The sequence below is a fragment of the Paenarthrobacter nicotinovorans genome, assembly GCF_007670255.1.
Taxonomy (GTDB): Bacteria; Actinomycetota; Actinomycetes; order Actinomycetales; family Micrococcaceae; genus Arthrobacter; species Arthrobacter nicotinovorans_B.
The window spans coordinates 54,366-110,216 of sequence record NZ_SZVS01000013.1; the positions used below are offsets into that span (position 1 = coordinate 54,366).

Consider the following 55,851-nt stretch of genomic DNA (forward strand, 5'->3'; position numbering starts at 1 on the left):
CGATGGCAGACGCGGTGCCGAGGCCTGCGATCAGGGCTACGGGCAAGGTTCCCGGCCGCAGCCCCCGTTCCTGACCGCCGCCGTACATCAGCGGAGTCAGTGGTGGGCGCTTGTAGCCACGCCGGCGGGTGATGAGCCCGCCGATGCCCTTAGGGGCCCCGATCTTGTGTCCCGAAAAGGACAGCAGGTCGATTCGCGGCTGCCTCAAAGGGCCTATCCGGTCAACCGCTATTTGACCGGAGCTTCGCCAATTGAGGGCGCCAGGTTGTGACTGTTAACTTCGTTTGGCGGTAGCAGCTTGAACGGCGGTTTTGCCGTTCCGTTTGCGGAACCCGGTGCGGGCAGCCGCGGTCATTAGCTGCAGGACGCACCGTACATAGGCACAGAGACGGCGGACGACTTCCCTGTAGCAGGATCCGTGACTCTGATGACTACGCAGGCTGGCCCTTGGACGAGGGTCATTCCCGGAAACTGGGTTGGGCGGTCGGTGCAAGCCGTGACGGTGTAAGAAACCGGCAGTTCGAGCCGGCCCTCACGCAGAGCTTGGCTGGATTCCCAGTCCTTCGCGGAGGCGACGATGATGGCGGCGTCCGCGGGACTGTCGATGCTGATGACTCGCTCGCCCGTTCCGGCGTCAACTGAGATGGGGGTCTTCCAGGCCCCATAGTTCTTACCGTCATTCGCCGTGTAGGCGTACCCATCCGTGGCGCCTGCTATCGGCCACGAGTAGTTCGGAGGACTGCCTAGCCAGGCTAACGACGAGACCCCATAGGCTTTCGGTGCATCAGGAATGCCGGCCATATTTCCGGTCCAGGCATCTTGGCAGCGCAACGTGGATCCGAGGCGCTGTTCAGGTGCCGTGTGTGGCATTGGCTCTGCTGGATTCTGTTCGATTGCCGAACAGCCTGCTGTAGCAAGCAGCAGGCCCAGGGCGAGGGCCGTAATTACTCGGGATGATCGCATGCTGTTAGCCCTCCCCGGCGAGCACAGGTCCATATACCTGCCCCAATGACAACACCCCGGCAATAGCCCGATGTCATCAATACAAATCAAATCAACGTTTGTGGCCCGGGTAATGGCTTTGTTGACGCTGTCATCGATGCGATGCCGACGCACGAGAGCGCCGAGGTCTTCCATGCCACTGTGGGTAGCCTTAAGTGTGGCTGTCGCTACGTCGATGGTATGGCGGTTAGGGGAACCATACTTTCAAGGCTCTCCCATTCGTTTGTTTCGTTATTCAGAACGGTCGCCCCAGGGCCGGAACCTCTTACCTCTCGGAAGCCATATTGAAACCCCTGGATGGAATATTCTTCCGCCGTTCCGTCCTTGTACTGCTGGGGCAACAAAAGCGCGATGTAATCCTTCCCGACCTTGATATCAGCATCCCCCGAATACATCTTCTTAACGTACTGAATTCCGGTTGGCTTCTGACCGCCATTACGGCTCTTGAACTTACCCTGCTGCTGGGGATTGAGGCTCTTCCAGTACTCATCGAAGGAGACGACTCCCCCACCTTTGTTGTAAGTCAGCTGAGCGCCGGGCTTTAGGTCCCCCTTGTATACCGTTTGGACGGTCATTTTTCCGATGGTCTGAGGGAAGGTGTACTGATTGAAGATGGGGCTGAAGGTGCGCCCTCCGTCGATGGAGTCGATGTGAACCCGCGCTACCACAGGGACGGAATTGAACCCATAATAGGGGTCTTTCGCGTTCCAGACGAAGTCCACTTCAGTTGGAATGCTCTGGATTTGATCGACCGGTATCCTCGCATATGCGTCATGCTCCATGGCGGCAACAGTACTCTCCGTCGCTTGTTGGCTTTCGACTTGTCCAACAGAACTTGGCGAATCGGAAGCGCAGGCGGTTACCCCTCCAAGAAGCAGGACAGTGGCGACCGCGAAGGGCACTTTCAGATTGTTCATTCTATCGACCTCTCTAGACAAGATTTTAGTACAGGATGTTGACGGCATCGTTGTCGACCTGCTGAACTCTCTGTACTATTCGTCCGGCGCCTGTCTGGCACATGATGCTGTAGGGATTCGTTTGCCAGTGGTCGAGTCCGAAGGAGTGTCCCATCTCGTGGATCGTGGTCCCTAATGCCTGATCGTTCGAAAAACTCGGTGAGCTATATTGATCGTTGTTGATATGAATCTCAGTGAAGTCCCAATTCGAATACCACGGGCTCACGCTTGTCGGGCCGTTATTGTAAAACTCTGTTTGCGCAATGATGGACGACGATTGAAAGTATGAGCTGTAGTTCAAGTGGAAGTCCATCATCGAGCCGTTATTGCTGCTGACAAAATTGATGTAGATGGGGTTGTCCCACCCTGGATACATCCAGTTGTTGGCAGCGTTAACGATGTACGACTCCCAGTTGCCGACCCCTGACGCGTAGTTCAACCAGACAGTTACATTTCCGACGCCCAGCGAGTACCGGTGGCCATATGTTGGTGTCGCAGCATTTGCGGCAGTAGCGGGAATCATGAACAGAATTACAAAACCGAGAATTGCGAGAACTTTTATTCTTGCCTTGTGGATCATTATGCCTCTCCCCACGGAGGTCTATTCTGATCGTGCGCTATTCCACGATTTCTGCGTTCAGAACAACCTTTAGTGTTAATTTGCCGCGGGGGATGCAAGGAGTTCCGGATGGCAACCATCCCCCATCGCTGCCACGAAGTGAATTCCTCCGTCCGTTGGGCTTATTCTCGGGCCTAACCAAATTGAGTGTCAATGGGCCAGTCTGGCCAATTTAATTGATCTTCCCACTAAACCGTGAAGCGCTCTTTACTTCAGCACTCCGGGGTCGGGTGGTCCCGAACCCTTTGCCAAATCCAGAAGAAGTTTGCGGATGCGTTGTTGGGTTGCTTGATGGCGTTCGACTTCGCGAGGCCATCCCCGGACTTCCGCGTCGGCTATGAGCTCTCCCTCCCGTTCAAGGCGTGCCCTGAGTCGCGGTGCGTATTCGCTGGTGGTGAGAAATTTCGGGCATGTGAGTATCAGTTCGCATTCGCATGGCCCTTCTGCTGGCAGTCGCAGGCAATGCCCCAACTCGAGTTCGGTTTTTAGGAAGTTAGTTTGAAGCCAATGAACTGTCCGGCACAGCCGATATCTGGTTTGAAATGGGTATCAATGAGTCTTGAAGCCCGTACCAAATTTGAGGCGCATCCTAGCCAGTCACCCCAGGTGTCGGAGTCGCGTACTGTCCCCGGAAGTGGGCGGCGCCGCGTCGGCCGGGGCGGTGGAGGTGTGTGGAGCGTCTGTTTTCGTATAGGGGCTGCCAAGGCGTTTGTGCCACCATCGCAGCAGATGGTCGATCAGGATGCCCATGATGATCGCGAAAACCACGGCAATCCCCGCACTCAGCAGGGGATTGCCGTGCAGCCAGGTGAAGGAACTGGCCAACAGGCCGATTCCGAGTGAATACAGCACCCAGGTGAGGCATGCGAGGGCATCCAGCAGGAAGAACCGGCGGCGGGGGAACGCGGTGGTTCCCGCCACGTAGTTTACGGCGACGCGCCCCCACGGAATGTACCGGGCGGTAAAGATCAGCACGGCGCCGCGCTTCTCCAACTCATATCGGGCCCAGCCAAACACCTTCCGAACCTTCGGCCGGCGCATCCAGCACCAACGGTCCAGGCCGATTTTCCGGCCCAGCAGATAGGCCATGTTGTCCCCCGCCATGGCACCGAGCAGCGCGGTGACACCAAGGATCCAGAGGTTGGGTTCGCCGCTTTGGCGGGAGAAGGCGGCCAGCGCCACGATGAGGGTTTCGCTCGGCACAACCATCGCAAAGCCGTCGATAAAGAAGAAGACGAACAGCAGCGGGTAGATCCACCATTGTCCGGCCGCCTGCAGCACGGCTTCCCCGATAAAATCCATACGGGCAACTCCCAAAGAAGGCAAATACAGACGAAAGCGACGAAATACGCTGTCTCCAGTGTCCCACGCCCGACTCGATGGCACGCCCCTGCTCAAGGCCGGCGCGGTCACCAGCATCACCGGCCGTGGCGCCAGCGCCCTGATCGACGGAGAACAGGTTCACGTCGGCAAGCAGCGAAATCGGCGCACCCCGCTGACAGGCAAATCACCGAACCACCGGCCGGCGCGAAGCGGCCGGGCGGACAGCATGGTCGTGCGCCGCGGAACCCGGTACATCGGCGTCCTTGGCCTCATGGAAACGCCCCGCGCCTCCGCCACATGATCATGCTTTCCGTGACAACCAGACAGTCGCGTACGTCGTCGCCAATGGAACACAAGGTTGCCATGGTCGGCGACGGAGTCAAAGCCCCCGCAATGGCCAACGACACCGTCGGGATCGCCATGCACGTCGTCAGCTCGGACGTGGCTCATGGAAGCACCCGCCTCCGTCACGCGCGCACAGTGACATGAGTCACCGCGCGACGCGTCAAGCACTGTTGTGACCCGCCGTTCTCCGCATTTCGGCCAGGACCCAAGCGGTGGAGGCGGGCCTGAGGTGGAATACTGCGAACTTCGGGTTTATGCGTTCGCGTGCACCTGCTGGGAGTATTGCATGGCTTGTCTGGATTTCTCTGCGAGCTGGTGCTGGCCTGAGACCCGGTAGAGGTCGGATGCCCACTGGAATTCCGCAGCTGCGTCACGGTAGCGGGCTTCGTCAAAGAGCCGCCGTCCGATGTGGTGCCGCACGTTGGCTTCCTCCAGACGGGTGGCGGCCAGCTGCAGGGCCTCCTCCTGCAGCTGGGCGGCTTCGTACCAGTGGTACTGGCGTTGGAAGACCTGGGCGAGTACCAGCAGCAGTTCGCCCCGGTCGGGGATGTCAGGCAGCAGCCGGAAGCCTTCTTGAAGAGCATCACTCTCGCGGTTGAGCAGAGCCAGAAACCGGACACGCTCCAGAGGCGGACAACCGTTGGCCAGGGCCGCCTCGATGGCCTCGGCGTCAAGTACGACGTCGCGGAGTGTGGCCGGGTCAGTTCGCCAGAACCCTGAAGTGTCATTCACCGTTACGTGTCCTCCGTTGACCTGTCAAGGAACCAGTTGTTGCCCCGGGGCGGCCGCGGCCGCCCCCAATTTCCTCATGTTCTCATGGCGGCACCAGCCCGCGACGACAAAAGAGGGTGTCCTGCGCCCGGGACCTGGCAACCGCAGCGCCATGCCAGCTCTACGATTACTGTTGCCTTTTTGGCGGAGAAATCATGAACGAACCAGCCAACCGTGCACTCCCGGACGCGGGGGTTGCGGCCATCGTGCCCTGCGTATCACTGGCCCGGTCCTGGCCGGTGTTGTACCCGGTCAGCCACTGGGAGTGGTCCAGCGCGCCGCAGAATTGGCCCAACCTGAACGTCAAATTAATCTGCGCGTACCTGGATGTCGCCACTTATCTCGCCGACGAGCCAGCTGAGGGGGAACCAAGTTGGACCGATTGGGTCTGAGAGCGTTGTTGACGATGCTGAAGGCCCCAGCGCCGGAATCAGGGAACGCCTCCAGAAGATCCTCGACGGTGCTGGTGTCCGCTGGTCTTTCCTGATCCTATCCGGGAACCCTGCACGTGCGCTGAGCCAACTGACCGAATTCGCAAACGCATCCGTTAATCGCGGTTGGCACCCGCGAACCCGATCTGGGAACCGGCTGAAGCACCTGCTCGCAGGCTCGGTGGCCGTCCAGCTTACACGCCGCAACTCTGGCACGTTCTGGTTGTGCCGCTCGCATGGCAGACTCCCGGAAATAGGGCGTCTCGGCCGGTGTCTTGGGCTTCGTCTTTGGAAGGTGTGAGGCCACAGGCTCCGTATGCCGTGAACGCAATTTCCGCTTTCTCTTCAAACGAGGAGTTTTAAGCCTGGGGAATCGAGGACTGATCGGCCCGGCTGCTAAGCGGTTCTTGAGCCGAAAAACGTCGATCATTCTGGCTGTCAGTTCTAAATCGTGAAGGGGTTGGCTACCTGTTGGTAGTTGGCTACCTGTTGGTAATGGTGCCGCTGGGCCTGCTCATGGCCAAGCCGGCCCGTTTCGATATGGCGGCCAACAGAGCCGTTGTGTTCAGCGCCGCACCCCGCAATTCCGTGGTCGTCCTGTTATCGGACACTCGTCGAGTTGATCGGCATGATCCTCTACGTCCGCTTCCTCCCCTGATCATCCGCGGGAACCCAACCGGCACCTAGTCCGAACGGCCCCTGCGCCTCGGGCGGAATTGATCCCTGCCGGGGTGACTTGACCTTCCAGCCGGGGCGAAACCAGCGCTCTGCGGCGGCCATCACTCGAGTAGCCACCGCCCAGTAGGCGATGCCGGCCGCAAGAGAAGCCGCGACGGCCAGCGCCTTGCTGGTTTGATCGAAAAGTGGGTATACGAGCCAGTGCGTCACATAGGCGTAGAGCGAGGCGCTGGCCAGGAGACCTGTGATCCGGTGCAGGGAGCGGGGCACGGACACGGTGGGAAGCCAGAGCAAGATGAGGAAGCCGGCGAGAACAGTGGCGTTGCGGTATTCGTTGTCGAACGTCCCGGGGATCGTCAGCAGGGCAAGGACTGTCACAATAGTCCGCTGCCGCAGGGTCCGGGACTCGGCTGCCGCCCAGCCAAGCGCGAACAGCCACAGCACCGGACCCTGGCCGGGATATGGAAGGTCGACGACGCGGAAACGCAGGAGCAGGTCCGCGCTGAAAAGGATCAGTGGGAAGCCCCATGGCCAGCGGCGTTCGGCGCGCCCGACTGCAGGGATCGCCAGGAGGACGGTCACGCCGAGCAGGATCTGTACCAGCATTTCGACGAACCAGAAGCGGGAGAGGTCTGTCCATCCTTCCGGGCCGAGGAGGGAGTTGAGCAGGAACACGTTCGCCCAGCTGTATTTATCGGTCACGGCGAACGCGAAGCCGATCACCGCAACGCTTGGCACGATGATCCGGGCGACTGTGCGCAGCTGCCGTCGCAGCCGGGCCCGGGGCGGTCCGCTCAGTTGGAACCGGGCAAAGTTGAATCCGGCGGCCGCCATGAGCACGTGTGCCATGCCTTGCCAGGAGAACCACCCCACATGGGTGGAAATGATGAAGATGATGCCCACGGCACGCAGCACAATCCCGGTGTCCATCGGTGCCAACAGCCGCCTCCGCACGTTCCGCAGCCGTGCCAGCACGGAACGTGAGGAATCACGCTCCGATGTGGCATCTTGGGCTTGTGCGAGCTGGCGCAGAGGGATCAGATGCCAGTCCCTGGGAAGGTCCTGGATTGCGCGCTCAAGCCGGACAGATGCCGCAACATAGGACAGCGAGTCTCCGCCAAGTGAAACAAAAGTGTCCGTCTCAGCGATGTCGTCCCGTTCGAGGACGTCCATGAAGATGCTCCGCACATCGTTCGAAGCGCCTGGCGCTTCCGGGTCGTCGTATTGTCCTTTGTCCCGGTGCTCCTCTTCGGTGGTCAGGGCCAGGACGGCGGGATAGTCCGGCTTGCCGCTATCCAGACGTGGAATCGCCCCTACAGAGTGAAGGTGGATGGCAGCGCGGGGCACGCCCAAATCCTGAGCGAGCGTTTTGGCAATCAAGGGGAGGTCATGGCCGGATTCGACGGCCGCCACGATCTGGCCGTCCGCGCCAGCGGCAGCGGCGCTAATGCCCAGGTCCGACAGGACCCGCTCCACCTGACCGAGGTCCACCCGAAGACCAACAATTTTCACGAATCGGCTGCGGCGGCCAACAATTTCATACAGGCCTTCAGCGGTCCGTCTCGCCAAGTCGCCCGTTAGGAGTTCCGTAACCGTGCGGCCCAATCCCAGATCTTCGGGATTTTCGGCGTAACCGAGCATGATATTGGGCCCGGTATAGACAAGTTCGCGCTCATCCAGCCCTGGGACCGTGGCGAGCCGGAACCGGCCGCCCGGAACGGGCACGCCTATGGTCTGTGGGTGTTCTTCCGCGAGGTCAGGTGGCAGGTACGCCATCCGGGCCGTGGCCTCGGTCTGCCCGTACATGACGAACAGATCCCAGCCACGCCGACGGCCCAACTGCGCGTAAGCACGGACCCGATCCGGTTCCAGCCGGCCGCCCGCCTGGGTGATGTACCGGAGGCCGGGCAGATCCTTGTCCGCGAAACCCACCCGCTCCAGCAGATCAAACGTGTAGGGGACAGCGGCGAATGAAGTCACCCGTTCTTCGCGGACCAACTCCCAGAAACAGGGGTCCACCACGGAAAGATCAGTGAGCACCACCGACGCCCCTGCGAACAAGTGGCTGTTCACCACCGACATCCCATAGCAGTAGGACAAGGGAAGGGTGGTGGCGGCCCGGTCGTCGGGACGCAACTGGAGGTACTGGGCGATTGAGGCCGCATTTGCCTGGACGGCCTCAGCGGAAAGACGAACAAGCTTCGGCGAGCCGGTGGACCCGGAGGTACTCAGTAAGAGCGCCAATTCAGGGTGCAGTGCGTGGCGGGTCCCATCCCGTCGCACCTCCAACATGGTCTCACCATCATGAACTCGTGCCAGGACATCCGGATCGTATGCGGAAACCAGCGCTTCAGTAGCCCGCCCTCCACCGGCAGGCAGGACGAGCAACGGATGCCCGGATGACAGCGCCGCCAGGTACACCACCAGGGAGGGCAGGGAGTTCTCTGCTTCGAGGGCAACAAGACGGCGCACGGGCCCCAAAGATCGGGCCGTAGCGCTCACCTGGTCAGCGAGTTCCCGGTAACTCACCGATTCACCCTCAACATGTACAGCGGTCCGGTCACCGAATGCGGCCAACCCGGCGGCAAACGAGACACCCGCCAAAACTGGCTCCATAGTCACCGCTGCACTTTAGAAGGTATACCTTACCTAACTCAAATGGACTATGACGATGGAATGCATTAAGGGGGATCTCGTGGACCTCGCGAGTGGCCAGAACGACCAGGCATTGGCTTAGTCAGCCTTACGGGACTCGATCGACCTGACCACAGCTTCCGGAGGATCTTTCTTTAACGCGATGGCATCCTTGGCCTAGATGGAGCGGGAACTCATGGTCGCCGTTTTGCTGCTCCTGGTACCGGGCCGGAGCCAAGGAGCGATGCGGAATATCCGGTGGTTCCGCTATGCCCCTGAGGCCCTGTTCCGGCGCTTGGCGGCGATGAAGAAGATAGCGGCGGCGACAGCAAGGATGGCGGCAGCAATGCCTCCGGCAATGGGTGCGTTGTCATCGTTGGGTTTGACCTCCGGTGCCGTTTCGGCCGCCGCAGTTGCGCTGGAGGCTGTGCTTGCGGCCGGGATTGGCGTCGCGGGTGGTGTGGCGGTGATGGCTTGGGCGGGATCCTGGACGGTGAAGGAGTAGTTGCCTTCGATGGGGTGGCCATCTGAGGAAACCGTCCGCCAGAGGACCTTGTATGCCCCGTTTGTCCCGCCGGTTATGGTGGTGGAGATGGTCGGGCCGTTAACGATGACTTTGCCGTCGCTGCGTGTCTTGCCTGTCTCGTCGGTGACGGTGATGACGCTGAGATTGAGCTGGGTGGCATCCATGGGAGGCTCCGAGAGCGTCAGGGAAACGGTGCCGGGGGCTGTGGTGATGGTAGTGTCCTTCGCCGGTGAGGTGGATTCCAAGGCGTCGTGGGCCATTGCCGGCGCCGCGGCGAAGGCCGGGATGAGGATGGCTGCGGCGAGGGCTAGCCGGATTTGGGTGTGTCGGTTGTTACGGGGGTTCATGGTGGGATTCTGCGATTCTAGTCGTTTGATAAGGATCAGAGTTGGGTGAGGGCCCAGTGTCGCCGTGAAGCCAGTTTTCAGAGGGTGGCGGCGGGAATAAGGCGGGGATTTGCGGCCAGTACGGGGGCCATCATTTTCCTGCCGGCCAGCATCAGGGGGCGACAACCGCCGTCAGTGCTGTCATGACCGGAAGGGCAGGCAGTTCGCCTCCGGGCGAGCAAGTGCGCGGCTGCGGCCAGGGCAAGGGCCGTCCCGCTACCGCAGCGGCCCTCGGTAGGCGGAACGGTGCACCGCAGAAGTCATCGCACACCGTTTCTTTTTATTCGTAGGGCGCCGTCCGTGAGGCCTGCTATTTGGTGGCGTCCGCGAGCAGTTGCCGGAATTGTTCTTTGCTTTCCAGGGTGAGCATCTTTCCGTTGAGGAAGAACGTCGGTGTGCCCTTGACGCCCAGGGCGGTGCCGTCTGCGATGTCCTTTTTGATCCGTTCCTTGGTCTTGTCATCGGCCACGGCGGCGTCGTAGGCGGTCAGGTCCAGCCCGATGTCCTGGGCGAAGGTGCGGAACAGCGGCGCCTGGGATTCGGTTTTCTCGCCCCATTGGGGCTGGGTTTCGAACATTTTGGCATACATTTGCTCGTATTTGCCCTGCTGGGCTGCGGCTTCGACGGCAAGGGCGGCGGTGGCTGAATTGCGGTGCGCAGGCAGCGGGAAGTAGCGGTTGACGAAGGTGATCCGGTCGCCGAATTCCTTCTTGAGTTCCTCGACCAGGGGTTGGGCGGCAAGGCACGCTTCGCATTCGAAGTCCAGGAACTCAACGAGTTGGGCCTTTTCGGTGGCCGGGTTGGTGGCGCGGTGGCTGTCTTCACGGACCAGTTGGGCTTCCGCGGCCGGCGTCGGTGCTGCGGGGGCGGGCTTGTTCAGCGTGAAGACGGTGTACCAGATCACGCCGACGGCGACGAGGACCGCCAGCAGGACCCAGATGAAGACCCGGGCCTTCTTTGCGGTGTCCATGGGCGGGGGAGGGGTTGTGGTTTTGCTCATCAGTGGGTGATGCTTTCCTGGTCGCGGTGGGCGGCTGGTTCGATCTGGAAGGTGGAGTGTTCGACGCTGATGTCGAAGTGCTGGGCCACACAGCCCTGCAGGTCCGCCAGGATGGTGGCGGCATGCCCGTCGGTCATGCAGTTGTCCTCCACGGTGACGTGGGCGGAGAGGACCGGTGTTCCGGAGGTTACCAGGGTGGCGTGGAGGTCGTGGACGTCGATGACGTGGGGCAGGGCAAGGATGTGCTCGCGGACCTTGGCCAGGTCCAATCCCTTGGGGGTGGATTCCATGAGCACGTTCACGGTGTCGCGGAGCAGTTTAAGTGTGCGCGGGATGATCAGGACGCCGATGAGCACCGACACGAGGGCATCGGCCTGCAGCCAGCCGGTCACAGCGATGATGATGGCTGCCGCGATGACTGCCACGGACCCGAGGGCGTCGTTGAGGACCTCCAGGAAGGCCGCCTTCATGTTGAAGTTGTGGTTCCGTCCGGAAGCGAGAATAAGGAGGCCGATCGCGTTGCCGGCAAGGCCGATGATGCCGAACCAGAGCATCGTGGACTCCCCGATTTCCGGGGGCTCGAGGAACCGGCGGATGCCTTCAACGATGACGAAGCCGCCGACCGCGAGCAGCAGTGCCGCTTGTCCGGCGGCGGCGATGATTTCGGCACGCTTGTAACCCCAGGTGCGGGTCAGGGTGGCCGGCTTCAACGCCAATGATGCGGCCATGAGCGCAATCAGCAGCCCCGCCGAGTCGGTGAACATGTGGCCGGCATCTGCCAGCAGCGCCAGGCTGCCGGTCAGTACGGAGCCGATGATCTCTGCGATCATGACCGTGAAGGTGATGGCAAAGACGGTGATGAGTTTTCCGCGCCGGGCCGTTGCCGCGGCGGCGTGGTCGTGCTCGTGACCACTCATGAGTGGACCTCCAGGGTCTCGGGAGAAGCCAGTGAGCCTGGAGTGGTGTCCTGCGCGCATTCGGGTTCCGCGCAGCCGCAGATCGCATCGACCGTCAGGATGGTGCCAAGCAGGTCCTCCAGGGCGTGCGCCAGTTTGGCGTCCGAGAGTTCATAGCGGACACGCCTTCCGACCGGTTCCGCGGCAACCAGCCCGCAGTCGCGCAGGCAGGCCAGATGGTTGGAGAGGATCTGGCGGGTAACGCCAATACTGTCGGCCAGATCCGACGGAAACGCCGGGCCGTCTTTGAGCTGCATCAGGATCGCGGCCCGGGTGGGGTCCGCGAGGGCTTTACCGAAGCGGGCCAGGACGTCAATCGTGGAAAGTATGCGCATACCCGCAATGATACAGAAATATGTGGATTCAGAATATCCTGAACCCAATGAGGGTACGGAACTATCCGCTCTAGGTCTGACCACCACGGCCCCTCGTGTCGCGCTCCTCAAGGCGGGCGAGCATGGCGTTGTAGGCATCCAGGTCCGCGTCGTTGGTGCGCGCGGCCGCCCTGTCGCTGCGTCGCATTTCGCGGGCGTCGGAGCGTGACCACATGACGGCCACGCCGATGGCGATCAGCAGCGTCGGGACCTCGCCGATACCCCAGGTGATGGCGCCGGCCATTTGCTGGTCCTCCAACGGCGGTGCTCCCCATTCGCGGCCCAGTTCGGTGAACCACTCCGGCTGGATCAGGGTGGTCGAGCCCATCAGGGTGACACCAAAAAAAGCGTGGAAGGCCATCGTTGCCAGTAGCAGCAGCAGCCGTAGCGGATAGGGTGCCCGGCGCGGGATGGGGTCGGTGCCGATCATCGACAGGACGAACAGGTAGCCGGTGATCACGAAATGGACCGTCATGAGTTCGTGCCCGGCGTGCTCCCTGAGGGCAAAGCCGAACGCATCGGAGTAGTAGAACAAGACGATGGAACCGGCGAAATTGGCGGCAACGAAGAGGGGATGCGTCACGATCGCGGCCACCCGCGAATGAACCAGGACCATGATCCACTCGCGTGGTCCGCGGGAACCGTCGGTCCGCGGCTTGAGCGCCCTGAGCGCCAGCGTCACCGGGGCTCCGAGAACGAGAAACACCGGGACGACCATGGTCAGAGCCATGTGATCCAGCATGTGTGCACTGAAAAGTATCCGCCCGTACACCGACGGCCCGCCAGAGGTGAAAAACACCAGCGCCGCCAACCCAACAAGCCATGCCACACTGCGTATCCACGGCCAGCTGTCCCCGCGGCGGCGCAAACGCTGCGCCGCCCGCAGATACAGGTACGCGGCGAAGAGGGCGAAGGCGATCCAGAGCCAGTCCGGGCGCCACATGGTGAACCAGCGTTCGGGGGTCAGTTCAGGTGGCAGGAGGTAGCCGGTGAGGACCTCGGCGGGGGTGAGGGCGGGGCGGATGTCCTCCCCGGTTGGTGTGGGTGTGCGGCTCAGCGCTGCGGCGAGGCCGGTGACGGCGCCCATGATCAGCAGCTCGACCACGATGAACCGCCACAGCAGCCCGGTGGGCCGGCCGTTTCCGGATTTCACGCTTAGGGCCGGAATGAGCCGCTTGCGGTGCATGAATCCGATCGCTCCCAAGGCAATGGCGGCCACGGTTTTTGCCATCAGCAGGACGCCGTAGGGAGAGGCCAGGCCCGTGGGAAAATCGATGCGGATCGTGGCATTGATGATTCCCGAGGCCACCACGAGGACAAAGGCGAAACCGGCCAGGGTGGAAAACCGTCCGAGGACCGCCGCGGTGTCCTTGCCCAGGGCTGTCCCGGCAACGCCCAAGGCAATGAGACCGCCGAACCACAGGCACACCCCGATCAGGTGCAGGCCCAGGGAGTTGATGGCCTGTTCGTGGTCGCTTCCACCGGCCGCGTGGCCGATCAGCATCACCGGCACCAGCCCTGACAAGGCCAGCAACGCGGTGGCGCCAAGGCCTGCGCTGGATCGGACACCGAAGGTCAGGGTGGCAACGACCGAGGAGATGATGACGACCCACAGCCAGGCCGCCCCGTTGGGAAGCTCCGTAATGTAGGAGGTCAGTTGCGCCGCGAATTCGGGGCTGCCCGAGACGGGCACGCCGGCGATGTCGGAGAAGCTGAACACCAGTACTGCCAGGGCCGAAAGGGTCCACGTCAGGCTCGCCACCGAGGCCAGCACCATGATCCGGCTGAACGCCGGATGCTCATCGGCGGCAGCTATTTCCGCCGCCGTCACCCCGTACCCGGCCCGGTCGGCACTCTTGCGGCCCCGCAGTACCGGCGGCACGATGAACGCCGCAAAAACAAGGGCACCGATGGTGGCCGCGGCCGCTATGTTCTGCATGGTCTGGGCAACACCATAGCCCCACCGGACCAAAGCGCCGGGATCTCGGGTCTCGGCAGGCAGGGTTCCCCTGCCATACGCCGTGGCCACCAGCACGACGACCACGGCGATCACACCCGCCACAGCGAGCCAGCGCAGTTTCGGCGATACGGCCGTGCTGCCGCCGGCAGCGGGGGCTTTCAAAGCCACAATGGTTCCTTAGCGCAGGTCCGGACCCGACCCCTCCAAGGCTTCGGGGCCAGGCAGCGCCGGTGCATTCCAGCGCCATTCAAGATTATCTGTAGAGTTGTTCAGACGTTAATCGGTGGATGCCGCCAGGCACTCCGGACAACCCCGGCACGCCACAAGGCAAATGCGACGCATTAGCAAGTAAAGGTACTCTTGATGAATGACCGGAACAGCACAGGCACTGCCGACAGCGGCCAGCCAACCGGGCAGCGAATGCGCCATCCGTCTGGTCGACGCCGACAAGGTAGAAGCCGTCAGGTCCCGGATGCCCGCCGACTCGGACGTGACGGATCTCGCGGTGATCTTCGGGCTGCTCTCGGACCCGGGACGGGTAAGGATCCTCATCGCCCTGCTCGAAGGGGAGATGTGTGTGTGCGATCTGGCTGCCACCACCGGGCTGAGCGAATCCGGAGTCTCCCATGCGCTGCGCCTGCTGCGCGGCCCGCGTGTGGTGCAGGTCCGTCGCGCGGGGCGGATGGCCTATTACTCCCTGGCCGACTCCCACGTGCGCAGGCTGCTGGATCTGGGCCTGACACACGTTGGACACGCCGGGCACGAGCGGCTGAAAATGGTCAGCAACAGCTAGCATCCGCCGCTGGCTCCGTTGCTGCGTCGAAAGGGGCATTGACATGGGTAACCCTGGAATCGAAAGCCCCGTCTGGCTTCCCTCGCTGCCCCGTCGGAGAGTACCTCGCCCCGCACCTGCAACCGGTTCCGCTGATCCCGGACTTGACCCTGCTAGCGGCTGCTAGCCGCGGTCTTCTACCTCACCGGCGCCATCAGCCTCTGGCGGCAGGGCCGGCACTGGTCCCCGGTTCACACCACCTCTTTCCTGCTTGGCCATCGTCGTCTGCGCGACACCACCGCCGCCTTCGAACGAAGGTTCGGCACAACCTACCCAGTCAATGACGCCGGCGCGGCCATCCTGCTCGCCCTGGCCGACTACGTCCCCCCGAGGGCAGTACTCACAATCCTCATACCGGACAAACAAGGCATGGTCAGCGCCCACGTGCTCGGCCTCGCCGAGAAATGAACCTTCAAAGCCCTTACCAGCAGCGCCTTGACGGAACCGTGACACGCGGGCCCTAAGCATCACGACCGAAATACTGGAGAATGATGGACTACGAACTGCGAATCATCCCCGGCTGCCCCAATAGCGCTCCGGCCTTGAAACCGCTCCGGCCCTGAAACTTTTTCGGGGACTATCTCATAATCGGTGTATCCGAGGGCGCCGTCGGTGCCCGGGGGCGCCCATGGCGATGGCGCTCCCGCTGTGAGTAGGACGGCCATCGGCCGCGGTCCAGGGGCCACTGATGCAGCTGGCCGCTGGCTTGATCCGATGATGCGCCCAGCGGCATGTTCGCTCTTGTTGCCCACACCCAGCAGTACCGCTGCGGTCAGCGAGCCTGGACTGTGGCCATCATGCCTTGGTCTTCGTGGTCCAGGATGTGGCAGTGGATCACGGTGCGGCCGGGGAAGTCGTCGAAGGCCACCCGGACTTTCACCTGACTGCGGGCGGGGACGTTGACCACGTCCTGCCAGGTGGGCCAGGTCACGTCACGGTCGCCGTCCTGGATGACCTGCATGGGCCACACATGCAGGTGGATGGGATGGTCCATGGGGCTGGAGTTGGTCAGGGTCCACTCCTCCACGGTCCCGGCTGCTACCGTCGCGTCGAGCCGTTCGGGGTCGAACTTCCGTCCGTTGATGGTGAAGGCCATCATGGTGCCCTGTCCGCCGCCCATTCCCGCGCCCATGTTTCCGTTCATGCCCATGGCGAAGTTGAGGCTGCGGGCGGCGGTGACCGGTTCGTTCCGTAGATCGCGTAGGGGCCGGCCCTCGGGCACGGGCCCGGGGTCAGTGCCCGCGCTTCCCGAGACAGCCATGGTGAGCAGTTCGACCGGGCCGCTGCCGGAGGCGTTGTCACCCGTCATGGCCCCGCCCATCATGGCGTTCATGCTGCCGCGGTCCATGGCGGCGGCCGTGAGGGCGGCGGACCCGTCGCGGGTGTCCACGAGCAGCTCTACGCGGTTGCCGGGGGCCAGAACCACTTTGGTGACGTCTTCGGGGATCGGCAGGCGCCCGAGGTCCCTGCTGAGCAGCCGGACCTGTTGTCCGTCCAGAGCCAGGCGCAGGTACCGGGAAGGGCAGGCGTTGATGATCCGCCACCGCTCCCGTTCTCCGGGCGCGGCGCGCAACTGCGGGCGGAGTTGCCCGTTGACCAGGACGATCTCTCCCTCACGTCCCATCATCTGCTGCATCCGGTTCACCTCGGCGAGATTGCCGGCGGCGTCGAGGGACAGGTCGGAGACCACCAGCACCCGCTCCCGGGTGACGGGAACCGGGTCGGGGTCCTCCACCACGATGGCCCCGTAGAGGCCGGCGGCGACCTGGTCGGCGGCGCGCCCGTGGCGGTGGGGATGGTACCAGTAGGTGCCCGGCGGGTGGTCCGCGGGCAGAGTGAACTCGTAGTCGAAGGACCCGCCCGGGTCAATGCTGACGAAGGGGTTGTCGCTGTTGCCCTGTGGGGAGACGTGCAGTCCGTGCACGTGCAGGTTCGTGGGAGCCTGGAGCCCGTTGCGCAGTGTGACCCGGATCGTGTCGCCCGGGCGGACCCGCAGGGTCGGGCCGGGCACCGAGCCGTTGAATGCCTGGACGGAGGCGTCCCGTCCGCCGATCTGGACCCGTGCCGGCGCGGCGGTCAGGTCCAGCTCCAGCACCCGGTCGCGGCTGGCCAGTACCTGGGGTTCGGTCAGGTCCTCACCCCCGGTGTATCCGGGTCCGTTCCCGGTGGTCAGCCACAGCCCGGCGCCGCCGGCGGCCGCAGCGCCGGCCCCGGCAGCACCCAGTGCCAGCAGCTGGCGGCGTGTCAGCGGCCTCACCGGCCGTCCTCCTCCAGTATCCGCCGCCGTTCCTGGTATTCCTCGGTGCTGATCTCCCCGCGGGCGTACCGCTCCTCAAGGATCTCCCTGGCCCGGGCAGGGCCCGCACCCGTGCGGAGCGGTCCCTGCCCATCGGTGGGGGCGCTGCCGCCGGCGTTGCGGCTAAAGGCCTTGACCAGCACCACGGTGACTACGGCCCCGCCCGCGATCAGCAGAAGCCAGAAAATCCACGCAAGCCCCATCCCGCCCATACCAAAGCCGTCCATCATGACAAGGGTTCCTTATCTCTTCTCGTCCACGGCCAGACCGTTCCTGACTGAGGGCTTTCCGGGGCCGGGGGTTCTAGGCCTTGGCTGACTGGCGGGAGTTGTGCCAGGCGTTCCAGGCGGCGTAGCTGCCGTCGAGTTCGACGACGTCGTACCCGGCGCGGCGCAGGGCGCTGGCCGTGACGGAGTTCCGCACCCCGGACTGGCAGTAGGTCACGATGGTTCCTTCGGCCGGAAGCTGGTCCAGGTGCCACATGGCGCGGCCGCCGCTGAGCTGGTGGGATCCGGGGATGTGCCCGGCGGTGTGCTCGGTGCGGTTGCGGACATCCAGTACCATGGCCGCATCGAAGCTGCCCAGTTCGTTGGGCTGGATGAGTTTCGGCGTGAAGGTGGGGAGCCCGTCGATGCTGGTGACGTAGCCGGCGACGTTGTCGATGCCGACCCGGACCAGGTGGTCCCACATTTCCTGGGCCTGTGCCTGCCCGGCGGCGAGCAGCACCAGCGGGTTCTTGTCGGTTTCCGGGTTCACTACCCAGGAGCCGTAGCTGGCCACGGACTTGCCGGCGGGAATGTTCAGTGAGCGGGTGACGGTGCCTTCGTGGACTTCGGTGTTGGGGCGGGTGTCGATGAAGGTGACGTTGTCCTCGGCGAGGTCCTTCGCGACGTCGGCCGGGTCCAGTTCCTGAAGCGGGGCGCGTTCGCCCATAATGGCCGGGCCTTCTCGGTTTTCGCGCTTCATTCGGCCGAAGTAGGCGTGGGCGTCGGGCTGGCCGTCGAGGAGTTCGGTGATGAAGCCTGCCTCGTCGTTGGCGGCCAGGTACGGGCCCCACCAGGCGTAGAGGCGCTCGTAGCCGACGGTGGAGGAGGGGATGGCGCCGAGGGCCTTGCCGCAGGCGCTGCCGGCGCCGTGGGCGGGGTGGACCTGGACGTAGTCCGGCAGGGTGAGGAACTTGTCACGCAGGCTCGCGAACAGCTGCTTGGCGCCTTCGAAGCGGGTGTCGATGCCGCCGGCTGCCTCGTCGAGCAGGTCCGGGCGTCCCAGGTCGCCGGAGAAGACGAAGTCGCCGGAGAGCAGGTAGCCGGGCTGGTCGCTGAATGCGCCGTCGGTCACCAGGAACGACAGGTGCTCGGGGGTGTGTCCGGGGGTGTGGAGGGCCTTGATGGTGATGTTGCCGATGGTGATCTTGTCGCCGTCGTAGAGGCGTTCGCCGTCGAATTTATACTGCCAGTCCGGTCCGCCCTCGCCGGAGACGTAGATCTTCGCGCCGGTCGCGGCGGCGAGTTCGCGGGTACCGGAGAGGTAGTCGGCGTGGATGTGGGTTTCGGTGACCGCCACGATCTTCATGCCGTTCTTGGCAGCCAGATCCTGGTACACCGCAATGTCGCGGCGGCCGTCCACAACAACCGCTGTGCCGTTGGCCTGGCAGCCGATCAGGTAGCTGGCCTGGGCAAGGTCTTCATCATAAATGCGCTCGATAAGCATTGGTGCTCTCCTTCATGAGGGGAAGTTCCGTCTTGCTCTTGCATCACCGATTCTAATACCCCTAGGGGTATCCAGCAAAATGCTGAGCTGGCTCGGAGTTTTTTCGTGCGGTGTTACTGGTGCTGCGCGCCCGAGACAGCCCGGGAGCTTGTCCATGTCCAGGTTCTTTACGTCCGGGATGAGTTCTTCGAGTCCGGTGGCGTTGAGCGTTCCGGGCTGGGAGAAAACCAGGTGCCGTTCGGCGGCGGCGCCATGGGTGGGGGCGAACATGCGGCAGGGCCGCACCCGGCTGCCCAGAAATCAACGAACACGATGTCGTTGTTCTCCAGGGCCCGCTGTGATGTCGATGGTTGCCGTCGTGTTTCGTGTCCTTTCGGGGTGTTGTCTTGTGTGGTTGTTTTATTGGGTTTGAAGCTCAGGTGGTGGGAAGGCCTGCGCGGGCCCAGGCGGTCATCCCGCCGGTCATGGCGTCGGCCGTGAAGCCGGCACCATTGAGTGCGTCCGCGACGGGGCGGACCGGTTGCCGCTGCGGCAGACAGCGATGACGGGGACTGAGGGATCCAGCTCGGACAGTCGTGCCTGCAACTGCCCCATGGGGATGTGCAGTGCTCCGGGGATGATGCCTTCGGCGACGATTTCAAAGTCCTCGCGGACATCGAGGATCCGGGCGGTGGATCGGCGCTGGTCGGCTTCGTTGATGCTGATTTCAGCCATTGGTTTCTCCTTCGAATGGGTTCCGCGGTTGTTGTTAGCGGACGGGTTCGCCGGCCTGGCGCCAGGCGCCCATGCCGCCACGCAGGGAATACGCCTCATAGCCCTTTTCGGCCAGCAGGCGGGCGGCGGAAGCGGATCGGATCCCGGACTGGCACATGGCGATCACGGGCCGGGTTTTCTGGATTCCGGTGGTGCTGGTCTGGAGTCTGTCCAGCGGGACATGCTTGGCCTGCGGGGCCCGTCCGGAGCGCCATTCCTGCACGGTGCGAACGTCGATCAGAGCCGCGCCCGAGGTCAGGAGTTCCTTGGCCTCAGCGACCGTGATGGTTTTGTAGGGCTTGTTGAAGGCTTTCTTCAGGGAGCTGATGAGGCCCATGGTGTTCTCCTTTGTTTCGGAACGAGGGGGTGGTTTTCAGGCGGTTACGGTGCCCGCAGTGACCCAGGCTGCGACGGCAAAGATGAGCACGGCGAACGAGATGCGGATGTGCTTGTCGTTAAGGTGGCGGGCGAGGCGGGCAGCAACGAGGGATCCGAGGATCGCGGGGACCGCAAAGGCCAGGACGCTGGGCCAGTCCATGGTGAATCCGGCGGCGTGGGCGCCGAAGCCCGCCGCCGAATTGATCACGATGATGGCCAGGGATGAACCCACGGCCTGTTTCAAGCGCAGGCCCAGGAACAGTGTGAGGGCCGGGGTGATCAGGAACCCTCCACCAACGCCCAGCAGCCCCGTGAGGAACCCGACGAGGAGCCCGGCCCCCACGGCCTTGGGGGCGCAGGAGCGGAAGGCGCGGTTGGGACCTGTACTGCAGGCGCCTTCCGTTTCCATGGTCCGCATGAGCATCCGGATCCCCGCGAAGACCATGATGACAGCGAAGGCGAGCATCAGGATGTTTGGATCCAGCAGCCGGCCGACCGCTGTCCCGCCCCAGGCTGCGGGAATGCCCGCCGCACCGACGATCAGGACCACGGGCCAGTTGATGCTTTCGCGCAGCCGGGGGACCAGCGCTGCCAGGGAGGAGATGCCCACCACCAGAAGCGAGGTGGGAATGGCCTCCGCCGGGCTCATGCCCACGCCGTAGACCAGGGCCGGGACGGCAATGATCGAGCCGCCGCCACCGACGACACCGAGAACGATCCCCACGACGAGCCCCAGCGACAGGGCCGCGATCATGCTGCCGGGCTCTGCCTGGCTTCGGCCACCGGAAGGGCCAGGATGGCGCTTTCGCGGGTGGGTTCCTTGGCGGCCCTGTTCCATGGCATCGCCGAGATGGCCTGGCCCATGGCGCAGGTGTTGGTGGCCGCGGAGAAGGTCAGGCCTGCCCCGATGACACCGGCAAGCGCCCGGATCTTAGGGGAAACGAACTTACCCCCTGCCAGACCCAGAATTACAAGGGACCCTGCGGCGAGGCGGACCTGCCGCTCCAGGTCCCAACTGTCCTTGCCCTTGACCACGTCGCCACCGGCCGCTGCGAAGCCGGGGACGCCGCCGGTCAGGACGTAGGCCGTATCGATGCCGGAACCTGCTAGGCGCTGACGAGCCTGCTCGGCGCGGGCCCCGGACTGACAGACGAGCACGACCCGGCTGCCCAGACGGGCGGCCAGTTCGTCAGTGTGTTCGGACAGCAACCGCAGCGGGACGTTATAGGAGCCGCGGATGTGAATCGACCCGAACTCAGCGGCAGAACGCACGTCGATGATCACAAGGTCGTGATGCTCGGCCACCCAGCTGCGCAAGGTCTCCGGTGCCAGGGCGGTAATGGCGGTGGATGGGGAAAGGGAAGTCATAGGGGCCTCTCGAAAGGGGTCGCTGGTCGATGCCCGCCCAGTATTACAGATACCCCAGCGGGTATGCAAAACACCCCAAGGGGTATAGAGTTGACGGCAAGACGCCCACGCCTTTGGAGACTTCATGCAACTCGATTCGACTGAACTGACCCCTGTGGTCAACCGCCTCAAGCGCGCCCAGGGCCAGCTCGCAGCTGTCACCCGCATGCTCGAGGAAGGCAAGGACTGCAAGGACATCGTCACGCAACTGGCCGCCGTCTCGAAAGCTCTGGACAGGGCCGGCTTCGCCATCATCGCCAGCGGTCTTGAGCAGTGCATCGTCCGTGAAGACACCACCATGGACAAAAAAGAGCTGGAAAAGCTCTTCCTCTCCCTCGCCTAAAAAGCAGGGACCCCACAACCCCGTGCCGGCGGAAGTTTCCCCCAAACTTGCCCCGGCGCGGCCCCTACCTGAAACCGGACCGTATCTGTAACGACGTATAAGGAGCAGGCTCCTGACCGCCGTCACCGTCCCGCCGCTGTCCTGGGAAGACTCCGCTGTCGTGGGACGACGCTGTCTTGGGAGGACGCGTCCCAGCGCATCCGCGAGGCGTCCGGGGTACAAGGCTTTGGCATACTGGCGGAGGTTGACGTCCGGTCCCCTTTGAGGCCAAAACTCGGCACCGAGGCCGCAACGCCATCGGCAACTTATGTAGTCCTTGGCGCCTGCAACCCCACGTTGGCGAGCCGCGCCCTGGCGGCCGAGCCGGAACTCGGCGCGCCGCTCCCATGCAATGTCGTTGTCCGGCGGGGTAAAGACGCGCGCGAAACCACCATCAAAACCACAGCCCCCACAAACCATGGTCCAGCCCTGTGATAGTCCGGCCGGGAGGTCGCCGACGACGCCGATGTCGACTCCGCAAAGGCCTCGCCGGGATCAGCGATGCAAAAGACATCTCCAGCTGACGAAAGTGGAGGCACTTGCAAAGTGCAGACAAGTGACTGTTAGTTCAGAATGGCGGCCAAAATCCAGCTCACGTGGCGGTCTTACGATGGCTTGTGGCGGGTGATTGCGAGCCATTGACTTCGCCCTTTGTGTGGCGATGCCGGCGCAGATCACATGGGCCGGCCGGAGAGCAGCTATCTGGCCGCGTCCTCAGCTTCTGGGCGGGCGGTCGATTTGTAGGCGGCCGATGCCGGGTAGGAAGCGGCCGACGCGCGAGGCGTAGTCGGCGTACGCGGCGCCGTGTACACCACGCAGGTAGGGTTCTTCGACCAGGCGCACCTGCAGTTCGATCCCGGTGAGCGTGACCGCCAGGCCAGCGATCGCCAGGAGGTTGGGCACCATGAACGCCAAGCCCAGGAACACGGTGGCGGCGGCGGTGAAGACCGGGTTGCGGACCAGCCGGAACGGGCCCGTGGTCACCAGTGAGGTACGTTCAGCCTCATCGACGCCAATCCGCCAGGAGGCCCCCAACGCCAGCTGGGAAGCGAAGGTTGCAAGGATCCCGAGTACCGCCAGTACGAAACCCAGACCGTGCACGACCGTATGGTCGGCGGCGGCAAGCGGCGGCATGCCTGCCAGGGCGGCGACCGGCGCGCCGAGCCCCACCATCAGGTACCCGAGGTCCGCAATGGCAAGCCCCCACCACCCCCACGACCGCTGTGGCCTCAACCTCTGCCGGTTCCCCCGGTCGCCGGTGAGGCGTCGCTGGATCTGCGAGCGGACATTGGTGAGCAGTATGAGAGCAGCGAACAGGGCAAGGGCGGCGAGGGCCATCACCCGTCCCTCCTGGCCGTCACGGGTTTGGCGGCCACACCGAGCAGGTAATCGCCGGAGATCCGGGTGAGCGAGCCGAGCACCACGAGCCCTCGGTGGGCCAGTTCGTCGAGGAACTGCTCGGCGGTTAAGCGGTCCTCGGTGGGGTGGTCGAACTCGAAGACCACGTCATTGCCGCTGTCGCAAGCGTTCAGTGCCGAGCGCAAATCGGTTGCGCTGCCTTGCGTCAGGCGTACCCGATCGCCGTAGCTGGCAAGGCGCCGCCCGGCAAGCTCGATCATGGCCGGGTCCAGATCCACAGCGTCCACCCTTGCCGCGCCGAACCGCTCCAGCACCAATGGGGATCCGGAGCCGGGCCCGCAGCCGATCTCCAGTGCCCGCGCCCCAGGCGGCAACGGGCCGCCGAACCGCAGCAGCACCTGGATCTCGTAAAAACGCTGCAGCCACCGGCGAGGCGTCGAATTCACCAGAAAAGTGTCCACGCGGTTCATCAACATCGCAATTCGTCCCATCGTCCAATGTGACTATTATCGCCTCAGGCCGTTCCAATTGAGTGAGACGGCGACAGGTGATTTCTTGGATGATGGGCACCGGCCAGATCCTGTCCGGCAGTGTCACCACCAGGGGAACTGCGCCCGGATGGCCGCGGGCTTCTTTCGCGGCAGGTGCTGGAGCTCACAGAAGCTTGACGTCATGCAGAAGCTGATTCGGAGCCGATCGTGCGTATCCGAACAGTCCGGATAGCGATCCCCACGCCTGGTTCCTGAAGAAGATTGGAACTTCCGAGCCCAGCAGTTCAGTGGCTTGCCGCCAGGGAAGCCTGAAGGCGTCGGCGGCCTGGAGTCCGCGCTTCTCGGGAGCGGTCCGGAGAGCATCGAGCGTTCACCTGCCGGACACCGGCCGGACATAGGGACGTCCTCACCTGTGCAGGTCACGACTTTAGGGTTTCAACCCGGGGCCCTGGCCCTTCATTACTCGCCCGCACTTTTTTCTTGGGAGATCCCTGATGCGTCGGACCCTATCCATACTTACGTCAACGGCGGCTGTTGCCGCCGTGCTGACGGCAGTTGCTGTCAGTGGCCCTGCCACCGCCGCCCCGGAGGGGAACAACGGCCGGGCCAAGAACGTCATTTACCTGCTCGGTGACGGCATGGGCCGCACCCACGTCACCGCCGGCCGGGAACGCTTCTACGGGGCCGAAGGCAAACTGGCGATGGAAACCCTTCCGGCCCAGGGCTACGTCAGCACCTACGCTGTGGAGAAGAACTCCGGCCAGCCCGGGCAGGGTGACTTCAAGCCAAACCTGGTGACCGATTCCGCTTCCGCTGCCACGGCCTGGGCTTCCGGGGTGAAGACGTACAACGCCGCCCTCGGCGTGGACGCGAAGGGCGCGGTGGCGCCGACCATGATGGAACTGGCCAAGCAGGCAGGTTACCGCACGGGCAACGTCTCGACAGCAGAAATCACGGACGCGACCCCCGCCGGGCAGATGAGCCACGCCCTCGCCCGCGGCTGCCAGGGACCGGTGTACTCCGCCGCCGCCTGCCAGGACACCACCATCACCGGCACCGCCCTACCCACCAGCGATGTCCGCGTCACCCCGATCGCGGACCAGATCGCCCGGAACGGCACCGCCGACGTCATCTTCGGCGGCGGCCTGGGCCGCTTCGATGCCTCCGATGAAACCGCACTCAAGGAGCAGGGCTACACAGTCCTCGGTTCCGCCTCCAGCCAAATCCCAGCTACCCGGACGGATTTGAACGCCGCCACAGGGGAGAAGGTCTTCGGCCTGTTCAACAAGGGCAACCTCACCATCGAAAAAGCCAAACAGGACAACCCCACCGCCCCCCAGGCGCAGGAACCCTCCCTGCCGGAGATGACCAAGAAGGCCATCGAACTGCTCAACAACAAAAAGGACAACCGAGAAGACGATAAGAAGACGGACGCCAAGGGCAAGGGGTTCTACCTGCAGATTGAAGGGGCCCTGATCGACAAGCGCTCCCACGCCAACGACGCCGCCCAGACACTTCAGGAAATCAAGGCCTTCGACGACGCGGTCGCAGCGGCCCTGGACTTCGCCAAGAAGGACGGCAACACCCTGGTGATCGTCACCGCAGACCACGAGTGCGCCGGTTTCAACATCATCGAAAAGGGCTCCTTCACAAACGCCGAAGCAGCCGCGCCCCCGGTAAATGTCGATGCCGGCAACACCGCCAACAACTCCGCCCCGACCCGGCCCGGCGGAAACGTCAAGGACCCGGCCCGCTCCACCGGCATCCTCAACGGCACCGGTGCCGCAGACCCGAAGAACTTCGCCCCGGCTACCTTCCGCACCCCGAATGACCCCTCTCAGGTCAAGGACGGCTCCCCGGAAGCCAGCCTCTGGCTGACCTACCTCTCGGGCAACCACACCGGCGCGGACGTGCCCATCTACGCCTACGGCTCAGGTTCGGAAAAGGTACAGGGAACAGTGGACAACACCGACCTGTTCGACATCGTCGGCAACGCGCTGCGCGTCCTGCGCTGACCCTGACGCAGCACCAAGACTGCAACACCCGGCCCGGGCCCCGGGGGGCCAATTGATCCCCCGGGGCCCAGGCACGCGCGAAGGAACACACCATGAAACATAGAACCCGGATTCTGCTGATCGCAGCCCTCGTCGCTGCATCCCTGGCTGTACTGGCCGTTGTCGTACTGGGAGGGCGGGCTTCGTTCTCAGCATCCGGCGGTACCGCCCCGATGGCCGCCGCCGCCAAAACATCCTTCCCCGGACTGGTCCCGGCGGAGGGCGAACCGGACCTGGCCGGACTCCAAACGACCCGGCCGGCCCCCGGCCAGGTCCTCCAGGTCCAGGGCCCCTTTGCTGACAGGCTGGTCTTTGAAGGCCTGACCTTCGACGGTCAGGCGGCCATAGGAGCGGTCAGGATCACCAGTGATGTCAGCGAACTGCTCGAACTCCAGGTACTCGCAGGGTTCTACGATGACCAGGGCACCCTGCTCGGAACCGCCCGCTTCGTCCACCACCTCGGCAGCCAAGGACACAGCCACTCCGGAGCGCCGGAGGAACGTGAAGAGTTCAGCATTCCGGTACCGGCCGAGATTAAGGCCAAAGCCGTTTCAGCGGCAGTAGGCGTACCCGTCCTCGTCAATGAATAACGGCTGGAACGATACCCGTCGACGGCGAAGAGGTGGCTCCAAACCGCCCTTGATCTTCCGCCAGCCGGCGGCACGGTTGTTCGCGATCATCTTGGTGGGCACGCCGAGCACCGTGGACACAGCGAGGGATCGCCAAGGGTGTCACCCTCCACTGCGTTCCCGGTCGTTGAACGCCATCAGGCATCCGGAACCTCCGATGACGGGACGTGGAAGATCGTTTCCTCAGGCGTGGTCATGAGGGAGTCCTCGAAGACTCGCATTGCCTTCGCCACCTCGGGAAGCGACTCCTGCAGGTCAAGTGCGGCGCGGTCCTCGAACACCTCCGTGGCGACGAATACGTCGGGATCGGTCACATCCCGTCCGATGTCGAAGCTGACCACGCCGTCCAGTGCCCGGCTGGGCGCCACGACATCTCTCAGCGCAGCCATGACGGCCTCGGCCTTGCCCGGGCGGCAACGCACGGCAAAACGAACCACGATCATCGGGGCCTCCACTCAAAGTCGGTGGGAAAATGCTACCCCCGTCAGCCTCCGGCCGCGATCCGGAGGTTGGGCTTGGCGAAACGCTGCGCTCACCTGCGAATTTCGTTGACAGGACTGCATCCCGAGTTCTTCATGCGCAATCTATGATCGCGATCAGGAGCCCCGAAGCGACCGCCGGGCAGCTGTGGTGACTGCTCGTGCCGACCGGCTTGGGAGTTCGGACCTGGTCTGGAGGCCCGCAGCTGCAGGGCGTTTTTGTTCTTGTCCGCAAGCCTTGGCGGGTTTGCGGCGTCCCACTGGGCCATCCGGATCGGTGTTGTCCTCGATGTCGGCCAGTTTCGCAGCCAGGGCAATGTGGCTGTTCCGAATGGCCTCGTAGTACCCACCGCACTCGTTGTCCTTGGCGCGGGTGAGCAGGATGACGGCCTGAGTTATCTCTTCACTGATGCCTGCCGCCGCTGGATCCACGGCCGTGATGTCCAGTCTTCGATGACGTCCGGCGGCCAGGCCGAGGCAGCCAGCTTGGCTCGCTCAACCTCGCGGCCACGCCGCGCGGACGCTCAATGTACGGCGCGCCAATCTTGTCGTTTGGCATCGGAGCGTGACGGTCGCGATCGCCTTCGCTGCAGCGACTTCCGGGACGGACAGGTAATTTTTCAACGCGGATCTCTTCCGGGCCATCGGAACCGGCCGTCGCAGCGTCTGAGGAATGCCCTAAGCGGACGGCACGGTTGAAGTTGAGTGTATGGCGACAGACCAATCCGGTTCTGCTGGTGTGCTCATCCTGACAAGGTGGCCTCGCCTTGGCGGCAACTGGTATTGCTACCGGTTTCGATGGCTCAGATTCAGTTGCCGGGCGTGGAAGTCGAAATGTTTGGTGGGGTATGCGTAGACGTCGTTGAGGGTCATCGAAGGGGTGAAGAACGGATCCCACTGGTCTGGGAACGGCATTGACCTTGCCAGCGACGCGGGGCTCTCGCGTTCCAGTCTGCGGGTGATGGCGGCGATGGTCTTATCCAGTTTCCGGGCCATCCGTCGCTTGTTGTAGAAGAGGGCTGCACCGCGGGAGCCCCAGTAATTGACGATGTTAAATGGGCGCGTGCCCGCGTTCAAGAGGGCGGCGAATGCCTTGCCGACGGGTCTGGGGAGCAGGCTGATGATATGGACCAGGGGTAGCAGGGCTCGGACTACCATATAGCCGAAGACCATATGGAAGAGCAGTTCTTCATTGGTCCACCTGGTGCCCTTGCTCGTGCGGCGAAGGTCCGCCGGGGTAGCATTCTCAAGCCAGGTGCCGAGTTCGGCGCGTGCGCGGCCGTATTCACTCAGAATGTCCGCTTTGGTTGGTCCCATCTCGCGCTCCTTCGCCTGAAGGCCGCCGAGGGCCGAACGCGCGGGTCAGCGCGCCTCTCCATGGCTTCATTATGCTGGTTCTTGCCCAAAAGCATCCCCATGAGCGGGATGCAGCCAGCGACCAGACTGATGATCTTGGCCGGAGCCTTTATTCGCTGCCACTGACGCGGCCAGAATTCATAAGGCCCTGGCCAGGGCAACCCACCGGGGGACCAACAATGGGAAAAGGGCTGACCGTTCCTGCGGCGGCCCGGACTCGTATCCCCGGGTATGAGCCTTTGGGGCAGCCAAAATCAGGACGCTCCCCGAGACGGCTTCGGAAAACTGATAACCGGGAGACGCAGGAAGCATCACCTAGCATGGGTACGGTGAAAACCCGTAATCTCCTCGCGTGGGTGGAAGGCCATCAGATCGGCCTGTACCTTGCGGCCATCGCTGTCGGCGTTGCCGTCGGCTTCCTTGCCCAGGGCTCGGCGGGGGCGCTGGAGCGCTCGATTTACCCGGTCCTCGGACTGCTGCTCTACGCGACTTTTCTCGGGATTCCCTTTGCGTCCATCGGCGCGGCAGTCAGGGATCTGCGGTTCCTGGCGACAGTGCTGGTCCTGAACTTCGTCGTCGTTCCCGCTGTGGTGTTTGGTCTGACTCGGTTTGTGGCCGGGGATCTGGCGCTGGTGGTCGGGGTCATGCTTGTACTCCTGACGCCGTGCATCGATTACGTCATTGTCTTCACCGGTTTGGCCGGAGGGGCCAGTGACCGGCTTCTGGCCGCCGCTCCGGTACTGATGCTTGTGCAGATGCTCCTGCTACCGGTGTTCCTGTGGGTTTTCATCGGCGCCGACGTGGCCGGGGCCATTGACCCGGCGCCGTTTGTTGAGGCTCTGATCGTTCTGATTATCGCGCCCCTGGCCGCTGCGGCGCTGACGCAGGCGCTGGCCCGCCGGGCAAGCCTGGGCCGGGTGGTCATGGCGGCCATGCAGGCGTTGATGGTTCCCCTCATGATGGTCACGCTGGCCGTGGTTGTCGGTTCACAGATCACGGGAGTGAGCAGGGAGCTCGGCCGGCTGCTTGTGGTGGTTCCGGTCTATGTGGCTTTCCTGGTTGTGATGGTTCCGCTGGGACTGTTGGCGGCCAAAGGCGCCCGACTCGATCCTGCGTCCACCCGTGCCGTTGTCTTCAGTGGCGCTACCCGAAATTCGCTGGTTGTGCTGCCCCTGGCGCTGGCGCTTCCCGGGCCGCTGGCGCTGGCAGCTTTGGTCGTTGTCACACAGACGCTCGTCGAACTGATCGGCATGCTCTTGTACGTCCGGTTCCTTCCCCTGATCGTGCCCAAGGAACCCAACCGGCAGCCCGCCTAAGCACAGGCGCGCCGTCCCGGCCTCCGGTTCCATCGGTCAGCGTGAACCAGATCCGCCGCGGGACCAGGCCGGGGGAGTGCGGTCCAGACCGTCCTCATAGTCCGCGCCGTCTTCGACAAGATCGCCTTCCAGGCTGTCGTTGCCCACCCCGCCGGTGAACACGGCGATGATGAAGCCAGCCACGGGGTCGAAGCACGCCGGCGCCGGTCAGCCGTGGGCGTGCAGGGGCTTGCCGGCCAGGGCGAGGGCCGCTTCGCTGATGGCGTCGTTTTGGGTGGGGTGGGCGTGGACGAGGCTGGCGACGTCCTCGGGATAGGCTTCCCAGTTCACCATCAGCTGGCCTTCGCCGATGAGCTCGCTGACCCGTGCGCCGAGCATGTGTACGCCGATGATCGGGCCCTCCTTTTGGCGGATGAGTTTGATGAAGCCCGCGGTTTGCAGCATCTGGCTTTTGGCGTTCCCGCCGAGGTTGTACTCGACCGTCTCGATGCCATCGGCGCCGAACTGTTCCTTCGCCTGGGCCTCGGTGAGGCCGACAGAGCCGGCCTGGGGCTCGGAGTAGGTCACGCGCGGGATGCCGGATTCGATGATGGGGGCCGGGTTGAGACCGGCGATTTCTTCGGCGACGAAGATGCCTTGCTGGAAGCCGCGGTGGGCCAGCTGGAGGCCGGGCACGATGTCCCCGATGGCGTAGATGTTGCCGACACCGGTGTGCAGCCGGTCGTTGGTGGGCACGAAGCCGCGTTCCATGGGGATGCCGGCGTCCTCGTAGCCGAGCTTCGCTGTCACGGGGCCGCGGCCCACGGCCACGAGCAGCACGTCGGCCTCCAGGGTTTTGTCGTCCTGGGTGGTGACGGCGACACCGTCATCGTTCTGGGTGACTCCGGCGAACATGGTGTTGGTGAGGAACTTGATGCCGCGTTTCGTGAAGGCCCGCTGGAGGCCTTTGGAGAGGGACTCGTCCTCGTTGGCGATGAGGCGCGGGAGGGCTTCGATGATGGTCACTTCGGTGCCGAAGGAAGCCCAGACCGAGGCGAATTCCACACCGATCACGCCGCCGCCGAGGATGAGCGCGCTGTTGGGGACGAAATCCATCTCCAGTGCCTGTTCGGAGGTGATCACCCGTCCGCTGATGTCCAGGCCGGGCAGGGACTTCGAATAGGACCCGGTCGCCAGCACAATGTTTTTGCCCTGGTAGCGGGTGCCGTTGACTTCTACCGTGTCCGCGGCGGCAAGGGTTCCCCATCCCTGGATCAGGTCGATGCTGCGGGAAGAAACGAGACCCTGGAGCCCTTTGTACAGGCGCGAAACGACACCTTCCTTGAACTTTGTCACCCCGGCCATGTCGATGCGGCCGAGGGTGCTCTCCACGCCGAATGCTTCGCTCTCCCGGATGGTGTCGGCCACTTCTGCGGAGTGCAGCAGCGCCTTGGTCGGGATGCATCCGCGGTGCAGGCAGGTCCCGCCAAGCTTGTCGCCCTCAACCAGGGCCACCTTCATGCCCAGCTGCGCCCCGCGCAGCGCGGCGGCGTAGCCGGCGCTGCCGCCGCCGAGGATTACGAGGTCATAGGTCATGGTTTTCCTCCCGCTAGAGCGAATTGAGGGGCGAGTCCGGGATGGAGGGAGCGGCGTGGCTCGTACCTAGGGGGAGCGCAGGAGCCCCGAAGGTCGCCGTGGTGGCCAGTGTGCCTTGCCCATGAAGCCCCGCATCTACCCGGCTCCCGGATGTGAGGCCTGTCCCGATATTATGCCTGATACGGATCCTCAGGGGGTCTTTCCCAGACGGGTGGTCGTTCCGTTGGCATGATGTTGCGGAGCGATTGCAGTCTTCCGGGTCTTTAGCGTGCCGGGTCCGGCAGGGTGCCGTTCGTTTCCACCTTTGACCGGCTACGGGATCTGAGCGTTTGGAAGAGGGCCAGCCCGGCGATGAAGACAAGCCCGGCGACCCACGTGTTGACGCGCGCACCCAGAATCATGTTCGCTTCATCGGAGCGCATCAGTTCGAAGGCAAACCGGCCGGCCGTGTAGAAAACAATGTAGAGGGAGAAGACCGCTCCTGCTCCGAGCGTGTATTTGCGATCCAGGAATATCAGCAGTGCCGCCGCGGCCAGGCACCAGAGGGATTCGTAGAGGAAGGTCGGCTGGAAGTAGCCGATGACCTCAGGGGCCCCTTCTGGAGTGGTAACAGCCTGTCCTGTGCTCAAGTCCATGGCGTGGATTTGCAGTTTCCATGGCAGGTCCGTGGGTGCGCCGTAGATTTCGTTGTTGAACCAGTTTCCCCACCTGCCCAGTGCCTGCGCCAGGAGCAGTCCGGGAGCGGCGGCGTCAGCGAACGCGGCGAAGGGGACTCCGGCGCGGCGGGCACCGATAGCCGCACCGACGAGGCCGAGGGCGACCGCGCCCCAGATACCCAGGCCGCCTTCCCAGATCCGCAGGGCACCCCAGGGGTCCTTACCGGGCCCGAAGTAGAGCTGATTATCGGTGATCACGTGGTAGAGGCGGCCGCCGACGATGCCGAAGGGGACGGCCCACATTACGATGTCCAGGGCCTGTGCCGGGGTGCCGCCCCTGGCCTTGAGACGGCGGATCGTCAGCCAGGTGCCGACGGCGATGCCCGCCAGGATGCAGAGCGCGTAGAAGCGTACCGTCAGGGGGCCGAGTGCGAAGGCGCTCACCGTTGGGGAAGGAAGGTAGAAATCCGGGGTGGAGAACGGGTCCATGGGTCAGCTCACTAAAGGTCGGTCTCGGGAAGGGGTACGGCGCCGGTGAACGTTCCTGCCAGGGCAGCAGAGGTGGCATTTTGCGGTGGTCCGGCTCTGCCGGTCACGGAAGGGACCGTCAATCGCATGCCCTGGCCCGGCCGCAGACGGTTGGTGTGTTCGGGCACCGGTGACGCCATCACAGTCCGGAGTAGGAGTGCAGGCCGTTGAAGAACTGGTTCACGATGGTGAAGTTGAACACCACGCACACGTAGCCGATGATTGACAGCCAGGCGGCGCGGGGGCCGGTCCAGCCGCGGGTGGCCCGGGCGTGCAGGTAGCCGGCGTAGACCACCCAGATCACGAAGGTCCAGACTTCCTTGGGGTCCCAGCCCCAGAACCGGCCCCAGGCCTTTTCGGCCCAGATGGCCCCGAACATCAGGGTGAAGGTCCAGCCGATGAATCCGAGCGCGTTGATCCGGTAGGAGAGGTTCTCCAGGCTCAGGGCCGAGGGCACCAGGCGCATGAAACCGAGCTTGTCCACCCCGCCGGCAGCCAGCGTCTTTTGTCGGTGGGACTGGACCAGCTGCAGCGCGGACATCGCAAAGGTGAGGGTGAACAGGGCCGAGGAGAGCACGGCGATGGAGACGTGGATGATCAGCCAGTAGCTCTGCAGGGCCGGGACCAGGTGCCCGACCGGGGTCCAGTAGGTTACCGAGGCAGCCACCAGCATGATGATCACGAGGCCCACGACGAATGTCCCGAGGAAGCGCAGGTCGCGGCGGACCAGCGCGAGCAGGAACACGGCGACGGCCAGAAAGGCGCCGGTGGTGAGGAATTCGTACATGTTGCCCCAGGGCACCCGGCCCGCACCCAGCGCGCGGGTGACCACGCCTGCGCCGTGGATCAGCGCACCGAGGACTGTCAGTGCTACCGCAACCCGTGCCGGGACGCGCGGCCCTGGGGCGTAGCGCATGCCCGCGTCGGCAGTGTCCCCGGCGCCGCCCGCCTCCGGTGCTGTTCCGCTGGTGGCCGAGGACGGGCGCTCGGCCCGGCCGGCCGGGCCGCTGACGCCGGAGGCTGCACGGTTCACAGAGGCAGGGGCGCTGATTCCGGCGGTGACCGGGACCCGGGCCGGTGCGGTGGTGTGAGTGGGGGCCGCGGCTGCGGTTTTGAGGTCCACCGCGCCCATGGCCCTGCTGCTGCGGGCCAGGTCCCACGCGAAGGCGATGAACGCCACGGTGTAGGTGCCTGCGGCCAGGAGCATGAACAGCTCACTGTATTGGCCCATGGTTTGGTTGATGTCCGGCATTAGTGCTCCTTCGGTGATGGGGCGGGGATGGTGGCCGCTGCGGCCTGACGTGACTCGGACAGGTTCCAGCGGTCCACGAGCCGGGCCCGGATGGCGGCTGCTTCGGGTGCGAGCCGGTGGTCTTCTCCGCGGGCCAGCAGCCCGTATTCGATCATGGTGCGCCCGTCCTCATGGGCGCCGGCGCGGAGCCAGACGCGGCGGCGGTTCACGTAGAGGGAGACGATCAGCCCGGCGACGGCGGCCAGGGAGAAGATCAGGACCCCGTCCTGGCCGGGGACTGTGCGGATGTCCACCCCGATGTAGCGTTTGAGCCCGTCGAAGCTGATCGAGCCTTTGCCCTCCGGCAGCGTGTAACTCTGCCCTGGGCCAAGGACAATGCCCTTGGCCGGAAGATCCCGGCCGTTGAGCTGGGTGAGGGTTTTTACGTCCAGGTTGTAGACGTTCTGGGGCTTGCCTGTGTCGAGCCCGAGATCACCGTAGTAGGAGTTCAGGTTCAGCTGCGGGTTCAGCGGGTCCGGGTCGAAGCTGTAGGACACACCATCCTGGTTCTTGATGGCCGAGGGCAGGAAGAACCCGACGAAACCCAACTGGGAAGGCGCGGCGTCCGGGACCTTGAGGACAACGGTGGAGGTGTAGACGCCGTCGTTGGGGACGGAGACGACGGGGCCGCTGAAGGCGGTGTTGCCGTTACCGTCCTTGACGGTAACCATGGGGGCGTAGCCGTTGCCGACGAGGAAGATGCCTGTTCCGCCGAAGTAGACCGGTTCATTGACTTTCAGGACCTGCTGGTGCGGGGCCGCGTCCGGGCTGTCCCGGGTCGTCAGGGCGGCTTTGAAGTCGATGGGCTGGCCGAACTGCTTGGTGGATTCGCGGTCGAAGCGGACTTCGAACTTGTCCAGGGTGATGGCGAAGGGATCCAGCCAGGTGCTCTGGAAGTTGGTCCCGGGTGTGAAGTTGTCGTAGCCGACGAGGGTGTTGACGAAGGTGTCGCCTTCGATGATGATTTTTTGTCCGCGGTAGCCGAACAACCCGCCGACCGCGACGCTGACCAGCACGCCGATCAGGGCGGTGTGGAAGAGGAGGTTGCCGACTTCCCGCAGCAGTCCCCGTTCGGCTCCCAGTGAGGGCATCGCCCCGTCGGCGTCCCGGATGTCGACGCGGTAGCCGCGTTTCTTCAGCACTGCCGCCGCGTCCCGGACGGCGTCGGCCGGGCGGACAGCGGCGTCCGCCGGCAGTACGAGCGTTCCGTATTCGGGCAGGCGCGACAGCCGCCGGGGGGTTCGTGGCGGGGCGGAGCGCAGGGCTTTCCAGTGTGCCCGGGCCCTGGGGATCACGCACCCGATCAGGGAGACGAACAACAGGATATAAATCGCCGAGAACCACGCTGATGCGTAGACGTCGAAGAGTTGAAGGGAGTCAAGGATTTTCCCGTACTCCGGGCGGTCCTTGATGTATTGGGTGACCACGGCTGGGTTGGCCGGCCGCTGCGGGAACAGCGAGCCCGGTACCGCGGCCACGGCCAGAAGCAGCAGCAGAAAAAGTGCCGTCCGCATGCTGGTCAGCTGGGTCCACGCCCAGCGCAGCATCGCGGCGGGGCCCAGCGGCGGGGGCGCTGGCGATGGGCCAGCGTCCGGGGCATCGGGTAGGGACATCGCTGCCTTCCAGTCGGGGTGTCAAGAGCGGGTAGGGTCTGCAGTCCCCCACTTCTACCTTAGGTAGAATTAAAACAGGCGGGTGGCCCCGGGCTTCGCAAGGCCACCTTCCTGATAATATCGCCTAATGACGATTGAAGGATATCTGCTCTACCCGCGCCCGAAGGGATGTGCCGTGAAGCGCCAGCGGAAAGGCCCCATTTCCCGCAGCGGCAGGACAGGCGTACGGCGGTCCCGACCACTCGTCCATGTAATGCGAGGAAGACATTTATGAACACCCCATCCGGCGGCGGCCTGACCCGGCGCAGCATCCTGACAGGTTTGGCGGCTGTGGCCTCCCTTGGGCTGTCGGCGTGCGCCGGGCCGGACCCCCTCGCCCAGCAGGCTGCGGCAGGGGATAACAAGAACTACATTGCCGGTGACGGATCGGTGCAGGAATACGCCGAGGAATCACGTGGTGCTCCGGTGGCCTTGAACGCGAACCTTTATGACGGCACGCCCGTCCGCTCCAGTGACTGGTCCGGGGCGGTCACGGTACTTAATTTCTGGTACGCAGCCTGTGCCCCGTGCCGTGTCGAGGCGCCGCACCTGGAATCGCTGTACCAGGAGTTCGCCCCGCAGGGAGTGAGGTTCTACGGGATTAACGTCCGGGATGAGAAGCCGACGGCGGAAGCTTTTGAGCGGACGTTCGGCGTGACGTATCCCAGCGTGCAGGACAAGGACGGGAAGGTGTTGCTGGCCATGACCCGCTTCGTCCCGCCCCAGGCGGTCCCGACCACCCTCGTGCTGGACAGGGAAGGCCGTGTAGCAGCGCGAATCCTGGGTGGACTGGACAAAAGCACCCTCAAAGCCCTGATCACTTCCACACTCAAGGCCTAGGGAAAAGCCAGGATGCGCTTCAGGGCTGCCCCGGCCTGCCGTCCCGGACGGGACGGTGCGCTGGGGGTTCCCGAACTGTCCGGCCGCCTGCGCACAACCAGAACGCCGGCCACGCCGGCACGGAACGAGAGAAGGCTGGTCCATCATGACAGTGCAGTTGCCCGAGAGTTCCCTTGCTCTTCTGCGTGAGGGGTACACGTTCATTTCGAGCCGGTGCGACCGGTTCGACACCGATCTGTTCCGCACCCGGCTGATGCTGCGCCCGGTCGTCTGCCTCCGCGGGGCAGAGGCAGCCGAATTCTTCTACGGCGGTGGCCGGTTCGGCCGCAAGGGGGCCATGCCCCGCTCGGCCCAGCACCTGCTGCAGGACGCCGGCAGCGTGCAGTCCCTCGAAGGGTCTGCCCACCGACACCGGAAACAGCTGTTTCGTGACCTGATGAACAAGGAATCGGTGGGACGTCTCGGCCACGCCTTCGACACCGAATGGCACTCCGCGCGGGAGCGGTGGCCGGGTGCGGGCGAAGTGGTACTCCACGACGAGCTGCCCCGGATCCTCACGGCAGCCGCCTGCCAGTGGGCCGGAGTGCCGGCCGACCGGGCGACAGTGAGCCGCCGCGCCCGGGAACTGAGCCTGATGATCGAAAAGTCCGGCGCGGTCGGGCCGGCGAACTGGTATGCGCGGTGGCGCCGCCGCGCCACCGAAAAATGGGCCGCCGACTGCATCAGCACCCTCCGCCGGAGCGGACCGGACGCGGCCGGGGACACGCCGGCCGCTGCGATCGCATTTCACACCGACGAACACGGCAACGCTCTGCCGGTTGATGTCGCGGCGGTGGAAGTTCTCAATCTGCTCCGGCCCATCGTGGCTGTCGGCCGCTTCATGGTTTTTGCAGCCGTGGCACTGCAGCAGCACCCGGAATGGAAAGGGATCCTGCACACAGGCCAGGACGCGGACCTGGACTGTTTCGCACAGGAAGTCCGCCGGTACTATCCGTTCTTCCCCTTTGTCGGCGGCACAGCCCGGGAAGCGCTGGAATGGAAGGGCCATACCTTCAAAGCCGGGCAATGGGCCCTGCTTGATCTGTACGGCACGAACCACGACAGCCGGATCTGGAAGGATCCGGAGAGCTTCGACCCTGCCCGGTTCCGTGCCTGGCAGCCGGACCCCCACACCCTTGTTCCCCAGGGCGCCGGCGACCCCGCGACCGGGCACCGCTGCCCCGGCGAGGACATCACCGTGGACCTGATCCGACGGGGCACCAGGGCACTGGCTGCGGAGACCCGGATGACCGTACCCGCCCAGGACCTGAGCATCAACCTCACCCGGATGCCCGCGCTGCCCCGAAGCGGCTTCATCCTCTCCGGACGCCCAGGACTGCACTGACGCTTTCCAGGGCACCGTACAGGCGCCCAGCCTCGGACTCGCGGTACCACGCTGCCCGGCGAGACAGCGGCTGGCACATATCCACATGTTTGGATATCATCGGTGTATGACGATTGATACGAAAAGCGGCACCCGGCTGGAACCCGCCGCCGCGTTATTCCATTCCCTGGCCGACCCCGCCCGGCTTGCCATCGTAAAACGCATCGCCCAGGGCGAGGCCCGGGTTGGAGACCTCACCCAGGTACTGGGTCTGGCGCAGTCCACGGTCTCCGCCCACGTGGCCTGCCTGCGGGACTGCGGCCTGGTGACGGGCCGGGTGGAAGGCCGGAAGGTGTTCTATTCCCTGACCCGCCCTGAACTGATCGATGTCCTGGCGCAGGCCGAGATCCTCCTGGCCGCCACGGGCAACGCCGTGAGCCTGTGCCCGGTCTACGGCGACGCTTCCTGCGACGCCACGACCACGCCGGAGGAGGAACTGTGAGCGACGCCTGCGGATGCGGCGATGACAAGCCGGCAACAGAAGAAGGTCAGGAAGAGGCCGAGGGCTTCTGGCAGGTGACCGAGGTCCGCGCGGCCGCGGTCTCCGGAGTCCTGCTGCTGGTGGCGTGGATTGCGTCGCTGCTCGACGCATCCGAGTGGGTCACCTTGCCGTTGGAGGCCGCGGCGCTGCTGGTCGCAGCGTGGACGTTCGTTCCCTCCACCCTGCGCCGGCTGGCCAAGGGCAAAATCGGTGTCGGCACGCTGATGACGATCGCGGCCGTGGGCGCCGTCATCCTGGGCCAGATCGAGGAAGCGGCGATGCTGGCCTTCCTCTATGCCATCTCCGAGGGCCTGGAAGAATACTCGGTAGCACGCACCCGGCGCGGGCTGCGGGCGCTGCTGGACCTGGTCCCTTCCGAGGCCAGGGTGCTGCGCAACGGAACCGAAGTTACCGTCTCCCCGTCCGAGCTGGTGCTGGGTGAGACCATGGTCGTGCGCCCCGGTGAGCGTCTGGCCACCGACGGGCGCGTCCTGACCGGACGCACCTCCCTGGACACCTCGGCCCTGACCGGCGAATCAGTCCCGGTCGAGGCCGGACCCGGCAGCGACGTCTACGCGGGGTCCATCAACGGCACCGGCCCGCTCGAGGTCCAGGTCACCAGCACCGCGGAAAACAACTCCCTGGCCCGGATCGTGCACATCGTGGAGGCCGAGCAGTCCCGCAAGGGCCCCGGCCAGCGCCTGGCCGACTCCATCGCCAAAAAGCTCGTCCCGGGCATCCTGATCGCCGCCGCGCTCATTGCCGTCTATGGCTTCATCGTGGGCGAACCGCTCCTGTGGATCGAACGTGCCCTGGTGGTTCTGGTGGCAGCTTCACCGTGTGCCCTTGCCATCTCCGTGCCCGTGACCGTGGTCGCCGCCGTCGGCGCCGCGAGCCGGATGGGTGTCCTGATCAAGGGCGGCGGCGCCCTGGAAACCCTCGGCAAAATCCGCACCATCGCCCTGGACAAGACCGGGACCCTGACCCGGAACAAACCCGCAGTCATCGAAGTCGCCGCCACCGCCTCCTCCACCCGGGAACGGGTGCTGGCCGTCGCCGCCGGCCTGGAAGAACGCAGCGAACACCCGCTCGCCCGGGCCATCCTCGCCGCCACCACGGACCGGGTCACCGTCACCGACCTGAACACCGTTCCCGGGGCCGGGCTCGAAGGGACCATCGACGGGCACAGTGCCCGGCTCGGCCGGCCCGGATGGATCGCCCCCGGGGAGCTGAAGGAAACCGTCCGGCGAATGCAGGCCGGCGGCGCGACAGCGGTCCTGGTCGAGGAGCAATCTGTCCTCATCGGTGCCGTGGCCGTCCGGGACGAACTTCGTCCCGAGGCTCAGGCAGTCATTGAACGCCTGAGCCGCGCCGGTTACACCACCGCCATGCTCACCGGGGACAACCGGCTCACCGCCGAGGCCCTGGGCAAGGCAGCGGGCATCACCGAAGTCCATGCCGACCTGCGCCCCGAGGACAAGGCGGGCATCATCCGCACCCTGAAGGACCGGCAGCCGACCGCCATGGTCGGTGACGGGGTGAACGACGCCCCGGCCCTGGCCACCGCCGACACGGGCATCGCGATGGGCGCGATGGGCACCGATGTGGCCATCGAAACCGCCGATGTCGCCCTGATGGGCGAGGACCTGCACCACCTGCCGCAAGTGTTGGAGCACGCCCGCAGGACCCGGCGCATCATGTTCCAGAACGTGGGTCTGTCCCTGGCTCTGATCGCGGTGCTGATCCCGCTGGCCCTGTTCGGCATCCTGGGCCTGGCAGCGGTCGTCCTGATCCACGAACTGGCCGAAATCGTTGTCATCGCCAACGGCGTCCGCGCCGGCCGGGTGAGCAAGTACGGCACCATCCCGGTCACACAGGCCGCCGTCCCCAGCCTGGAACCGGCGCGGTGAGCGCGATAACACCGGTGGTGGACAGTGCCCCGTCCCGGCCGTGGATGCGGCGGGGCGGGCTGCTGGCCGGCGCGCTCCTGCTGGCCGGAGCCGATTTGTTGATCAAGGCCCAGGCGGAGGCAAACCTTTCCCGGGGAGAGGTGGTCGAGACCCCGCTGCTGACGATCAAGCTCCTGTACAACACGGGTGTGGCTTTCAGTCTCGGCGCGGCCCTGCCCACCGCAGTTGTCGTGGCCGGTACCGGGGTCATCATCGCCGCGTTGCTGACCTGGCTGACGGTCAGCGCACCGAAGATGTCCAGGACCTCCTTCGCAGGCGGAATCCTCGTTGCCGGCGGCGCCGTCGGCAACTTCATTGACCGGCTCGACGGACAAGGGGTCGTGGATTACCTGCACAGCGGATGGTTCCCGACGTTCAACCTCGCCGACGTCTTCGTCACGGTCGGGGTCGCCGTCCTGGTCCTGGGCACGCTCCTGCCCGCCAGGAAGGCCCCGGAGAAGGAGGCGTGAGCCTCGGCGGATTCTTCGCCGAGGGCGTGCAGTCCGGAGCCCTGCTCCTGGCGGTGCCCCTGGCGGTCATCGCCGGTCTGGTCTCTTTCATCTCACCCTGCGTCCTGCCCCTGCTCCCGGGCTACCTGGGCTACGTCTCCGGTCTCGCAGGAACCGATGAGAAGGCCGCACGCCGGCGGACCACCGCCGGCGTCGGGCTGTTCATCCTTGGCTTCGCCGCGGTCTTCACCCTTTATGGTGCAGCGTTCGGGACCATCGGACACTGGCTGGTGAGCTGGAGCGATGTGATCACCCGTGTCCTGGGCGTGGTCGTGATCGTGATGGGTGTGGCCCTGTCCGGAAAGATCCCGTTCCTGCAGAGCACGGCCAAGCTGACCTGGAAACCGAACACGGGACTGGCCGGGGCCCCGCTGCTGGGCGTCGGATTCGGGCTCGGCTGGACCCCCTGTATCGGCCCGACCCTCAGCGCTGTCCTGGCGCTGAGCACCACCACGGGGTCGGTCTGGCGCGGGGCGCTGCTCGGCTTCGCGTACTGCATCGGCCTGGGCATCCCGTTCCTCCTCGTCGCCCGGGGCTTCAGCTGGGTCACCGGCACCCTGGGCTTCGTCCGCCGAAACATCAGGGCCTTCAACCTCGCAGGAGCGGCGACCCTTGTCCTCGTCGGGATCCTGATGGTCTCCGGCGTCTGGACCACCTGGATCCTGAGCCTGCAGAACCTGATCGGAACCTTCACCACGCCCATTTGACCCCGCGGGCATGAAACCGGACCCACCGACGTGCACACGAGCAATGCCGGGCACCGTCGCAGCTTCGGCAGGCGCGTGTTCGCCGCCACGATCATTGACGGCATGGTTGCCCGTCCTGTTTCTTGCACCGGCGTCCTGGCCGTCCTTGTCCCGGACGAATGGGTCGGCTGGCTCGGCCTGGTCCGCTGCTTATTGGCGCGGCTTGGCCGATTCGCTCCCTGCGCAAACGCAGGGGAGTGGACGAGGGAGGTGCCATCAGCGCCGTCGGCCTGCCCAGCGGCCACGGCGTCACCCTCGCCGACGGCGCGGATAAGATCGCCACCCGAGCATTCGCGCCATGTGTTCCGGGCCCCGTGGTAACGACGCCTCCTGGTCCCGGACAACTGGCTGGGGCGGCAGACTGTTCACTGTGGCTGAGCCTCGAGGTGAACCAGCAGATGCTGGGCGTCGTCTTAATTGTAGTTGGTCGTCATGTCTGGTCAGCAGATTGCTTTATCCAATCCGGGGAACTCATCCGGCGGCCGTCGTGAAGGCCGCCAGGCTGTTGAAAGCCCAGGGATTGGGATTGAAGGAGGTTGAGGCGATGAACCCGAGCGGGGCAGACAGGTACAGCATGTGGGCTGCCGTCTATGTTCTTGGATCACTGATTCCTGCTGAGCGACGCGAATATGAGCTGCATCTTGCCGAATGCGCTCAGTGCGTAGCCACTGTGCGCGAATTTGCCGGATTGCCTGAGCTGCTGGCCGTCCTGAAGCCGGAGCAGGCGCAGGCTCTGGTAACGCACGGAAAAGCGTCCATGAGGCACCGGAATTGACCGTGCCGTGGAGGCTGCCGGCTGCGGCGGCCCGGATTTCTGACCAACAACAACGGCGTGAAGTGGGGGAGTTTTTTCGTACTGGATCCTCTGGCCAGGGGCTCCCGAATTCAGCCGGAGGGTGTCGGATACAGATGGTGTCCGTGTTTGTGGAGTCTTCTGAGAAGGAGAGCGACGATGTCGGAAGCTTAGAACCATAGCTGCGCCGGCGATGATGGAGTTGTGCAGGCCGAATGCTGCTATGGGTATTCGGATGACGTTGTAGAAGAATGCCCAGCCAGGTCTGGATGGTCTTTAGGGTTTGGTGTGAAAGCTCGATGGGGCAGTGGTGACCTGGACCAGGTCGTTGCTCATGAAGTCAAGCCAGTGGCCTCGTAGGCGACATCGGCGCCCGATCCCATTGCGATGCCCAAATTCGCTTGGGGAGTGCTGGGGTAACGCAGGTGACCGTGGCGCCTTTGGAACACTCCTCCTGTAGGGCGTGCAGAAACCAGACGCCGCACATATGGTTCAAGGACTGTGCGTGGAGCGCAAAGGGCGATATTATCGCCGGATGACGATATCTGCCCGTCGCGTGCCGGCTGTTTCTCGTTCCTTACATCTTCGCCGTTGTCGGAGGAAATGTACCGGGCCTGAAGAGCATCCCATGACAGCGGGACGCACTCTGCCGGAAGCCGGGTCATCCCGGTGCCCGCTTGATGGAGCGTCACTGTGAAGCGTGCAGGGTCACTCGGAGCCATCGCCGGTGGTCTTGCCCTTCCGGTGGCGGTAATGGTCCCCGGGGTCCTCTTGCAGCTGAGCGGACTCCATGTTCCCCCCGTGGCGGCCGCTTCGGCGTTCGCGGCTGCCGTCGTCGGGGCCGCGTTCCTGCTCACCTGGGGCACTGAGCTTGCCGAAATCGACCTCGGGGAGGGGCTGGCGTTGGCGCTGCTGGCACTGATCGCCGTCCTGCCGGAGTACGCGGTGGATGTGGTCTTCGCCGCCAAGGCAGGAAGGGACCCGGCGGCCTATGCCCCCTTGGCCCTGGCGAACATGACAGGAGCCAACCGGCTGCTCATCGGAGTGGGCTGGTCCGTTGTGGCGCTTGTGGCCCTGGTTGCTCTCAGGCGCAAGGGCCAGGGCCTGACGGCGGAATCCCGTCCGGAAGCCGTCGAGTTGGCCCCGGTTCAGGTGATCGAGCTGGCCTTCCTCACGGTCGCGAGCGTCTATGCCCTGACCCTGCCGCTGCGTGACAGCCTGACAATCGTTGATACCGTCGTGCTCTTCGGAATTTTCGCCGTCTATCTGTGGCGCCTGCGCCCCTCCGCCTCACCAATGGAGCCGAAGTTCGGGCACTCCGTTGGTGAGGGAGGCGAGGAAGACGACGAGGAATCCGAACTGTTTGGACCTGCAAAGCGGATTGCGCTGCTCTCCTTCCGCAGGCGGCGGCTCTTGACTGTCGGAATGCTCGCGGCGGCCGCCGCGGTCATCATTGTCGTGGCTGAACCCTTTGCCGACAGCCTCGTCCAGACGGGCCGGCAGCTTAATGTCAGTGAATTCCTGCTCGTGCAATGGGTGGCGCCTCTGGCCTCGGAGACCCCGGAATTCATCGCCGTGGTCCTGCTTGCCTGGAAGCTGCAGTCTGCGGCAGCCCTGGGGGCGCTTATTTCCTCAAAGATCAACCAGTGGACCCTGCTCGTGGGAATCCTTCCCCTGGTGTTCGCCTTTTCTGCCGGATCGCTGAAGGGTCTGCCGGTTGACTCGGTGCAGCGGGAGGAACTGCTGCTCACCGCTGCCCAGTCCATGTTCGCCGTCGGCCTGGTCATTGGCGGTCGGCTGACCCGGGCCGGCGCGTGGTCTCTTCTCGGGCTGTTCTTCGCCCAGTTCGTTGCGGCCTGGACGCTGCCTCCGGACCTGCGGGGCGCCGAGCGTCTGATCGTTGCGGCCGTGTACTTGGTTCTGGCCGCGGGGCTGCTTATCCGGCGACGACGGTCGCTGCTGAATGTGCTCAGGGCGGGCCTTGGCCGCAGCGCCCCTACGAAGGTGGCAGGGGAGCCGCCAACACCCTAGACCGGCGCACCCGGGCGGGGAGGATCCGCAATTTCGACCCAGGAGGATTTCATGCGAGAAACCCAGATTGGGCTCTTGCTCGACGAACGTGCCGCCAGGAAGCGGGGGAGCAAGGCCATCGAGCAGCGGCAACGGGACCGGCTGGGCGACATGATCGCTTACGCCCGGATCCGGTCACCGTATTACCGCAGGCTCTATCAGGGCCTGCCGCACGAGATCACCGACCCGGTCCGTCTCCCTGTGACCAATAAAACTGACCTGATGGCCCGCTTCGATGACTGGACCACCGACCCTGCCGTGACCTTGGAGGAGACCCAGGCCTTCGTCAGCGACCCAGAGCTGATCGGCACGAAATTCCTCAACCGCTACACCGTAGCCACTACCTCCGGAACCACCGGTACCCGGGGCCTGTTCCTGCTGGACAGGAGAACACTCAAGGTAACCAAAGCCATGACGGCACGCATGCTGCGCTCCTGGCTCGCTCCGGCAGACGTTCTGGCGATCGTTCGCGGCCGCGGGCGGATGGCCATGGTCATCGCCACAGGCGGCCATTTCGCTTCCGCCGCCGCCGCAGCAGCGCTCCGCAGGGGACCGGGCCGGTCCATTGTGGACGTTTTTCCAGTACAGACTCCGATGCCCGAACTGGTCGCCCGGCTCAACGACTTCAGCCCAGCAATTCTTGCCCCGTACGCTTCGACCGGGCGGCTGCTGGCGTCGGAGCAGGAAGCCGGCAGGTTGCACATCCGGCCGGCGCTGGTGGTTCTCTCGGCCGAGGGTCTTCCCGTAGGAGAGTATGAGCGGATGGCAACAGCGTTCGCGGCCAAGGTCCGTCAGGGTTACGCCGCAACCGAATGCCCGTTCCTTAGCTACAGCTGCCAGGAAGAATGGTTGCACGTCAACAGTGACTGGGCCATCCTGGAACCGGTCGACGCCAACCATCGCCCCGTCCCTCCCGGACAACAGTCGCATACCGTTCTACTGAGCAACCTGGCCAACCGCGTTCAACCGGTCCTGCGCTACGACCTCGGCGACAGCGTCACAATGCAGCCCACGCCCTGTCCGTGCGGCGACCCGATGCCGGCAATCCGTGTTCAGGGCCGAACCGCTGAACTGCTCACCTTCCCCGGGAGTGGTCCGGGCCAGATCACAATCACCCCGCTGAGCGTCGGCACGCTGTTGGACGAGGTCACGGGCCTGGCTAGGGGCCAGGTCGTGCAGACCGGCCCCGAGAGCCTAAGCCTTCGCCTGCAAGCCTCCCCCGGGGCGGCCCCCGATACCGTATGGGAGGCCGCCCAGTCAAAGATCACCCACATGCTCGTCGACCAAGGCCTCAGCAGGGTCACCGTGACACGCGACCCGCAAGCACCCGCCCTCTCCCCAGGCGGCAAGCTCCGCACAGTTGTCCCGCTCAACCCCACACCCTCGAGCCCTGCCTGAGCGAACCTACAAGGGTCTGTGTGACGAAACCCTGAAGGCTCTGTCCTCGTCGTCGGGGGGTTGAGGAGCCGGACGACCGTAGGGCAGGAGATTCTCAGCAACTGTGCTCTGACCGCGGTGTCATCCTCTTCGCGTTGAGTTACTCGACGGGCTGAAGCTGGGGCAACCGGATGTCTATAGTCCCGGCCAGATCATCCGAGGGCATCCCAGCCGCCGCCGTACAACCTGATCGGGACTTTCAAGATGTCATAGGTCGCCGGTCCCTTAAGCCCGGCTTCCGCATTGCCGATTTCGCCGGTCATTTCCGTTTAGGGACGGCGGACAGGGCCCGCGAGCGTTCGCCTGAGCCCCTTGCCCGGCTCTATCCCTGATCATCACCGCCGCGCCCGCGAGGCCCCGCAATTTCGCGAGCACGACGTAATTTCGCGGGCACTTTTAGGTGAGGCTCGTCGCAGTCTTCCTCCTTTGATGTTACGGATGTAACATCAAAGGACCAGTCGGCCCCAGGCTGGTCCATGTGACCAGAGCGGCGGAAAGGCGCCCGCGAACCGAGGCCCCGTCCTTCGGCTCCTGAACGGCCTCCCGCTCTTTGGTTCGCACGGCGTCCTGGGGTGGTCTGGGACCCTGACGTATTTGGTATTTCGACCGAAGTGGAGGAGTTCGATGCACGTTTCCCCCAAAAGTGGGGCCCAAGTATCGGCTGTCTCCCTCCTCGCTGCAGCCAGCACATCGTATGCCGGCGGGACAGGTCGGGTCCCGTCCGCCTCACGCCATCCAATGCCGCTCTCACACCATCGACGACGTCCTTATCCTGTCTTCCGGGTTCCGGAGCTAGCCCGAAGGGTGAGGTACTTTGCCGACCGGGCAGGGGGATGGAATGCCCCACACCGACAAGAATGCCCTCGCCGGCGACACAGTCTGATGAGCTGTGAGAACAGTACCCACCGTCCCGATTCACCGACTCTGCGGATGAGTACGCCGTGACGGCCGGAAAACGCAAGGCCGCCGACCCAGGGCCGCGAGCCCACGGCCAGGAGGAGGGCCTGCCCGTTGAGACCGGTCCGGAAGGACGGGCGACATGAGGGCGGGGCGCTGGACAGGCCGTGCACGGGCAGCGGCAGGGCAGCTGTTGCGCGATCAGCCTGCTGACCGAGAGGGGCGATCCCCTGTTCGACGGCGCTTCGGTGGGCTCCGCGCTCTGGTCACCGTGGTGCTGGTTCTGGCTCTGCTCCTGGTCATCGCCGCGGTCGTGTTCGGTGTGATGCTCTTAACCAATGCCGAGGCCGTATTGTCCTGGCTGGATGGGATACTCCGGCAGGTTCAGCGAATACCGTTTATCGGAGGTGAAGATTCTTCGGGCGGCGGGTGAACTAATACGCGCGTTGAACAGACCAGGCAGTTGCCCGGACCGCTTCTACCAAGGACCACCACAATGTTGCCGGTCGTGGCCGGACCGGCGCTGGGGTAGAGAGTTTCTCTGGGATGCCGCGGACCCCCGGTTTGACTTAGCTTGGAGGGGTTGCTGGTGCCGGGGTTTCCACGCTTGGGGAGCGCGTCTCCCGCCCTTCAGACTGGCCTCGTAGGCGATAGATATCCCGATACGAAAGCAGCCGCTCCGGGGCGTGGCAGCGGATCCGTGGGGCGTGCCGCGTCGTTGTGTCGCCGCGATTTGCCGGAGCAGCCCCGGAGACGTGATTCTGGACAACACAACCCGGTGGCCACAGCGCGCGGCGTTCCCCATCTGGGCGCCTGCGGCTCGAGTGGCACCTCTGGCACCGTCCACTCATGCGGGTCCAGGCGCTGCCGGCCTTCCACGACCCTCCGATTCAGGCCCTTACGGCAACCACGGAGACCGGCACCCTGCATGTCACCTGGTGTCAGCGACCTGCTCGGATTGCAGGACCTCGCGGACCCGCTTCTCAGCGCGGCCGGTCAGCCCTGCAGGGGCCAAGGGCACAGTTATTCTGTTCGACGCAGGAGACCGAAGCATGACCTCCCAGGTCGGCTCCAAGAATGTGTTTGAGTGCCCGCCCGTCGGGGCTGCACGGACAGGTCGGCTGCACGGACAGGTCACTGAGTAACCGCCAGTGCCTAGATCAGGGGCCGACAGCGCGCAGCACCGGGGCGGGGTCCTTGTTCCTGCCCCCGTGGTCGGCGTTGTGGGCCTGTTCGGCAGGGGCGGGGGCCTCGGCCAGTATTGCCGCTTCGGCGAACCGGGCCATCGCTTCCTCGGCTCGGCGCAGTTCGCTCCTCGCCTGTGTCCCGAGGGGAGCCGGAAAGTAGTCGCGGGCGGCGATTTTGCGCAGCCAGGTGCGGAAACGTGCGAGGTCCGCTTCGGATTCCTCGACTTCCTCGAACGTGGTGCGTCCGCGTGCCGTTTCGGTTTCCAGTTCGGCGAAGAATGCGGGAAAGCGTTTAAGGACTTCGGTGTATTCGCCGCTTCGTGCCTTCTGCAGCTCCCGAATTATTTCCTGTTCCTGCTCCCGTTCAGGGAAGGAAATGGTCAGCACCCGGGCTGTTCCTCCGTCCCTGATCACCCGCGCGGCCAGTTGGGCCACGGCCCGTAGTGTTGAGGCCTTTGCGGGCAGCAGGCATGCTGATTGCTGCAGGTACAGGGCACCGAGTTCTTTGAGCTTGCGCCAGACTGTGACCCGCAGGGCCGCCGGGGCGCCGGCAGTCGAGATGGTCACCATCAGCCACCGCCCCTGATCGTCCTCATCCATGTCCCCATGCTACCTCCCGGTTCCGCATCCCCCTGTTGCCTCCTTGTCATACCTCCGGGAAACCCGCCGGATGACTGTTTCGGTGCCTCTGACTCACTCCGACTTTCGCGCGTGCGGGTGCTTGAGCGGGTGAACGTTGCGGCAAAAGGGGACACCGGAGAGAGGTTCCTTCACGTTTGGACGCTTTCTGTAGCCCGGGTGAAGGCGGCCTTGGAGAAAACGGCGGGCCCGGCCGACCTGCACGTCCATAACCTGCATGTCGCCCCGGCGGCAATGCGCTGGGTCTCGGTGGACCCGGGAACGTTCCTTTGATTACGAGTACAGGTTTCCAGGGGGAGCACGGGTAGGAATGGAGGCTGCTCACCGCTGCCGGTTCCCTGCACGGCGCCGTTCGGTTTCCCCTCACTGCCTGCCCAACGTTAACAACGGTCTCAGTGAATGTTACACTCGTAACATTCACTGAGGTGGGAGGGCCGGCCGAGAGCCGCTGACCGGCGGTGGTGCTGGCCGTCGCTGCGCCGCTTCCGTGGCCTCCTCAGAAGCGCTGAGCGCTGAGGTGCCTTGGCGGGGCGTGCGGACCCATTCACGTCCAGCACGGGAGTAAGATCTGTGTCCTTGTCTCTTTCCATGGCTCTTCCACGTCCGGCAGGCCCGGGGCTCCCGGCGGGATCCTTTCCTGGCTTGCTGCTGCGTCCGGCTGCACTGCTCGAAGGAGCGGGGTGGTGGTCGTCGCTCCGGCCGTTTTCATCGAATCCGGGGTTCTTTTCCCATTCAGCGAGCACGCCAAAAGTTAGCATGGCAAGGTTGCGGGCTGCGGAACTGTTTTCCGTCCGCTGCGGGGGCAGGGCAGCGGTCCTGGTACGGTTCTTGCCGTTCGTGCGCACCTATACCCCGCTTGCAGCCGGCACGGCCCACCTGCCGTACCGGACGTTCCTCATCTGGACTGTCACCGTGGTCGCGGCTTGGGGTGCGGGGCTGGCCCTTCCGGGCGCCTGGCTCGGTAGTGCCGAGTTCACCGTCCGCAACATCGGCCTGGTCCTGATCGTGGCCGCCCCGCTCGGCATGCTCCGCTGCGGTGCCAAGTACCCTGTCCCGGGTATCGCCGCGACCATACCGGGGCAAACCAATCTGCCGCAGGGCAACCCTGAGGTGGACGGCTACACTGACGGCGCCGGCAGGTGAGCGCGGCCGTGACGTCCCCCGCAACGAAGTCAGCTGCCACGGCGAATGCATCTGCCTGGGATCTGGCGGGCCTGCTGAGCCCCGACGCCGTGGAAGTGTTTCTGGGGACGGTCGTCCTGCTGGGCCTGGTGCTCGTCGGGGGCGCCTGGCTGAGCATCCGCCGCCCACGGCGTGCCGGCCGGCCAGGGCGGCTTCCGCCCCGCGTGTTCCGGAACTGGGGGTACCTGAGCTTCAAGAACCCTCGCCGGGAGCCGGACAGCGATCCGGTACGGGTGGTCATTTACCCACCGGGCATCGGGTCCATCCGGACAAAGGCACTGCACCGGCTCAGCGGCCGGCCGGCAGCGGGAGCCGTCCCCGGCCTTGCCGCAGGGGCGTTGGTACTCCTGCTGCCGGATCGTCATCTGGGTCCGCCGGTCCTGTCGGCACTCACCCTCGGAATCCTGGTCTGCTGCGCCTGCCGACTGGTCCTCCTGCGGGTCACCGGACACGGTGTCCGGGCACGCTGCCGTACCATGTTCGTGGCTGACACCGGCCCGCTCCGGTCGGGACTGCTTGCTGGTAACGAGCAGGCGGAACAGGACACGCTCATCGTCCTCGCCGGCCTGAAGCCCGAGCACGCCGCCGGTGATCCATGGGCGTTCCACCGCCGGATCTATGAAGAGGCCCTCCGCGATCGGGATGTGCGGAAGCCCGGAACGGCTGAATCGGGGCCTTAAGGGACGAGCCCTTCAACCAGCGATCGCATTCTGAATGGCGTTCCTCCGGGAACCGACGTGAGGCCCTGTATCAGCCGGCTTGACCGGAGGGAGGGCTTGGCCGGCCCGTGCGATGAGCAGCCCGCCTGGATTTACGAACAGGAGCAACAGAAACCATGAACCACCACCCTGATGGCCCTCCACCCCGCGAAGAAGAAACCTCTGCGGATGACCGGACCGTCGGTAGCCGCGACCTCACCCGGTGGAAAACACCGGCCGGTAGGGCTCTCGCGTCCTGGGTCCAGCGGCTTAGTTTCCGTCTTGGGCGGCACGGGGCGCTGATCCTCATGGTTGTGGCGGGCGCCGTCATCGCAGGGCTGTTGACCGCGGTTGCCGGTGAGGTGTACGAGGCGGTGGCAGAGTCCGACGGGGTGGCTGCCCTGGACCGTCCTGTGCTGGATGCGGTAAAAAGGCTGCGTTCGCCCGCCGTTGACGCCGCAGTGACCGGCTACAGTGCTCTCGCCGGCGAGACTGTTTTGCCCGTCGTTGCCCTGGTCGCCATCATCATTCTCACCCTCCGGCAACGGACCTGGACACCTTTTGTTCTCATCGTCATTGCCGGAGCCGGATCCCTGTTCATGACCGTGGTCGGCAAGCAGCTTATCGGCCGGGCCCGGCCTCCCCTCGTTGATGCTGTCCCGCCTTTTGAGTACTCCCCTTCCTTTCCCAGCGGCCACACTTTGAACTCTTTCGTCATCGCAGGGATCATCGCCTACCTCATCCTGCTGCGCGGCCACAGCCTCCGGGTCAGGGCGTCGGCCTTAGCCTTGGCTGCAGGGTTCGCCGTCACTATCGGCCTCAGCAGGGTGTTTCTCGGCCACCACTGGCTCACCGACGTTCTTGTTGCCTGGACCCTCGGTGCAGCATGGCTCGCCATCGTCATCACAGTCCACCGGCTGCACCTCACGCTCCGCCGAAAGTCTTGAAACGGGAACAGGCAAAGGCAATCGGGTGCCCGGGAAGTATAAGACCTGGCCGCCCTTATGCCCCGCGCCGCTGAACGTGCAGTGGAACGGCCCCCTCCCATTCTTCGGCGTGGGACAGAACAGTGGGCGGTCCTTCCGCCCGCCGGTTACTGGCTCCCGGCGGTTCAGCAATGGACTCTGGTGCCGGGGCGCTCAGTCATCCGGGAAGCTGGGAAGGACCATGATCTTCAGTGCCTCCGCTGCGACCTCGACCAGGAGTGGGGTGGTGCCCGCCAGTTCACCGTCCAGTTCGACTGGAACTGGCCGCTCGGTTTCGATCCTGAGCCGATTGATGAGGAGAAAGCCGGTCGCCGGACGGTGGAAGCCGAGGACAAAGAGACCCAGTTCCACCAGGAAACCTGCCCGGCGTCTGCCGCCGAGCCCGAAGACGGCCAGCAGGCGGTCATCGATGCCTGCCCCGCGGATCGGGCTTCCTCCGTGGAAGCCGCCGTTTGCGATGACCAGCTGGTGAGTGGTCAGTGGGGTGACGGCGGACTCGGAGTCGAGCCAGGCGCTGAAAGGCCTGTGCCTGGCCAGGATCCGCAGTCCGGTGACCATGTAAGCCAGACGACCCAGACATCGTTTCATCCCCGGTCCCGTCCCGCCCGCGACCAGGGCCGAGAGCCCGACGCCGGCGACGTTGGCAAAATACCGGCCGTTGGCCATGCCCAGGTCGACGTCGGCAACCTTTCCCGTCGTGATTACCTCCACTGCCGCCGTAAGGTCCAGGGGGATCCCCATGCTTCGGGCGAAGTTGTTGGTCGTGCCCAGAGGAAGGATTCCCAGAACGGTGTGCCGGTAGGCCAAAGCGGCCGCGCAGCGGCTGAGAGTCCCGTCGCCGCCGCCGACGATGAGCAGCGCTGGTTCCAGGGCCAGGGCCTGGGCGAGTACGGCGCCGAGCTGTCGTCCGTCGGACACTTCAAGGACCCTGTCGAAGGCCATGCCCCGGTCTTCCAGGAGCGACCGGGCGCGGTCTGCGAAGCGGCCGGCGCGCCGGGACGCCGTGTTGACCAGCAAGACCGCGCGCCTGTGCCTGCGGATGTGCTCTTCGAGTTGTTGCTTGGGCTGCATCCTTCGGTTGCCCTTTCTCTGCCCACACAGCCTGTCGGGAGGCACCACGTTCGGGCACCGTGCCAAGGTTGTTCTCCGCACGGGATGCCCCTTTCGTACCGGAGGGGACTGCTACGATAAGACCCTGAACTGCTACGAATGTAACATTCCAAGTGAGGTTGTCCGTGCAACACATCTTCATTGCCGCCGATGCCGGGCGAGGCGGAATCGAACTGTTCTCAATGCTTGGCCTGGGATTACTTTTCATCCTCATCCTCGTGCTGGTCCTGTTTCTTGCCGTCTCGGTTTCTGTCTGGGTGGTCGTGCGCCGGGCAAGGCGGTCCGGTGCGGTGAAACGGGGCCAGGAAGGAATGGAAAAAGCACTTCAGGGAGGCCTGCTCAAGGTACGGGCCCGGGGCGCCCAAGGTGTGGGCCGCGAGCTTGCCCAAAAGCGCCTGCGGCTACGCGCAGCCCTGGATTCCACAACCCGTGCTGTCGAGCTGTTCCGTGACCAGCAACGCCCGGTCGGGGAAATCCCGGCCATCATGGGCACTCTTACCCGGGCCGGGGCCGCGCTGGACAGCCAGCTGCGGCTCGCCGAGCGGGAGCCGGACGAAAGCTCCCGGCGGGCCGCGGCCGCGGCCTTCGAACCGCAACTGGCGCAGATCGAGCGTGCCGCCCGGGACGTCCGCAGCACCTTGACAGATGCAGCCATCGCACTGGGTACGGATGACCTGGACAACGATGTCAGAGCCCGGCTTGCCACCGAGAGTCAGGTCCTGCAAGCCTGGACGCAGAGCTACTCCAGCTCCGGCCATTTCCCCGCCGAACCTCCGGCGGGGGTCACTTCGCAGTCAACGCGCACTGTCGTGTGCGGCCATGACTGGCCGCACACCGTTGCTGTCCGCGGCCACACCGATGGTTCGTAAAAGGCGTGGTGGATCCTGTGTCTACATGACAGCCCGGTCCGCCGCCGTCTTTGCTGCCTGCATCCGCTGCGGGGGAAGCCATGAAGATCCGTAAACGAATGGCCGTGTTCCTGCGGTCCGGTACCGCCGGCACACCGGACCAGGCCGGGAACCTGCGCGAGACCCTTGAAGCCTTGTACGCGCGGCAGCAGGACACGCTCCGGCAGTTACGCCGCGGCCTTGCCGATATCGTCGCCGCGCGCACCAGGGTCAACCTCCGGGCACAGCGGGCGTCCGCCCTCATGCACCACCTGCAAGAGGAAGCCCAACAGGCAATCGCAGCAGGGCAGGACGCACTGGCCCGGGAGGCGCTGTGCCGCCGGGCCGTCCTGCGCCGGAGCTTGACCGATCTGGGGCGCCAGGATGAAGCCTTGCGGGACCAGGAGGACGCACTGGCCCGCTCCCTTCAGACCCTGCAGTCACAAGTGGACGGGATCCGGGTCAGGAAGGAGTACCTCGACGCCACCCGCAGGGCAGCCGATGCCCGGACGGTCGCCGCCCGGTCACTGTCCGGCTTTGACGGAGACCTTGCCGAACTCGACCGGTTGCTCGGTCAGGCCGAGCGCGAGTGCGCCGCGCTGCAGGCTAGGGCCGCAGGGTTTGAAGAGCTTCTCGCCTCTTCTCCTGCAGCGGCCGCAGGAAGAGGTGGGAGCAACGCTGACATGGAGTTCGACCGGCTCCGGATTGATAATGAAATCGAACAGGAATTGGCAGCCCTGCACGCTTCACCCGAGCCCGGTCCACCGCCGCGAGCCTTTCCCTTCGGAGGGCAGCCATGATCTTTGCCGCCATCACGGGGCGGCGGAGCTGCCCTGCGCCGGGACCTGACGGGTTTGGCCACGGACGCGTACCGGCGGGCGTTGACAGCGGCCGTGGTCGCGTTCGGAAACACCATTCTTATTCCACTGCCAAGTCCAGTGCCCGTCAATCGTGGGAGTCATGTTGATCAGCCGCCACGGACCCGATCCGGACCCGCACCGCTCCTATCCGGGCCAAGGCACCCTGGTTGAGAGCAGCCGCCGTGCCCGTCATCGGCTGCGCTGGCTTAAGATCACCGGCAGCGCAGCCGCTGTGCTGCTGCTGGGTGTTCTCGCTTTCGGCGGGTACTGGATGTGGCGGCTGCAGACCAATATCACCACCTCCGCCCTGGGCGCCGGCGGCCTGCGCTCCGATGGCCCCGTCGATGACCGCAAGGACCGCCTCCAGGTCCTGGTCCTGGGCAGTGATACCAGGACCGGGAAGAACGGCCAATACGGCACCGTGGACCAGTCCTCCGGCTACGGGCAATCGGATGTGATGATGCTGTTGGACATCTCGGCCGACAACACCCACGTCAACGTTGTCAGTTTCCCCCGGGACCTCCTGGTCGACGTCCCGGCCTGCACCGACGCCAAGACCGGCCGGCACTACGCGCCCCGCCCTGGGGCAATGATCAACAGCGCCATGGCCGAAGCCGGGATCGGCTGCGCCGTGGATACTGTCAACAAACTCACGGGCCTGGAAGTCGACCACTTCATGATGGCTGACTTCAACGCGGTGAAGGAACTCTCCAATGCCGTAGGGGGCGTTGAGGTGTGCGTCAGCTCCGCCGTCTTCGACCCCGACTCCGGGTTACGTCTGCCCGAAGGTACCTCTCAGGTCCAGGGAGACCAGGCGCTGGCGTTTCTGCGCACCCGCCATGCATTTGCGGACGGCGGAGACCTTGGCCGGATCAAAGCACAACAGGCGTTCCTTGGTTCCCTGACCCGCAAACTCAAGGCCGAAGGGACCCTGGGCGACCCGCAAAAGATGCTGGGCATCGCCGATACCGTGACAAAGAACCTGACCGTCGATGAAGGTCTCGCGTCCGCACCGGCGCTGTTGACCATCGCCGACAGGCTCAAGAACATCGATCCGGCCAAGGTCAACTTCATCACCGTACCCAATACCCCCGCGGCACCGGATCCCAACAGGCTGACTTTGAGCGAACCGGCCGCGGGTAATTTTTTTGCCGCCCTCAAGCAAAACCCCGATCTGAGCCAGGCTGCGGCAGCCTCTGACCCCGCACCTGTCCCGGCCACGGAATCACCGGCAACCGGGTACGACAAGGCCCTCCAGCCGATCACTGTCGCCAATGGAACAGGGGTAACAGGCAGGAGCCAGGACATCGCGGCGCTGCTGTCCGCCAAGGGCTTCACGAACCTGGCCCGCATACCGGCCCAGCCGCGGGCAGAGACCATGGTCTACTTTGGGCCGGGCTTTGCTGATGTTGCTGCTGACCTGGCCACAATGTTCGCCCTCCCGGCCTCAAACATGCAGGAACTTGCTCCCGTCCACGGCGTGCAGATCTACGCGGGCGGAGACTTCGCCGCTGGGAACCGGCCTGTGGTCCCGGCCCCCCGGCCCGGCGATGTCGTTGCCCAGACCGCGAACGATCAGAGCTGCCAGAGCGCGAACCCGCTCGGATAGCTACTCCCATGCACCGCAGCAGCGGCTGTGACCGGGAAGGAAGTCCAGGGTCCCCGCGATGAAAGGAGAGCCCTCAGGTGCCGAGACTGTTTCCCATGACCGGGTCCCGCCGTGGCCTGCACCCCCGACAGTGGTCCGCGCTACTGGCCCGTGCGCCGGTGACGCTGGGCTTTGTCGCCGTTTTCTGGGGGGCGGGGGCACTGTCGTCCAGCCTCGTCTCCGGGCCCGAGGGGTCGCTGCGTTCCCATGTGGCAGCAACTGCCCATTCAATCCCCGGCCAGTGGTGGACGTTGCTTGCATCGGCGTTCTGGGCGGGGAACCTGGCGGGATATGTTCTGGCAACCATTGTGGTGCTCGCCGTCGGCGTCCCCCTTGAACGCCGGATGGGAAGCCTGAGATTTGGCGCTTCCGCACTGGGTGTCCAGGTTTTGGGTGTCGGAGCG

At 64.7% G+C, this 55,851-nt stretch carries 56 protein-coding genes and 2 pseudogenes (2 of these 58 running past the window's edge); 25 read left to right on the plus strand and 33 right to left on the minus strand.

What is annotated here, in order from left to right:
- The 4 genes from FDP28_RS17660 to FDP28_RS17680 form a co-directional block, all read right to left on the minus strand.
- Window positions 1-208 carry the 5' end (the start) of an aminotransferase class V-fold PLP-dependent enzyme gene (locus FDP28_RS17660; protein ID WP_222120654.1) on the minus strand. Its footprint begins 383 nt before the window's first position, so 208 of the gene's 591 nt are visible here — the first part of the coding sequence; its start codon is at window positions 206-208; the stop codon falls past the left edge of the window.
- A gap of 961 nt (window positions 209-1,169) precedes the next feature.
- Complete coding sequence (locus FDP28_RS17665; protein WP_144662920.1) at window positions 1,170-1,919, minus strand: hypothetical protein; 750 nt, start codon at window positions 1,917-1,919, stop codon at window positions 1,170-1,172.
- A 25-nt stretch (window positions 1,920-1,944) separates the two neighbouring features.
- Entirely contained in the window at window positions 1,945-2,538 is a 594-nt protein-coding gene (locus FDP28_RS17670) for a zinc metalloprotease (protein WP_144662921.1), read from the minus strand.
- A gap of 636 nt (window positions 2,539-3,174) precedes the next feature.
- A complete protein-coding gene (locus tag FDP28_RS17680; protein WP_144662922.1) occupies window positions 3,175-3,879 on the minus strand; it encodes a DedA family protein in 705 nt (234 codons plus the stop codon).
- 58 nt (window positions 3,880-3,937) lie between these two features.
- Here FDP28_RS17680 and FDP28_RS17685 point away from each other — a divergent pair, with 58 nt between their 5' ends.
- Entirely contained in the window at window positions 3,938-4,201 is a 264-nt protein-coding gene (locus FDP28_RS17685; protein WP_144662923.1) for a hypothetical protein, read from the plus strand.
- Between the two features lie 11 nt (window positions 4,202-4,212).
- Window positions 4,213-4,389 (plus strand): hypothetical protein, encoded by a 177-nt coding sequence (locus FDP28_RS20610; RefSeq protein WP_186313700.1) that lies wholly within the window; start codon window positions 4,213-4,215, stop codon window positions 4,387-4,389.
- A 108-nt stretch (window positions 4,390-4,497) separates the two neighbouring features.
- Here FDP28_RS20610 and FDP28_RS17690 read toward each other — a convergent pair whose 3' ends face one another.
- From FDP28_RS17690 to FDP28_RS17730, 7 genes are all read right to left on the minus strand, one after another.
- Window positions 4,498-4,977: a hypothetical protein gene (locus FDP28_RS17690; protein WP_144662924.1), complete on the minus strand. Its 480-nt coding sequence runs from the start codon at window positions 4,975-4,977 to the stop codon at window positions 4,498-4,500.
- 1,106 nt (window positions 4,978-6,083) lie between these two features.
- Window positions 6,084-8,747: an AMP-binding protein gene (locus FDP28_RS17700; protein ID WP_144662925.1), complete on the minus strand. Its 2,664-nt coding sequence runs from the start codon at window positions 8,745-8,747 to the stop codon at window positions 6,084-6,086.
- 279 nt (window positions 8,748-9,026) lie between these two features.
- Window positions 9,027-9,632, minus strand: a complete 606-nt coding sequence (locus FDP28_RS17705; RefSeq protein WP_144662926.1) for a copper resistance CopC family protein — start codon at window positions 9,630-9,632, stop codon at window positions 9,027-9,029.
- A 349-nt stretch (window positions 9,633-9,981) separates the two neighbouring features.
- Window positions 9,982-10,671: a DsbA family protein gene (locus tag FDP28_RS17715; RefSeq protein ID WP_144662927.1), complete on the minus strand. Its 690-nt coding sequence runs from the start codon at window positions 10,669-10,671 to the stop codon at window positions 9,982-9,984.
- Entirely contained in the window at window positions 10,671-11,588 is a 918-nt protein-coding gene (locus tag FDP28_RS17720) for a cation diffusion facilitator family transporter (protein ID WP_144662928.1), read from the minus strand. The genes FDP28_RS17715 and FDP28_RS17720 overlap by 1 nt, the downstream gene beginning before the upstream one ends.
- Window positions 11,585-11,962 carry an ArsR/SmtB family transcription factor gene (locus FDP28_RS17725; protein ID WP_144662929.1) on the minus strand — a complete coding sequence of 126 codons (378 nt, stop codon included), beginning with the start codon at window positions 11,960-11,962 and terminating at the stop codon, window positions 11,585-11,587. Before FDP28_RS17725 ends, FDP28_RS17720 begins: the two co-directional genes overlap by 4 nt.
- 70 nt (window positions 11,963-12,032) lie before the next feature.
- Window positions 12,033-14,129, minus strand: coding sequence for a bifunctional copper resistance protein CopD/cytochrome c oxidase assembly protein (locus FDP28_RS17730; protein ID WP_144662930.1), 2,097 nt, complete (start codon window positions 14,127-14,129; stop codon window positions 12,033-12,035).
- A 199-nt stretch (window positions 14,130-14,328) separates the two neighbouring features.
- Here FDP28_RS17730 and FDP28_RS17735 point away from each other — a divergent pair, with 199 nt between their 5' ends.
- Entirely contained in the window at window positions 14,329-14,754 is a 426-nt protein-coding gene (locus tag FDP28_RS17735) for an ArsR/SmtB family transcription factor (RefSeq protein ID WP_144662931.1), read from the plus strand.
- Between the two features lie 162 nt (window positions 14,755-14,916).
- On the opposite strand, the gene FDP28_RS20615 is transcribed toward FDP28_RS17735, so the two are convergent.
- From FDP28_RS20615 to FDP28_RS17785, 9 genes and pseudogenes are all read right to left on the minus strand, one after another.
- Window positions 14,917-15,246 (minus strand): hypothetical protein, encoded by a 330-nt coding sequence (locus tag FDP28_RS20615; RefSeq protein ID WP_186313701.1) that lies wholly within the window; start codon window positions 15,244-15,246, stop codon window positions 14,917-14,919.
- A gap of 319 nt (window positions 15,247-15,565) precedes the next feature.
- Window positions 15,566-17,050, minus strand: a complete 1,485-nt coding sequence (locus FDP28_RS17750; protein ID WP_144662932.1) for a multicopper oxidase family protein — start codon at window positions 17,048-17,050, stop codon at window positions 15,566-15,568.
- Window positions 17,047-17,319: an SHOCT domain-containing protein gene (locus FDP28_RS17755; RefSeq protein WP_144662933.1), complete on the minus strand. Its 273-nt coding sequence runs from the start codon at window positions 17,317-17,319 to the stop codon at window positions 17,047-17,049. The genes FDP28_RS17750 and FDP28_RS17755 overlap by 4 nt, the downstream gene beginning before the upstream one ends.
- A 73-nt stretch (window positions 17,320-17,392) precedes the next feature.
- Window positions 17,393-18,799 (minus strand): MBL fold metallo-hydrolase, encoded by a 1,407-nt coding sequence (locus FDP28_RS17760; protein ID WP_144662934.1) that lies wholly within the window; start codon window positions 18,797-18,799, stop codon window positions 17,393-17,395.
- A 144-nt stretch (window positions 18,800-18,943) separates the two neighbouring features.
- A pseudogene (locus tag FDP28_RS20880) lies at window positions 18,944-19,128 on the minus strand (thioredoxin family protein); the annotation flags it as partial.
- An 86-nt stretch (window positions 19,129-19,214) separates the two neighbouring features.
- A pseudogene (locus FDP28_RS17770) lies at window positions 19,215-19,513 on the minus strand (rhodanese-like domain-containing protein).
- A gap of 34 nt (window positions 19,514-19,547) precedes the next feature.
- Complete coding sequence (locus tag FDP28_RS17775) at window positions 19,548-19,889, minus strand: rhodanese-like domain-containing protein (protein ID WP_144662935.1); 342 nt, start codon at window positions 19,887-19,889, stop codon at window positions 19,548-19,550.
- A 36-nt stretch (window positions 19,890-19,925) separates the two neighbouring features.
- Window positions 19,926-20,684 carry a sulfite exporter TauE/SafE family protein gene (locus tag FDP28_RS17780; RefSeq protein ID WP_144662936.1) on the minus strand — a complete coding sequence of 253 codons (759 nt, stop codon included), beginning with the start codon at window positions 20,682-20,684 and terminating at the stop codon, window positions 19,926-19,928.
- Window positions 20,681-21,298, minus strand: coding sequence for a rhodanese-like domain-containing protein (locus FDP28_RS17785; RefSeq protein ID WP_144662937.1), 618 nt, complete (start codon window positions 21,296-21,298; stop codon window positions 20,681-20,683). The genes FDP28_RS17780 and FDP28_RS17785 overlap by 4 nt, the downstream gene beginning before the upstream one ends.
- Before the next feature lie 124 nt (window positions 21,299-21,422).
- Between FDP28_RS17785 and FDP28_RS17790 the strand changes: the two genes are divergently transcribed.
- Both FDP28_RS17790 and FDP28_RS20935 read left to right on the plus strand, forming a co-directional pair.
- Window positions 21,423-21,680 (plus strand): metal-sensitive transcriptional regulator, encoded by a 258-nt coding sequence (locus tag FDP28_RS17790; RefSeq protein ID WP_144662938.1) that lies wholly within the window; start codon window positions 21,423-21,425, stop codon window positions 21,678-21,680.
- 261 nt (window positions 21,681-21,941) lie between these two features.
- The gene (locus FDP28_RS20935) at window positions 21,942-22,154 is read left to right on the plus strand and encodes a DUF302 domain-containing protein (protein ID WP_313955649.1); all 213 of its coding nucleotides are present in this window, start codon (window positions 21,942-21,944) and stop codon (window positions 22,152-22,154) included.
- Between the two features lie 279 nt (window positions 22,155-22,433).
- On the opposite strand, the gene FDP28_RS17800 is transcribed toward FDP28_RS20935, so the two are convergent.
- Entirely contained in the window at window positions 22,434-23,057 is a 624-nt protein-coding gene (locus tag FDP28_RS17800) for a methyltransferase family protein (protein ID WP_144662981.1), read from the minus strand.
- The gene (locus tag FDP28_RS17805; protein ID WP_260842524.1) at window positions 23,057-23,569 is read right to left on the minus strand and encodes a class I SAM-dependent methyltransferase; all 513 of its coding nucleotides are present in this window, start codon (window positions 23,567-23,569) and stop codon (window positions 23,057-23,059) included. Before FDP28_RS17805 ends, FDP28_RS17800 begins: the two co-directional genes overlap by 1 nt.
- 494 nt (window positions 23,570-24,063) lie before the next feature.
- On the opposite strand from FDP28_RS17805, the gene FDP28_RS17810 reads away from it, so the two are divergent.
- Window positions 24,064-25,584, plus strand: coding sequence for an alkaline phosphatase (locus FDP28_RS17810; protein WP_144662939.1), 1,521 nt, complete (start codon window positions 24,064-24,066; stop codon window positions 25,582-25,584).
- A gap of 92 nt (window positions 25,585-25,676) precedes the next feature.
- On the plus strand, window positions 25,677-26,213 hold the full coding sequence (locus FDP28_RS17815) for a hypothetical protein (RefSeq protein ID WP_144662940.1): 537 nt from the start codon (window positions 25,677-25,679) through the stop codon (window positions 26,211-26,213).
- Between the two features lie 176 nt (window positions 26,214-26,389).
- Here the strand turns inward: FDP28_RS17815 and FDP28_RS17820 are convergent, their stop codons facing one another.
- The 3 genes from FDP28_RS17820 to FDP28_RS17830 form a co-directional block, all read right to left on the minus strand.
- Window positions 26,390-26,695 carry a putative quinol monooxygenase gene (locus tag FDP28_RS17820; RefSeq protein WP_144662941.1) on the minus strand — a complete coding sequence of 102 codons (306 nt, stop codon included), beginning with the start codon at window positions 26,693-26,695 and terminating at the stop codon, window positions 26,390-26,392.
- A gap of 153 nt (window positions 26,696-26,848) precedes the next feature.
- Window positions 26,849-27,163 carry a hypothetical protein gene (locus FDP28_RS17825; protein ID WP_144662942.1) on the minus strand — a complete coding sequence of 105 codons (315 nt, stop codon included), beginning with the start codon at window positions 27,161-27,163 and terminating at the stop codon, window positions 26,849-26,851.
- Between the two features lie 354 nt (window positions 27,164-27,517).
- Window positions 27,518-28,048 (minus strand): DinB family protein, encoded by a 531-nt coding sequence (locus FDP28_RS17830; RefSeq protein ID WP_144662943.1) that lies wholly within the window; start codon window positions 28,046-28,048, stop codon window positions 27,518-27,520.
- 359 nt (window positions 28,049-28,407) lie between these two features.
- Here FDP28_RS17830 and FDP28_RS17835 point away from each other — a divergent pair, with 359 nt between their 5' ends.
- A complete protein-coding gene (locus tag FDP28_RS17835; protein ID WP_144662944.1) occupies window positions 28,408-29,403 on the plus strand; it encodes an arsenic resistance protein in 996 nt (331 codons plus the stop codon).
- A 36-nt stretch (window positions 29,404-29,439) separates the two neighbouring features.
- Here FDP28_RS17835 and FDP28_RS20620 read toward each other — a convergent pair whose 3' ends face one another.
- The 6 genes from FDP28_RS20620 to resB all read right to left on the minus strand — a co-directional run bounded on the left by FDP28_RS20620 (window position 29,440) and on the right by resB (window position 35,066).
- On the minus strand, window positions 29,440-29,586 hold the full coding sequence (locus FDP28_RS20620; RefSeq protein ID WP_186313702.1) for a hypothetical protein: 147 nt from the start codon (window positions 29,584-29,586) through the stop codon (window positions 29,440-29,442).
- A gap of 24 nt (window positions 29,587-29,610) precedes the next feature.
- Window positions 29,611-30,978 (minus strand): dihydrolipoyl dehydrogenase, encoded by a 1,368-nt coding sequence (lpdA, locus tag FDP28_RS17840; protein ID WP_144662945.1) that lies wholly within the window; start codon window positions 30,976-30,978, stop codon window positions 29,611-29,613.
- A gap of 263 nt (window positions 30,979-31,241) precedes the next feature.
- Complete coding sequence (lgt, locus tag FDP28_RS17845) at window positions 31,242-32,123, minus strand: prolipoprotein diacylglyceryl transferase (RefSeq protein ID WP_144662946.1); 882 nt, start codon at window positions 32,121-32,123, stop codon at window positions 31,242-31,244.
- Between the two features lie 11 nt (window positions 32,124-32,134).
- Window positions 32,135-32,290, minus strand: coding sequence for a hypothetical protein (locus FDP28_RS20625; protein WP_186313703.1), 156 nt, complete (start codon window positions 32,288-32,290; stop codon window positions 32,135-32,137).
- An 11-nt stretch (window positions 32,291-32,301) separates the two neighbouring features.
- Window positions 32,302-33,414 carry a c-type cytochrome biogenesis protein CcsB gene (ccsB, locus tag FDP28_RS17850; protein ID WP_144662947.1) on the minus strand — a complete coding sequence of 371 codons (1,113 nt, stop codon included), beginning with the start codon at window positions 33,412-33,414 and terminating at the stop codon, window positions 32,302-32,304.
- On the minus strand, window positions 33,414-35,066 hold the full coding sequence (gene resB / locus FDP28_RS17855; protein ID WP_144662948.1) for a cytochrome c biogenesis protein ResB: 1,653 nt from the start codon (window positions 35,064-35,066) through the stop codon (window positions 33,414-33,416). The genes ccsB and resB overlap by 1 nt, the downstream gene beginning before the upstream one ends.
- Window positions 35,067-35,336: 270 nt before the next feature.
- Here resB and FDP28_RS17860 point away from each other — a divergent pair, with 270 nt between their 5' ends.
- The 10 genes from FDP28_RS17860 (at window position 35,337) to FDP28_RS17905 (ending at window position 46,683) form a co-directional block, all read left to right on the plus strand.
- Entirely contained in the window at window positions 35,337-35,945 is a 609-nt protein-coding gene (locus FDP28_RS17860) for a TlpA family protein disulfide reductase (protein ID WP_144662949.1), read from the plus strand.
- 145 nt (window positions 35,946-36,090) lie between these two features.
- Window positions 36,091-37,329, plus strand: coding sequence for a cytochrome P450 (locus FDP28_RS17865; RefSeq protein WP_260842525.1), 1,239 nt, complete (start codon window positions 36,091-36,093; stop codon window positions 37,327-37,329).
- Window positions 37,330-37,435: 106 nt separating this feature from the next.
- Window positions 37,436-37,810: an ArsR/SmtB family transcription factor gene (locus tag FDP28_RS17870; RefSeq protein ID WP_144662950.1), complete on the plus strand. Its 375-nt coding sequence runs from the start codon at window positions 37,436-37,438 to the stop codon at window positions 37,808-37,810.
- Window positions 37,807-39,759: a heavy metal translocating P-type ATPase gene (locus FDP28_RS17875; RefSeq protein ID WP_144662951.1), complete on the plus strand. Its 1,953-nt coding sequence runs from the start codon at window positions 37,807-37,809 to the stop codon at window positions 39,757-39,759. The genes FDP28_RS17870 and FDP28_RS17875 overlap by 4 nt, the downstream gene beginning before the upstream one ends.
- Complete coding sequence (gene lspA / locus FDP28_RS17880; RefSeq protein WP_144662952.1) at window positions 39,756-40,268, plus strand: signal peptidase II; 513 nt, start codon at window positions 39,756-39,758, stop codon at window positions 40,266-40,268. Before FDP28_RS17875 ends, lspA begins: the two co-directional genes overlap by 4 nt.
- The gene (locus tag FDP28_RS17885; RefSeq protein WP_144662953.1) at window positions 40,265-41,014 is read left to right on the plus strand and encodes a cytochrome c biogenesis CcdA family protein; all 750 of its coding nucleotides are present in this window, start codon (window positions 40,265-40,267) and stop codon (window positions 41,012-41,014) included. Before lspA ends, FDP28_RS17885 begins: the two co-directional genes overlap by 4 nt.
- Before the next feature lie 583 nt (window positions 41,015-41,597).
- On the plus strand, window positions 41,598-41,828 hold the full coding sequence (locus tag FDP28_RS17890) for a hypothetical protein (protein WP_144662954.1): 231 nt from the start codon (window positions 41,598-41,600) through the stop codon (window positions 41,826-41,828).
- 711 nt (window positions 41,829-42,539) lie between these two features.
- Window positions 42,540-43,877 (plus strand): sodium/calcium exchanger protein, encoded by a 1,338-nt coding sequence (locus FDP28_RS17895; RefSeq protein ID WP_222120655.1) that lies wholly within the window; start codon window positions 42,540-42,542, stop codon window positions 43,875-43,877.
- A gap of 51 nt (window positions 43,878-43,928) precedes the next feature.
- The gene (locus FDP28_RS17900) at window positions 43,929-45,314 is read left to right on the plus strand and encodes a phenylacetate--CoA ligase family protein (protein ID WP_144662955.1); all 1,386 of its coding nucleotides are present in this window, start codon (window positions 43,929-43,931) and stop codon (window positions 45,312-45,314) included.
- 1,078 nt (window positions 45,315-46,392) lie between these two features.
- A complete protein-coding gene (locus FDP28_RS17905; RefSeq protein ID WP_144662956.1) occupies window positions 46,393-46,683 on the plus strand; it encodes a hypothetical protein in 291 nt (96 codons plus the stop codon).
- A 727-nt stretch (window positions 46,684-47,410) separates the two neighbouring features.
- Here the strand turns inward: FDP28_RS17905 and FDP28_RS17910 are convergent.
- Window positions 47,411-48,037, minus strand: coding sequence for a Chromate resistance protein ChrB (locus FDP28_RS17910; protein WP_186313704.1), 627 nt, complete (start codon window positions 48,035-48,037; stop codon window positions 47,411-47,413).
- A 795-nt stretch (window positions 48,038-48,832) separates the two neighbouring features.
- On the opposite strand from FDP28_RS17910, the gene FDP28_RS17915 reads away from it, so the two are divergent.
- From FDP28_RS17915 to FDP28_RS17925, 3 genes are all read left to right on the plus strand, one after another.
- A complete protein-coding gene (locus tag FDP28_RS17915) occupies window positions 48,833-49,219 on the plus strand; it encodes a DedA family protein (protein WP_144662957.1) in 387 nt (128 codons plus the stop codon).
- Between the two features lie 8 nt (window positions 49,220-49,227).
- Window positions 49,228-49,938 (plus strand): DUF6611 family protein, encoded by a 711-nt coding sequence (locus FDP28_RS17920; RefSeq protein ID WP_144662958.1) that lies wholly within the window; start codon window positions 49,228-49,230, stop codon window positions 49,936-49,938.
- Window positions 49,939-50,093: 155 nt separating this feature from the next.
- Window positions 50,094-50,903 carry a phosphatase PAP2 family protein gene (locus tag FDP28_RS17925; RefSeq protein ID WP_144662959.1) on the plus strand — a complete coding sequence of 270 codons (810 nt, stop codon included), beginning with the start codon at window positions 50,094-50,096 and terminating at the stop codon, window positions 50,901-50,903.
- A 192-nt stretch (window positions 50,904-51,095) separates the two neighbouring features.
- Here the strand turns inward: FDP28_RS17925 and FDP28_RS17930 are convergent, their stop codons facing one another.
- Entirely contained in the window at window positions 51,096-52,013 is a 918-nt protein-coding gene (locus FDP28_RS17930) for a diacylglycerol/lipid kinase family protein (RefSeq protein WP_144662960.1), read from the minus strand.
- A gap of 164 nt (window positions 52,014-52,177) precedes the next feature.
- Between FDP28_RS17930 and FDP28_RS17935 the strand changes: the two genes are divergently transcribed.
- The 4 genes from FDP28_RS17935 to FDP28_RS17950 form a co-directional block, all read left to right on the plus strand.
- Window positions 52,178-52,921: a hypothetical protein gene (locus FDP28_RS17935; protein WP_144662961.1), complete on the plus strand. Its 744-nt coding sequence runs from the start codon at window positions 52,178-52,180 to the stop codon at window positions 52,919-52,921.
- An 80-nt stretch (window positions 52,922-53,001) separates the two neighbouring features.
- The gene (locus tag FDP28_RS17940) at window positions 53,002-53,739 is read left to right on the plus strand and encodes a PspA/IM30 family protein (RefSeq protein WP_144662962.1); all 738 of its coding nucleotides are present in this window, start codon (window positions 53,002-53,004) and stop codon (window positions 53,737-53,739) included.
- Between the two features lie 160 nt (window positions 53,740-53,899).
- Window positions 53,900-55,408, plus strand: a complete 1,509-nt coding sequence (locus tag FDP28_RS17945) for an LCP family protein (protein WP_144662963.1) — start codon at window positions 53,900-53,902, stop codon at window positions 55,406-55,408.
- Window positions 55,409-55,503: 95 nt separating this feature from the next.
- Window positions 55,504-55,851 carry the start of a bifunctional lysylphosphatidylglycerol flippase/synthetase MprF gene (locus tag FDP28_RS17950; protein ID WP_144662964.1) on the plus strand. The gene runs 2,379 nt beyond the window's last position, so only the first 348 of its 2,727 coding nucleotides appear in the window; it begins with the start codon at window positions 55,504-55,506; the stop codon falls past the right edge of the window.

What these genes read in the sequence shown, in the direction of transcription:
- FDP28_RS17820 (WP_144662941.1), bottom strand. Translation starts at nt 26,695, where the DNA reads ATGATCGTGGTTCGTTTTGCCGTGCGTTGCCGCCCGGGCAAGGCCGAG.
- FDP28_RS17910 (WP_186313704.1), bottom strand. Translation starts at nt 48,037, where the DNA reads ATGGATGAGGACGATCAGGGGCGGTGGCTGATGGTGACCATCTCGACT.
- FDP28_RS17905 (WP_144662956.1), top strand. Translation starts at nt 46,393, where the DNA reads ATGAGGGCGGGGCGCTGGACAGGCCGTGCACGGGCAGCGGCAGGGCAG.
- FDP28_RS17680 (WP_144662922.1), bottom strand. Translation starts at nt 3,879, where the DNA reads ATGGATTTTATCGGGGAAGCCGTGCTGCAGGCGGCCGGACAATGGTGG.
- FDP28_RS17805 (WP_260842524.1), bottom strand. Translation starts at nt 23,569, where the DNA reads ATGGGACGAATTGCGATGTTGATGAACCGCGTGGACACTTTTCTGGTG.
- FDP28_RS17900 (WP_144662955.1), top strand. Translation starts at nt 43,929, where the DNA reads ATGCGAGAAACCCAGATTGGGCTCTTGCTCGACGAACGTGCCGCCAGG.
- FDP28_RS17835 (WP_144662944.1), top strand. Translation starts at nt 28,408, where the DNA reads ATGGGTACGGTGAAAACCCGTAATCTCCTCGCGTGGGTGGAAGGCCAT.
- FDP28_RS17670 (WP_144662921.1), bottom strand. Translation starts at nt 2,538, where the DNA reads ATGATCCACAAGGCAAGAATAAAAGTTCTCGCAATTCTCGGTTTTGTA.
- FDP28_RS17790 (WP_144662938.1), top strand. Translation starts at nt 21,423, where the DNA reads ATGCAACTCGATTCGACTGAACTGACCCCTGTGGTCAACCGCCTCAAG.
- FDP28_RS17810 (WP_144662939.1), top strand. Translation starts at nt 24,064, where the DNA reads ATGCGTCGGACCCTATCCATACTTACGTCAACGGCGGCTGTTGCCGCC.
- FDP28_RS17760 (WP_144662934.1), bottom strand. Translation starts at nt 18,799, where the DNA reads ATGCTTATCGAGCGCATTTATGATGAAGACCTTGCCCAGGCCAGCTAC.
- ccsB (WP_144662947.1), bottom strand. Translation starts at nt 33,414, where the DNA reads ATGCCGGACATCAACCAAACCATGGGCCAATACAGTGAGCTGTTCATG.
- FDP28_RS17735 (WP_144662931.1), top strand. Translation starts at nt 14,329, where the DNA reads ATGACCGGAACAGCACAGGCACTGCCGACAGCGGCCAGCCAACCGGGC.
- FDP28_RS17665 (WP_144662920.1), bottom strand. Translation starts at nt 1,919, where the DNA reads ATGAACAATCTGAAAGTGCCCTTCGCGGTCGCCACTGTCCTGCTTCTT.
- FDP28_RS17860 (WP_144662949.1), top strand. Translation starts at nt 35,337, where the DNA reads ATGAACACCCCATCCGGCGGCGGCCTGACCCGGCGCAGCATCCTGACA.
- FDP28_RS17830 (WP_144662943.1), bottom strand. Translation starts at nt 28,048, where the DNA reads ATGGGACCAACCAAAGCGGACATTCTGAGTGAATACGGCCGCGCACGC.
- FDP28_RS17720 (WP_144662928.1), bottom strand. Translation starts at nt 11,588, where the DNA reads ATGAGTGGTCACGAGCACGACCACGCCGCCGCGGCAACGGCCCGGCGC.
- FDP28_RS17940 (WP_144662962.1), top strand. Translation starts at nt 53,002, where the DNA reads ATGAAGATCCGTAAACGAATGGCCGTGTTCCTGCGGTCCGGTACCGCC.
- FDP28_RS17865 (WP_260842525.1), top strand. Translation starts at nt 36,091, where the DNA reads ATGACAGTGCAGTTGCCCGAGAGTTCCCTTGCTCTTCTGCGTGAGGGG.
- FDP28_RS17705 (WP_144662926.1), bottom strand. Translation starts at nt 9,632, where the DNA reads ATGAACCCCCGTAACAACCGACACACCCAAATCCGGCTAGCCCTCGCC.
- FDP28_RS17780 (WP_144662936.1), bottom strand. Translation starts at nt 20,684, where the DNA reads ATGATCGCGGCCCTGTCGCTGGGGCTCGTCGTGGGGATCGTTCTCGGT.
- lpdA (WP_144662945.1), bottom strand. Translation starts at nt 30,978, where the DNA reads ATGACCTATGACCTCGTAATCCTCGGCGGCGGCAGCGCCGGCTACGCC.
- FDP28_RS17725 (WP_144662929.1), bottom strand. Translation starts at nt 11,962, where the DNA reads ATGCGCATACTTTCCACGATTGACGTCCTGGCCCGCTTCGGTAAAGCC.
- FDP28_RS17890 (WP_144662954.1), top strand. Translation starts at nt 41,598, where the DNA reads ATGAACCCGAGCGGGGCAGACAGGTACAGCATGTGGGCTGCCGTCTAT.
- FDP28_RS17945 (WP_144662963.1), top strand. Translation starts at nt 53,900, where the DNA reads ATGTTGATCAGCCGCCACGGACCCGATCCGGACCCGCACCGCTCCTAT.
- FDP28_RS17800 (WP_144662981.1), bottom strand. Translation starts at nt 23,057, where the DNA reads ATGGCCCTCGCCGCCCTTGCCCTGTTCGCTGCTCTCATACTGCTCACC.
- resB (WP_144662948.1), bottom strand. Translation starts at nt 35,066, where the DNA reads ATGTCCCTACCCGATGCCCCGGACGCTGGCCCATCGCCAGCGCCCCCG.
- FDP28_RS17870 (WP_144662950.1), top strand. Translation starts at nt 37,436, where the DNA reads ATGACGATTGATACGAAAAGCGGCACCCGGCTGGAACCCGCCGCCGCG.
- FDP28_RS17925 (WP_144662959.1), top strand. Translation starts at nt 50,094, where the DNA reads ATGAACCACCACCCTGATGGCCCTCCACCCCGCGAAGAAGAAACCTCT.
- FDP28_RS17915 (WP_144662957.1), top strand. Translation starts at nt 48,833, where the DNA reads ATGGCAAGGTTGCGGGCTGCGGAACTGTTTTCCGTCCGCTGCGGGGGC.
- FDP28_RS17715 (WP_144662927.1), bottom strand. Translation starts at nt 10,671, where the DNA reads ATGAGCAAAACCACAACCCCTCCCCCGCCCATGGACACCGCAAAGAAG.
- FDP28_RS17775 (WP_144662935.1), bottom strand. Translation starts at nt 19,889, where the DNA reads ATGGGCCTCATCAGCTCCCTGAAGAAAGCCTTCAACAAGCCCTACAAA.
- FDP28_RS17755 (WP_144662933.1), bottom strand. Translation starts at nt 17,319, where the DNA reads ATGATGGACGGCTTTGGTATGGGCGGGATGGGGCTTGCGTGGATTTTC.
- FDP28_RS17815 (WP_144662940.1), top strand. Translation starts at nt 25,677, where the DNA reads ATGAAACATAGAACCCGGATTCTGCTGATCGCAGCCCTCGTCGCTGCA.
- FDP28_RS17785 (WP_144662937.1), bottom strand. Translation starts at nt 21,298, where the DNA reads ATGACTTCCCTTTCCCCATCCACCGCCATTACCGCCCTGGCACCGGAG.
- lgt (WP_144662946.1), bottom strand. Translation starts at nt 32,123, where the DNA reads ATGGACCCGTTCTCCACCCCGGATTTCTACCTTCCTTCCCCAACGGTG.
- FDP28_RS17930 (WP_144662960.1), bottom strand. Translation starts at nt 52,013, where the DNA reads ATGCAGCCCAAGCAACAACTCGAAGAGCACATCCGCAGGCACAGGCGC.